The organism is Hymenobacter sp. (genome assembly GCF_035709525.1).
Lineage (GTDB): Bacteria > Bacteroidota > Bacteroidia > Cytophagales > Hymenobacteraceae > Hymenobacter.
On sequence record NZ_DASTEP010000222.1, the window covers coordinates 1 to 44,760 of the forward strand.

The following is a 44,760-nucleotide window of genomic DNA, read 5'->3' on the forward strand; positions in this document are numbered from 1 at the left end:
CTTCGACTCCGCTGCGCTGCGCTCAGCATGACGGACAAATGAGATACGTAAACTATGCAGCAATTTCCTTACATATTCTTCCTCGGTATCGGCGGCATCGGCATGTCGGCGCTGGCGCGTTGGTTTAAGGCCAACGGGCACAGCGTGAGCGGCTACGACAAAACCGAAACGCCGCTGACGCAGGCGCTGCAAGCTGAAGGAATTGCCGTGCATTACGCCGACACGGTAGAGAATATCCCGGCCGAAGTCCGGGAGAATCCGGCCAAGACGCTGGTGGTGCTTACGCCCGCCATTCCGACTGATAGCCGCGAGTGGGCGTGGCTGCGGGCGCAGGGCTACGACATCCGCAAGCGCAGCCAGGTGCTGGGCGTGCTCACCGAAGGTAAGCCTACTATCGCCGTAGCTGGTACCCACGGCAAGACCACGACCAGCAGCATGGTGGCGCATTTGCTGCACCACGCGGGGCTGGATGCGGGCGCGTTTCTGGGCGGCATCGCGGTGAATCTGGAGAGTAATTTATTGCTACCCAAAAGCCCCACCGCGCCCGTGGTGGTAGAGGCTGATGAGTACGACCGTAGCTTCCTGACGCTGCACCCCGACGTGGCCATCATCACTAGTACTGATGCCGACCACCTCGATATCTACGGCAATAAAGAGGCGCTGGTGGAGTCGTTTTGCCAGTTTGCGGCGCAACTCAAGCCGGGCGGCACGCTGCTGCTCAACCACACCGCCGATGCCCGCGTGGCCGCCGCTGCGCCGGCCGGCACGCGGGTGCTGCGCTACGGCCTCACGGCCGCGCAGGGGCCCGATTTATTTGCCGAAAACATCACGCCCGAAGGCCACAAATTTTACTTCGATTTGCACGGGCCGCAGGGCATGGTGGCGGGGCTGGAGCTGGCCGTGCCGGGTTTCCACAACGTGGAAAATATGCTGGCTGCCGCCGCCGTGGCGCAGCTGCACGGGGTAGGGGAGCAGGCGCTGCGCGAGGCCGTGGCCGCCTACCGGGGCGTGAAGCGCCGGTTCGAGTTTGTCGTCACGAATCCCGACAAGGTGTACGTGGACGACTACGCCCACCACCCACGCGAAATCGAGGCCTTTCTGCGCTCGCTGCGCGCGCTCTACCCGGCTAAGCAGCTGCGGGTTATCTTCCAGCCACACTTATTTACCCGCACCCGCGACTTTGCCGAGGGATTTTCGCAAAGCCTGAGTCTGGCCGACGAGGTAGTGCTGCTCGACATCTACCCGGCCCGCGAGCTGCCGTTGCCCGGCGTGACGTCGGCGATGCTGCTCGACGCGATTACCGCGCCGCGCAAATCTATTCAAACCAAAGAAGACGTGCTCGAAAACGCCCGCAGCGACGCTAATTTTGAGGTTTTGGCCACGGTCGGGGCCGGCGATATCGATACGCTGGTGCCGAAGTTGAAGGTTATTCTGACACCTGCAAGCTAAAGCTTACGCTACATTTCTCATGGATAAATCCGTCCGTAATCTGACCGTCGCGCTGGCTTGCCTGCTGGGCTTGCTGGGCATCGGCGCGTTCGCGACTTTCCGGCAGGCGCACCGGCCCGTGACGGAAATTGTGGTGAATGTGGCCAATGATGCAGATAATTATTTTATCAGCGAGCGCGGCGTTACGGCTCTGCTTACCAACGGCGGCAAAGAGCCCGTAATCGGCACCGTGCCGGAGGGCGACCGCCTGCGCGTGCTCGAAAAAAGGCTACGGGCGCACCCCTTCGTGCGCGAGGCGCAAGTGTACCGCGATTTGGCTGGTAATCTGCACGCCGATGTGCACCAAAACCACCCCATTGCGCGCCTCGTGCACGCCGACACGCGCCTCGACAGCTACGTCGATGCCGAGGGCCGCCGCCTGCCGCTGTCGCCGCTCTACACGGCGCGGGTAGCCACCGTGAGCCGGGCGGGCGGCGGAGCCCTGGCCCCAACTTTTTTTCAGGATAGTACCGCCAGAGGGTATCTAGATTTCCTGCGTTACGTAGACGAACACCCGTTCTGGCGCGCGCAGGTAGCTGAAGTATTCGTAGAGCCAGGTGGCAAGCTCAGCTTCACGCAGCAGGTCGGTGACCAACGAATTGAGTTTGGGCCGCCAGAAGATATTTCGGAAAAATTCGCCAAATTGATGGTATTTTACCGTCAAATTCCTTCTGTTTTGGGGTGGGATACCTACCACCGCGTGAACGTGGAATACCAAAATCAAATCATTTGTGAGTGACAAGTGATTGTTCCTTAAGTTTCTAATTTTTGCTACCTTAGCTAACTAGCTTAGCCTCCGCTCTTTCACGCTCGCCCCACACCTATGCAACAGGACAAAATTGTCGTCGGTCTCGACATCGGCACCACTAAAATATGCGCCTTAGTGGGGCGTAAAAACGAGTATGGCAAACTCGAAATTATGGGTATGGGCACGGCCGTTTCCGACGGCGTGCAGCGCGGCATCGTGCTCAACATCGACAAAACGGTGGAGGCGATTAAGCGCGCTATCCGACAGGCCGAGGAGCAGTCCGGAATCGATATTGGCGTAGTGAACGTGGGCATTGCGGGGCAGCATATTAAGTCGCTGCAACACAATGGCTCCATCACGCGCCCGAGCGGCGACAACGAGATTACGCAGGACGACGTGAACCGCCTCACGGCCGACATGTACCGCCTCGTGACGCCCCCCGGCTCGCAGATTATCCACGTGATGCCGCAGGATTACAAAGTCGATTTTGAGGGCGGCGTAACCGACCCGGTGGGCATGGCCGGCGTGCGGCTGGAAGGCAACTTCCACATTATCACCGCGCAAAGCTCGGCTATCAACAACATCAACAAGTGCGTGACCAAGGCCGGCCTGGCCATTTCGGACCTCATTCTGGAGCCGCTGGCGTCGAGCGTATCGGTGCTGAGCGACGAGGAGAAAGAGGCCGGCGTGGCGCTCGTGGACATCGGCGGCGGCACTACCGACCTGGCAGTGTTCAAGGACGGCATTATCCGCCACGCGGCGGTGCTGCCGTTTGGGGGCAATGTTATCACGCAGGACATCAAGCAGGGCTGCAACGTGACGCCCAACCAGGCCGAGCAACTGAAGGTGAAGTTTGGTAAAGCCATTGCTGAGGAAGCCAGCGACTACGAAATCGTGAGCATTCCGGGCTTGCCCAACCGCCCGCCTAAGGAGGTATCGCTCAAGAATTTGGCTTACATCATCGAAGCCCGCATGTCGGAGATTATCGAGCTGGTGTACGCCGAAATCTACCGCATGGGCTTGCACGAGCATCTGTCGGCCGGCATCGTCCTCACGGGTGGCGGCTCGCAGCTCCAAAACCTGGAGCAGCTAACCGAATACCTCACTGGCCTCGACACACGCATCGGCTACCCCAACCAGCACTTGGGCAAGAGCCGCATCGAGAGCGTGAAGTCGCCGATGCACGCCACCGGCGTGGGCCTCGTGCTGGCCGGCTACCAGGCCCAGGATGAGCGTAGCGCCGCCCGCCCCGGCTACGGCGAAGAAGAGCTGAGCAGCTACAGCTACCAGCCCGCGCCGGCCGCTCCCGCGCCAGTAGCCGCACCAGTTATCCCCAGCTTCACGGCCGCGCCGGCGGCCCCGGCACCCGCGCCCGCCCCAGCCCCCGAAGAGCCCAAGGCCCCGAAAGGCCCAAGCAAATTTGGCTCGTACCTGGGCGACATCACGCGCAAGCTCAAGGGCATTCTGATTGACGACTTCGACGACAAGCAATATTAATCTCATTTAACAATTATCATTTAACATTTAACAGCCTCGCTTTGCGCGATTAACAGCATACTACCGCTTGGGAAGCTGTGAAATGTTAAATGTTAAATGTTAAATGAACCCGTTATGAATTTTACTTTCGATATACCATCCCAGAGCCGCTCCATCATTAAGGTGATTGGGGTAGGGGGTGGGGGCTCCAACGCCGTGAAGCACATGCACAAGCAGGGCATCAAGGACGTGGAGTTTATTATCTGCAATACCGACCGGCAGGCGCTGGAAAGCTCCAGCGTGCCCAATAAGCTGCAAATTGGCATTGACCTCACTGAGGGCCTCGGTGCGGGCGCGAAGCCCGAGCGCGGCCGCCAGGCGGCACTCGAAAGCCGCGAGCAAATCCGCGAGCTGCTGAGCAATGGCACCAAGATGCTGTTTATCACGGCGGGCATGGGCGGCGGCACTGGCACGGGCGCGGCCCCGGTTATCGCGCAAGTAGCGCAGGAGCTGGGCATCCTGACGGTGGGCATCGTAACGGCACCCTTCATGTTTGAAGGCAAAAAGAAGCGCGAGCAGGCCGAGCAGGGCATCAAGGAGCTAAGCGAAAGCTGCGATACGGTGCTGGTGATTCTCAACGACAAGCTGCGGCAGCTCTACGGCAACCTGACCATGGGCCTGGCCTTTGCCAAAGCCGACACGGTGCTGACCACGGCTGCCAAGTCGATTGCCGAGATTATCACGGTGACGAGCGACGTGAACGTGGACTTCGAAGACGTTAAAACGGTGATGAAGGACTCGGGCGCGGCCGTGATGGGCAGCTCCATTACGGAGGGCGAAAACCGGGCGAAGCGCGCCGCCGAGGAGGCGCTCAACTCGCCGCTGCTCAACAACACCGACATTCAGGGTGCGCAGCGCATTCTGCTCAGCATCATGTCGGGCGAGCAGGCCGAGCTGGAAATGGACGAGCTGTCGGAAATCACCGAGTACATCCAGGGCAAGGCTGGCGAAGACGCTGAAATGATTTTCGGCCACGGCATCGATGAGACGCTGGGCCAGAGCATCCGCGTGACGGTGATTGCCACGGGCTTTGCCCGCGAGGCGCACACCATCAACGCCAACGGCCGCGTGCCCAGCGCTGCTGCCGAAACGGCTCCCGAGCCGGTGGCCGTAGCGGCCCAGGTGCCCGCGCCCGAAAAGGAGCGGCCCGCCGCGCCGCTGGTGCCCAGCTTCACGGCTCCGGTGGCCCCCGAGCCGGCCCGCGTCACCTTCGACCTCAACGGCCCGACCTCGCCCAACACGCACGCCCCGCTGACGGGCGCCCCCATCACGGCCCCCGGCGAGCCGGTACTACTTAACAGCAGCCAGCCGGCCCCCGCGCCGCAGCCGCGCCCCCGCCCGGCTGCCCTCGAAGCGCAGGCCCTCGAGCGCCGCAACCGCTTGCAGCAACTCAGCCAAAACCAGGGCTTGTCGCCCGAGGCCACGGCCCACCTTGACACGCCCGCCTACCTGCGCCGCGGCCAGAAGCTGGAGCCCGTGACGCCGAGCAACGCGCAGAACATCTCCCGCTTCAACTTGTCGGACGACAATGAGCTGCTGGGCGACAATCGCTTTTTGCACGACAACGTGGACTAAGCATTAGCCATCCAAGCAAAAGGCCCCAGCTACTCAGGTAGTTGGGGCCTTTTGCTTAGGATAGGTAAATTAAGCCGTATGGCGGGAATAAGTGAAACGCAGGCGAAACTTATCCAGCGGGGCTTCTATGTAGTGCCAGGAAAGCGCGCTCAGCCCCGCCAACGCCGGGCAGAGCAAAAGCAAAGTGGGGCCGGTGCCAAGCCAGAACTGCCGAAGGGTAGCCTGGCCCTCGGGCAGCAGATGATACACTAGGCGCTGATAAAATACGGGCAGCAGCAAGTGGTAGAGATACAAGCCGTAGCTGCGCTTGCCCAGCCACAAAGCAAGCGGGTGGGCCAGCCAACGCGCCTGACTTGGCGAATGCATCAGCCAGCGCAGGGCAAAATAGCTGGCCAGCCCGCCCAGGCTAGGTGATAGTACTTCCCACAGTTGCTCGGGGTAGGGCAACTGTTGAGTAGCCCGCCACAACAAGCACCAGGCGAGCGTGATAAGTAGGGCAGGCCAGCCTGGGTAGGCCGGCGCTGGCTGCGTGCGCCGACGCTCGGCCGACATATGGAGCTGTAGAAGCGCACCAAAGGCAAACAAATCGAGGCAGGACGGCAGCAGCACCGTGGCCTGCGAAGCAGCCGCTGGTGCCAGGTAAAAGACCCCGTAGATGCGGTGCGCAAAGCCGCCAGCGATAAGCAGCCAAAGCCAGCTGGCGCGGCGCTGGAAAAGCCCCAGCAGCAGCGGCCAGATAAAGTAGAACTGCTCTTCCACGGCCAGCGTCCAGTAGTGGCCTACCCCTTCAGGCCAGTTGCCCAGCCGGTAGCACAGCACATTGGCCAGCGGCAGCAGAAACCAGCCAGGGTGCTGATGCAAAGTAACCAGTGGCAGCAACGCCCCCAAGCCTAATGAAAGGTAATAGGGCGGAATGATGCGCAGAAAACGCCGAGTGTAAAAAACTCCCAGCCGGTAGAGTACCGCCCGGTCTGTGCCCCAGTAAATACTGTTTTTCCAGATGATGCCCGAAATCAGGTAGCCGCTGAGAACAAACAGCGGTATGCGGCCCATTTCGCCGAGTGGAAACGCTGGGAGCGTCCAGTGCTTCAACACGACCAAGCTAATGGCCAGCACCCGCAGACCTATTAGTTCGGGTTGGCGACGCAGAAGGGCAGGCGGTAGAGGCTGAGGTAGCATGGGGTCAAACGAGCCCCCAAAATACGCACCGGCCGGGCTTCGGCGCGGCGCGCCCTACGGCTTAAAAGGGTCCGAAAAGCGCTTGTCGGTGATGAACGTCGAATCGGTCAGCGTTTTCAGAAAGGCAATAACCTGACGCTTTTCGGTGGCCGTGAGGCCCATGCGGCCGGGGTTGAAGATGGGGTCGTTGATGCCCTGAATGAGCATGGGGTCGAGGCCGGGGCTGTTCATCTGCACGTGGTCGGAGTAGTGGTCGAGCACCTGCTCCAGCGTCGTGAAGCGGCCGTCGTGCATGTAGGGGGCCGTGAGCGTGATGTTGCGCAGCGTGGGCGCTACAAACTTACCGTTGTCAAAGGCCTGGCCCGTGACAATGCCCCGGCCGGCATCGGCAAAGGTCATGTCGAGGCCGTTGTTGAAAAACTGCGCGGCGAAGTTCGACGACGTGAGCGGCAGCGTGTGGCAGTGGAAGCACTCAGCCCCGCGCACCTGGCGCGGCGTAATGTGGGTAGAGTAGAGCTTGAGCCCCGCCAGCTCATCGGCCGATAGCCCCTGCTGGGTCCGGCTAAACTTGTCGTAGCGCGAGTTGCCCGAAATCAGCGTGCGCTCGAACTGCGTGAGGGCCTTCAGCATCAGGTCGCTGGTGATGGTTTTCGTGCCAAAAGCGGCCTCAAACAGCGGCGGATACGTGTTGGTATTCTGAAGCTTGGTCACACCGATTGCCAGCGACTGATGCATCTCAATCGGGTTTTCGATGGGCTTGTGCGCCTGCGCTTCGAGGGTGGAAAAAGCCCCGTCCCAGGTCAGCGTGTTGCTCCACATCACGTTGGCCAGCGACATGGTGCCGCGCGGGTTGACAATGCCATCGACGCCCACGGCCTTGGCCAGGCCGTCGGTGAAGGCCTTGTTTTGCTGGTGGCACGAGCCGCACGACATCGTGTTGTTGCTCGACAGCTTGGTTTCGTAGAACAGCATCCGGCCCAGCGCCACGCCCTCGTTAGTGAGCGGGTTGTCGGCCGGAATGACGGGCGTGGGAAAGCCCGCCGGCACTACCAGCGTGTAGGGCGTGGGGGCCGGCACCACCGGGTCAATGGCTTCTTCCTTTTTCTTAGAGCAACCGGCTAGCGCCATGCCAGCCAGCAGCAAAATCGAAACCCCAAGGTGAGTAAAGCGCCGCGCCATACCGAATAAATTAAAATTATTAAGGCGAAATATACAACTAGTTTGCTGTCAACCCTATGCCGTGCGGCTTAGTTTCTTGCCGGGTCACTGGGGGCGCAAAGCGCGGGTTGGTCAGAAACTCCGTGTCGGTAAGCGTTTGCAAAAAGGCGAGTAGCTCTTGCTGCTGGGCCTCGGTGAGGGCCAGGCCGGGGCGGCCATCGGGCTGGCGCAAAAGCGGGTCGAGAGTACGCGAGGGGCGCACGCCGTGGGCGTAGTGGCGCAGCACTTGCGCCAGGGTAGCAAAGCGCCCGTCGTGCATGTAGGGCGCGGTGCGGGCCACGTTGCGCAAGCTCGGCACCCGGAAGCGGCCCGCGTCGGCGGGCAGCAGCGTGATGTGGGCGCGGCCCGAATCGACGGGGAAACTCGCGTCCAGGCCATTGTTGCGAAACGACTCGTCGGTGAACAGGTCGGTGGCGTGGCAGCCGCTGCACTTGGCTTGAAACAGTGCCCGCCCGCGCTGCTCGGCGGCCGACAGCGCGCCGCCCGGCTCGTAGCGCACGTGCTTGTCGTAGCGCGAGTTGGTAGAGGTAAGTGCCGACGTAAACTGCGCCAGCGCCCGCAGAAACCGGGGCATGTCAACCGCGCCCGGCCCGTACACAGCCGCGAAGCGGCGGCGATACTCGGGGTCGGCGTTGAGCTTGGCCAGTGCCGTGGCCAGCGGCGTGTTCATTTCCTGAGCGCTCGTGAGCGGGGCCAGCGCTTGCAGCGCCAGCCCGCGCACGCCGCCATCGGCCATAAAGCTGCGGTGCCAGGCCAGGTTTTGCAAAGCCGGCGAATTGCGCAGGCTGCGGCGGCCGGCCACGCCCACGGCCAGCGCCCGCCCGTCGGTGAAGGCCCGCGCCTGCTGGTGGCAGTTGCCGCACGACACCCGCCCGTCGCTCGACAGGCGCGCATCGTAGAACAGCGCCCGGCCCAGCTCGAAAGCCGCCTCGTCGGGCTGGTTTGTGGCTACCTCGTACACCGGGGCCGGGAAGTTGGCGGGCGGCGCGAGCAAGGCCGCCGCGGCCACCGGCTGCCGCCAGGGTGCCACGGCCGCGCCGCCCACCGCTGCTAGGGCAGCCAGCAGCAGCCAGCCCAGCGGCTGGCGCATCCACGGCTGGGCGGTGGGGGTGGCCACGGGCAGGTGGGCTAGTTGGCGTTGATTTGGGTGACGCTGAACATGCCGGCCGCGTAGTTCTGGGCTATCTGCACCGACTGCGCGCCAGGCATGTGCGCCCCCGTGAAGGTGCTGAGGGTAATCGGGTTAGGTCCGTCGAAAAGCTTCACTACGTTGGCTTGCAGCGCGATGGTCGGGGCTTTGTCGGTGCGCACGGTCAGCTTGCTGCTGCCAAATGAGGGCGCGGCCGTCACGATGGCGCTCGTGGCCCCGGTGTAGCCCCCAATGTGGCAGGTCAGCGGCTTGGCAGGGTTGGCCGAGGTCAGCGAAGCCTCCATTTTCATAAAAATGTGGCCGCTGTTCCAACTCCAATACATGTTGTTGGCCGGGTTAAGAGCCTCAAACTGGCCCGTAAACGTGAGCGGGTCGGTGAGGCCGGTTTTCTGGGCATCGACCCCCACGATAAAGCTTACGCCGGTGTAGTCGCCGGCCGGCACGTTGGGCACCGTGAAGCTCAGCGTCTTGGCCGTGGCCTGGTCTACCAGGTAGTACGTGTCGGGCGCGGCGTAGGTAGTGCCGTCGCTTTTCGTGAACTTGATGTTGGACAGGTAATACTCAAACCTGGTGACGGTGAACGTTTCACCGGCTGCCGTGGTGGCGCTGGTCACGTTCAGCGTGATAGGTTGCAGCGTGCTACCGGCGCTGCCGGTTGGGGCCACGTTTTGCACCGTGAAGTTGACCGAGCCGGTGTCGGGCGAGTCGCTGTCTTTTTTGCAGCCGCTGAGCAGCGCCAGCGGGGCCGCCAGCAATAGGAGCACGGGAAAAGTACGGTTTTTCATAAGCCAAAACGTAAAAAATGAAGCGCAATCAACGCGGCTACCCGCTGGCAGCCACGCCGCTTAGAAGTGTGGCCGCCACCGGCCCGGCCCCCGCTGCCACACGCGCCGAGGCCAGAAAGTTCAGCGACTGCTTCTGCTAAGCTAGCGCATTTCACTGAGTAAGCTATGAAGCGCGGGCCCGCCGCCTGCGCTGCCGGGTAGTAAATGCTGGCGGTGGGCTACCCTCCAACTACCCGGCGTGAGCCGCACCTGCGAAAGCCAATCTGCTCGCATTATATGTGAAATATATAATTTAGGTAAGGAATTTAGAGTGGCTGTTTTTTGTAGATGCCGTAGTTAATTTATTGAAGGGTAGTATGTATTTTTGTAAAGTGTTCTAGTTGAAAGATTGAATTATAAAATCAATTACTTAAAAAATACAATTGATAATTCCATTCCTTTTATCCTGATAAGTCTGACTTCCATGAAAAATTCCTTACCTCTTATTCTGTTGCTGGCGGCGGGGGCGGCCACCCGTGCCCAGGCGCAGGCCCCAGGCGCGGCGCTCTACGTAAACGACGGTAGCGCGAGCGGCGACGTATTTACCAGCGCCCCGGGTAGCGATGCTACCGGCGACGGCTCGGCGGCCGCGCCCTTTGCTACCGTGGCGCGGGCCCTGGCGCAGGCCGACGCCGCTACCCAAACCATCTTTATCGACGCCGGCACCTACGCCGAGCGGGTGGTGCTGGCTAAGGTCATTAGCCTGCGCGGGGCCGGCACGGCGGCGGGGCAGCCCGCCCACGCCACCATCTTCGACGGGGGGCTGCTGCCCGCCGCCACCCAAACCAGCGAGGCCGGCCTGCGCCTGACCGTGGGCGGCGGCAGCAGCGCCCAGCCGCTCACCATCGCGGGGCTCACGTTTCAGAATTATGACTTCGGCATTCAGTCGGAAGGCAGCGGCCCGCAGGCCTACCTGCTGCTCGAAGACGTGGAAACGACCCACAACCGCCGCCAGGGCATTTTCTGGAACAGCCTGGCGGGCGTGCAGCACCTCACGCTGCGCCGCGTACACGCCACCTACACGGCCGAAGGCGCCAACACTACTGCCAACGGGGCCGGCCGGGGCTTTTTCCTGGCGAATGGCCACAAGGCGGCTATCGTGGTTGAAAACAGCGTGTTCTCGTTTAACCGCCGCAGCGGCGTCGACGTCAACGACGGTAGCGTGAGCGACCTGACGGTGCGCAACTGCCGGTTTGAGCAAAACGACGAGCCGGCGCTGGCCGTGCTCGGGGCCGGCGGCGCGCGGGCGGCGAGCGGCAGCTACACCGGCCCGGCGGCGCTCATCGAAGGCAATAGTATCAGCACGAGCGTCGGCAGCGGGCTGGAGCTGAAATCGTGCACCGGCACGGGCCTGGGCAGCGGCCCCGGCAGCTTGGTGGTGCGCGCCAACACCATCGTGCGCGCCCCCGGCGCGTCGGCCAGCCTGAGCGCCGACAAGGCGGGCATCCTCTTCATCGACCGCGACCGCAACGTCATCGCGGGCGGCGGGGGCGTCACGGGCGACCTCGTGACGGGCGGCCTCTACGTGGCCCGCAACACGGTGCGCGGCTTCGGGGCCGATGCCGCCAGCGCGGCCGCCAACAACAGTGGCTTCGGCGTGGTGCTGGAAGGGGCTAATAACAAGGTGTTTGGCAATGTGATAACGCAGTGCCAGCTCGCCATTCAGGTGCAGGACCGCCCCAGCAACAGCACGGGCGCGACGCCGTTTTTCGACATCAGCCGCAACGGCCTGCTGGTGTCGAGCGGCGACAGCATCCGGGGCAATCGCCTCGACAGCTGCGCCGTGGCCATCCGGGCGGTGAATGTGACGAACCCCGTGGAGGCGTCGCTCAACTGGCTGGGTAGCAACGACGCCACCGCCGTGCGCGGCGCAACCGGCCTGGGCGGTAGCGTCGTGACGCTGGGCGGCCCGGCAGCGGGCTTTGCCGAGGTTTCGGCGCTGGCAGGAACGGGCCAGGTCGACTACTCGCCGTTTTTGAATAGCGCGGTGGCCGCTTCGGCCGCGCCGGGCTTCCAGACGCCGCTCGACTACCTGAACGTGGACGCCGGCAGCCCCGGCAGTGCCACGCCGCTGGCCGAAGGCCTGGCTTTGCTGCCCAAAAACGGCACCCTGCGCCTGGCCGCCGGCACCTACACCGAGACTATCAGCCCCAGCCGCAACCTCACGCTGCTGCCCGCCGGCCCCGCCACGCTGCGCGACCTCACGCTGGCCGCGCCCGGCAAGGTGCTGACGCTCGGCGCGCCGCTCACCCTCACCGGCGCGCTCACGCTCAGCGACGGCCTGGTGCGTACCACGCCCGCCGCGCTGCTCACGCTGGCCGATGGGGCCACCGCCACGGCGGGCACCGCTACCTCCTATATCGATGGCCCGCTGCGCAAAATAGGCCAGCAAGCCTTCGTGTTCCCGCTGGGTAAGGGCGGGCAGTGGGCGCGCCTGGGCATCTCGGCTCCGGCCAGTTCCGGTACGGCCTTCACCGCCGAGTACGTAGCCGCTGCGCACCCCACGCGCGCCGTGGCCAGCCCGCTCAGCGAGGTAAGCCAGGTAGAGCACTGGACGCTCGACGGGGCCGGCACTACCGACGCGGTGCAGGTGCGCCTGTTCTGGGAAGATGCCTTCCGCAGCGGCCTCGACGACTTTTCGACTGACATTCAGGTAGCCACGCTGGCGGGCGCGCAGTGGCAAACCCTCGGCCATGGCGGCCTGGGCGGCAGCCTCGGCGCGGGCTCGGTGCTGGCGGCGCAGCCGGCCAGCGGCGGCGTGTTCACGCTGGGCTCGCTGTCGGCCAGCGTCAACCCGTTGTCGGCGCAGCTGCTCACGTTTGCGGCTAGCCAGCCCAGCCCCCAGGCCGTGGACCTTAAATGGACGCTTTCTGACGAAACCAACACCTACGGCTACGCCGTGGAGCGCTCGCCCGATGCGGCCGCCTGGCAGCAGGTTGGTTTCGTGCCTAGCCAGGGCCTCAGCGCCCAGGCCCGCACCTACACCTACCGCGACCAGGCGGTGCAGGGCCTCACCCAGGCTTACTACCGCCTGCGCCAAACCACGCCCACGGCGGCGGCCCGCTACTCGGCCATCGCGGCCGTGGCACTCGGCGGCAGCCCGCTGGCCACGGCCGCCCCGGCCAAAACCGAGCTGTCGGTATACCCTAACCCCGCCCACGGCCAGGTAACCGTGCAGCTGCCCACGGCCGCCGGCCCGGCCGCCCGGCTGGTGCTCACCGACCTCAGTGGCCGCACCGTGCTGACCCAGCCGCTGGCCGGCACCCAGGCCACCGTGCGCCTGCCCGCCGCGCTGGGCACCGGCGTGTACCTGCTACACGTGCAGGGCGCGGGCCTGGCCAGCAAGCCGCAACGCCTGGTCGTGCAATAGCGCTAAGTGGGATTTACGCAAAACGCCGGTCATTGCTTCGCCGCGAAGCAATGACCGGCGTTTTGCGTAAAATCTCGGCGTAGCAACTACCACTTCAGCAGCGCCTCGGCCTGCTCGCGCAACACCTGGCGCAGCAGCGGGTCGGTGATGTCGCCGCTTTCCGCTAAAACCTGGCTGATGTGCGGCAGGCGCACGCGCTGCGGCAGCACGGCCGTGCCGAGGTAAAACAGGATGTCGGTGAGGTGGCTCAGGGCCAGCAGGCCGCCCTGCCCGCCCGAGCTCAGCGACACCAGGGCGGCTTTTTTGCCGCGCACGCCGCCGGGGTAGGGCAGGGCGTCGATAAAGGCCTTGAGCGCGCCCGGAATCGAGCAGTTGTACTCGGGCGCGAAAATGACGATTTTCTCGGAGCGGTCGAGCGGCGCGATGAGGCGGTTGAACGCCTCGTGCTGCCCGGCTTTGTGGTAAAGCGCCTCGGTGAGCAAGTTGGCCGGCAGGTCGGTGAGGTCCAGAAACTGGTAGCTTGCGCCGAGCTCGTCGAGCAGGCGGGCGTAGAAATCGGCCACGCGCCGGGTGCGCGAGTGGGGGCGGCTGGTGCCGACGAGCAGGGTAAGCATTCTTTTAAGCTGTTAGCTGATAGCTGTTGGCTATCAGCTTTTGTTTTATAAAGTGGCAGCAGCGCTCACTTTCTTACGGGTACTTCCTTCAAATAAAGCGGCATCGCCAGGTAAATCTTACTCACGGCCTGCCCTGGCCGATGCACCACCAGCGCCCGGCAGGTGCTACGGCTGGCCTGGCCATCAAGCTCGAAGGCGATGCCCAGCGGCACGTTATCGTAGAGGTAGCGCGGGCCAGCCTTGAGCTGGTAGCTGGCGGCCAGCGGCAGGCGACCGTAGCACTCCTGTATCTGGCGCAGCGACGAGCCGTTGCGCAGGCCGTTGGCCAGGCGGAAGTAAGTGGACGTGGCCCGCACTACCTGCACCGATTTGTGGGTGTCCTGGCCCGGCACCATCGTGCTGTACACATCGAGCTGCGCGGCCGGGTGGCCGCTGCCAAACCAGGTAGCCCAGGCTTTTTGCATGGCCGCGTCGCTGTAGTCGGGCGGGCCGTAGGTGGCCAGCGTGGCCACGTCGGCCCCGATTTTGAGGCTGCCCAGGCTGCGGCCGGGCACTACCAGCTGCGCCGGCGGCGTGGGGGAAGCCGCCGCGAAAGAAGCCAGCCAAGATGTCAGAAGCAACGAATACAGCATGGGCCCCGCTTACGCGGGCCGGGCGGGCGGGGTTAGGGCCGCGCTACGCCTCTACCACCAACCCGTACTTGTCGAGCAGGCCCGGCAGGCCGGCCAGCGCGAAGCGCGCGCCGGTGAGGCGGTTGGCCTCGGGGTCGATGCTGAAATTGGTGGCCGTGGTGAAGTCCGTGCCCACCAGTTGCGTATCGTGGAAAATGGCCTGCGTGAGGTCGCAGCTCGCGAAGACTACTGCGCTGAGGTCGGCATTAGTAAAATCGACTTCCGCGAGGCTGCACTGCCCAAAGCGCATACCGGCCAGCTTCTTGCCCGCAAACGAGGCGTAGCGCAGCTGGCAAACATCGAAATGCACGCCGAACAGCATATCCTGGCACGCGCCGAAGTTGAGGCCCAGCAGCTTGCAGTCGGCGAAGGCCACGTTTTGCAGGGCCGTGCCGCCGAGGCGGGCGTTGGTGAGGTTGCAGCGCTCAAAGAGGCAGTCCTCGAAGCGCAGCCCGCTGAGGTTGACTTCGCTCAGGTCGCAGCCCACGAAGTGGTACTGCTCCAGCTCGCGGCCCAGTGCCAGCAGGCGCGGCCCGTCGAGGCCCGTCAGCACGTTTTCGGCCGGAAAATAATCGGGCTTGCGCAGGGCGGTGGGCTTGCGGCGGGGTTTCATAGGGCAAAGGAGAAAATTAAATTTAACCTGAAGTATAGTTTCGGAGTTAAGGCAAAGCAAGGTGGTTTCGGCACGGCGCTTGCTCACTGGCCCGGCCCAAAATTCCCGGTTTTATCGTTGCCATGCCCGCTACGCGCACTCTTTCTTTCCAAAACGACGCCGGCAGCCTGTGGGAAGAGCCGCCCGGCTACCTGCGCCTCGACTACAACCCTGGCCGGCGCAACGAAACGCAGTTCCGCGACTTGCTCACCCATGCCCGCCTGGCACTGCGCCGCAATGGCTGGAGCCGCATGCTCGTCAATCAGCAGCAGATGAGCGCCTTCAGCCCCAGCGAAGAGCGCTGGATGACCACCGAGTGGCTGCCCCAGGCCGTGCGCGAAGACGGCTACCGCCACGGCGCAATAGTGGTGGCGCACAATGTATTCGCGCGCCTGGCCACCGCCAACCTCGTGCTCAGTAGCCGGCAGCTCGGCCACGTGTACCGCAATTTTGAGAGCGACGAGGAGGCGGCAAAGTGGCTGGTGAGCGTGTAGCGTAAGCTTTAGCTTGCGAGTGAGCGCAGCGAACATCCACGCTGGCAGACGCTTAGTATGCGTGGATGTTCGCTGCGCTCACTCGCAAGCTAAAGCTTACGCTACAACTCACACCTGCCCAGCCAGTAAGTCCTCGAACGTCTGGCGGCGGCGGATGAGGCGCGCCTCGCCGCCGTCGAGCAACACCTCGGCGGGGCGGGGGCGCGAGTTAAACGAGCTGCTCATCTCGAAGCCGTAGGCGCCGGCGTTGTGGAAAGCCAGAATGTCGCCTTCGCGCACCTCAGGCAGCAGGCGGTCCCAGGCAAAAGTGTCGGTTTCGCAGATGTTGCCCACCACCGTGTACAGGCGCTCGGGGGCGGTGGGGTTGGTGAGGTTGGAGATGTAGTGGTAGGCGTCGTACATCATGGGCCGAATTAGGTGATTAAAGCCCGAATTGACGCCCGCAAACACCGTGGCCGTGGTGTGCTTCACGGTCGAAACTTCGACCAGCAGGTAGCCAGCCTCGCTCACCAGGTACTTGCCGGGCTCAAACCAGGCTTCGAGCGGGCGGCCGTATTCTTTTTCAAAGGCTTTGAAGGCCGCCGCTACCTGCTGGCCCAGGCTGGCCACGTCGGTTTCGGGGTCGCCGGGCTTGTAGGGCACCTTGAAGCCCGAGCCCAGGTCGAGAAACTCTAGGTCGGGGAAGCGGCCGGCGGCGTCGAACAGCACCTCCAGCACCCGCAAAAACACGCTCACGTCCTTGATTTCGGAGCCCGTGTGCATGTGCAGGCCGCGCACGTGCAGGCCGGTGCCTTTCACCACCCGTTCTAAGTGGCGCAGCTGGTGGATGCTGACGCCGAACTTGCTGTCGATGTGGCCGGTCGAAATCTTGTAGTTGCCGCCCGCCTCGATGTGCGGGTTCAGGCGCACGCACACTGGGTACGAGCCGCCAAACGTGGCCCCGAAGCGCTCCAGTAGCGAGAGGTTGTCGATGTTGAGATTCACGCCCAACTCCTTGGCTTCGACCAACTCGCTAAAGGCCACGCTGTTGGGCGTAAAGAGAATATTTTCGGGCTGAAAGCCCACGTGCAAGCCTAGCTTTACCTCGTTGATGCTCACGCAGTCGAGGCCCGCGCCTTCGGCCAGCAGCACCTTTAGCACGGCCACGTTGGTGAGGGCCTTGCAGGCGTAGAAAAACCGCGTGGGATGGCCGCTAAACGCGCTGGTGAGCTTGTGGTACTGCGCCCGAATGGTATCGGCCTGGTACACGTAGAGCGGGGTGCCGAACTCGGCGGCGGCGGCCAGCAGGGCCGAAGTAGGAAGCGCAGACGACATAAAAACAAGCTAAAGCGGCCGCCTGGGCCGCTTCGCAAAGGTACGTCCGCCCGAATACCATTTCCCGCAGGGTTGCGCGGGGTTAAAAGCGCAGGGTTGCGCGGGGTTTTAGAAAACAGCCCTGCTAAAACCCTGCGTTTTTAACCCCGCGCAACCCTGCGGAAAATGCTGCGCTACCTAATTAATAACCGTGAGCGGCCCCGTAAACGACTTGCCGTTGCCGAGCGTGATGACGTAGTAATAGGTGCCGAAAGGCACGGGCTGGCCGTTGATGGTGCCGCGCCATTCGCTGCCGCGCGCGTAGTTGGTGGCTTCAAAAATCTTGGCTCCCCAGCGGTTGAACACGACCACGCGGCTGTTGGGGTAGGCGTCGAGGTTGTCGATTTGCCAAGTGTCGTCGTTGTTGTCGCCGTTGGGGCTGAAGACGTTGGGGATGCGCAGGCGCGGCAGCACCGTCACCGTTACCTGGCTGGTGCTGGCGCACCCGCCCGCCCCGGCCGAGAGCGTATAAGTGGTAGTAACCAGCGGCGCGGCGGTGGGCCGCAGCCGGTCGCCGCTGGCAAAGGTCAGCGTCTGGGTTGGCGACCACACCGCGAAGGCGCTGCCGCTGGCAGTGCCTTCGAGCACCACCGATTCGCCTTCCGTGATGGTTTTGTCGGGCCCGGCGCTCAGGGCCACGGGTTGGTTGATGCTGACGCGCACGGCATTGGAAGTGGCCGTGGCGGGCTGGCCGCAGGCATCGGTCGAGCGCACGAGGAGCGTCACGGCCTGCCCGTCGTGCAGCGTGCGGCTGCTGAAGCGCGGGCCGGTGGCGCCGGCTATGCTCACGCCATCTACCTGCCACTGGTACTGCGGGCTGGTGCCGATGTTGGCCACCGCATCGATGCCAAACGCCACGACCTCGCCGGGGCACGCGGGCAGAGTGGTAGTAGCGGCGATTTTCACCGACGAAATCAGCACCGGCGTCAAGCTCACGCGGGCCGTAGCGATGGCCGGGCCGCTGGCGCAAAAACCCGCCGTGGGCGTGAGCACTACCCGCACCAGGTCGCCGTCGCGCAGCGTGCTGCTGGTGTAGCTGGGGCCGGTGCCCACCGCCGTGCCGTTCACAAACCACTGGTAGGTAGGGTTGTTGCCAGCATTGGTCGGCACTGGCGTGAAGGTGAAGGCCGTGCCCGCACACTGGGCCGGCAGCACCGGCAACGCCACAGCGGGTACCAGCAGCGGCTGCGTAGTTACGGTCACCACGTTGGAGTAGGCCGTGCCGCAGCTGGCCACTACGCGCCGCCGGAAGTAGGTAGTGGCCGCCACCGGGCCGGGCGCGCAAGTCGGGGTCGTCACGTTGGCCAGGGCCGTCCAGGTCAGGTTATCCGCTGATGATTCCCACTGGTAGGTGTAGGTGCCCGGCCCGCCGCCCGCCGCGCTCAGGCTGGTAAGCAGGGCCGGCAGCGCACCTGCGCACACGGTTTGGTCGGCCCCGATGCTGCCCGGCAAGAGGGCGGGTAGCACCGTCACGGCCACGGTGCCGGTGTTGGTGCAGCCGCCCGCGCTCGTTACGGTGAGGGTATAGGTATGGGTAGCGGCGGTGCTCGTCGCGTTGGTTAGCGTCACGGTGGGGTTGGCCACGCTGGCATTGCTGAGGCCGGCGGCCGGGCTCCAGCTATAGGTGGTGCCCGCCACCGGGGCCGCGCCCAGCTGCCCGGCATTGCCCGAGCAGCGCGTGAGGGCAGCCCCCGTCACGGCCAGCGGCGGCGGGCTCACGGTCACGGCCACGGTAGCGGTGCTGGCGCAGCCGGTTGCGTTGGTTGCCGTCAGCGTGTAGGTCTGGGTAATGGGCGCGCCGGTAGCGTTGGTCAGTGTCACCGTGGGGTTGGCGCTGGTGGCGTTGCTGAGGCCGGTGGCCGGGCTCCAGCTATACGTCAGCCCGGCCACCGGGGCCGCGCCCAGCTGGCCCGAGCCGCCCGTGCAGAAGGCTACCGCCGCCCCGGCGTTGGCCGTGGGCAGCGAACTCACCGTTACGAGCACGGTGCTGGTGCTGGCGCAGCCGGCGGCATTGGTCGCGGTCAGGGTGTAGGTTTGGGTGAGAGGTGCGCCAGTAGCATTCGCCAAAGTCACCGTGGGGTTGGCCACGGTGCTGCTGCTGAGGCCGGTGGCTGGGCTCCAGCTATACGTCAGCCCGGCCACCGGGGCCGCGCCTAGCTGGCCCGCGCTGCCCGCGCACAGCGATACCGCCGCGCCGGCGTTGGCCACCGGCAACGGATTCACCGTCACCACTACCGTGCCCGTGCTGGTGCAGCCCGCGCCGCTGGTCACGGTGAGGGTGTACGTATGCGTGATGGGTGCACCGGTCAGGTTGGGCAAGGTCACGGTAGGGTTGGCCGCCGAGGCGCTGCTCAGGCCCGTGGCCGGGCTCCAGCTGTAGGTCAGGCTGTTTAGCGGCACCGCGCCCAGCTGCGCGCTGCCGCCCGAGCAAATAGCTTTTGCTGCGCCGGGCACGGCCACGGGCAGCGGCAGCACTGTGACGGCCACTACGGCCGTGCTGGCGCAGCCCGCCGCGTTGGTCGCGGTGAGGGTATACGTGTGGGTAGCGGCGGTACCCGTCACGTTGGGCAGGGTCACGGTGGGGTTGGCCACGCTGGCATTGCTGAGGCCGGTGGCCGGGCTCCAGCTGTAGGTAGTGCCCGCCACCGGGGCCGCGCCCAACTGCGCCGAGCCACCCGCGCAGAAGGTGGTGGCCGGGCCGGCCGTAGCCACCGGGGCAGGATGCACGGTCACGGCCGCCGTGCCGGTGCTGGTGCAGCCAGCGGCGTTGGTCACGGTCAGCGTGTAGGTTTTGGTGATGGGCGCGCCAGTGGCGTTGGGGAGCGTCACGGTGGGGTTGGCGCTGGTGGCATTGCTGAGGCCGGTGGCTGGGCTCCAGCTATAAGCCAGGCCCGCTGCCGGGGCCGCGCCCAGCTGGCCCGTGCCACCCGCGCAGAAGGCTATCGCCGCCCCGGCGTTGGCCACGGGCGGCGGCGCTACCGTCACTACTACCGAGCTGCTGGCCTGGCAGCCAACGGCGTTGGTCGCCGTCAGGGTATAGGTCTGCGTAATCGGAACCCCGGCGGTGTTGGGCAGCGTCACGGTGGGGTTGGCCACGCTGGCATTGCTGAGGCCGGTGGCCGGGCTCCAGCTGTAGGTAGTGCCCGCCACCGGGGCCGCGCCCAACTGCGCCGAGTTGCCCGCGCACAGCGCCACCGCCGCCCCGGCCGTAGCCACCGGCAGCGGGTTTACCGTGATGGTAAACTGCCCGGTGGGCAGGCAGCCCGAGGCCGGGGCCACCGCGTTCGCGACGGTGTAGGTAGTCGTTTGGCTGGGCCGGAGCACGAATAGCCCCGCCCCGGTCACCGCCGCCCCGCCGCCCGTGAGCAGGTAGGGGGCCGTGCCGCCCACAATGCTGACGCTGGCACTGCCGCCCTGGCAAATGGTGAGGTTGCCGGTCACCGTGAGCGTAGCGGCCGGGTTGATGGTAACGTTTTTCGTCACCGCGTCGGCCAGGCAGCCGTATTGTGTGCTGCCCTGCGCCGTGAGGGTGCCCGCGCCCGCCGTGGGCCATAGCACCTGCACGGGGTTGGCGGTGGCGCTGCCCACGATGGTGCCGCCCGTCACGGTCCAGGCCACCCGCGAGGCATTGCCGCCGGTGGCCGTGTAGCTTTGGGTGGTGCCCAGCCCGCACACGGCCAGGTTGCCCGCGATGGTGGTGGGCCCGGTGGGCTTCACCACCGTAATGCGCAGCACCTCGCTGCGGAGCTTGCCCGCGCAGCCAATGTCATTTACCAGCAGCGTCACGTCGTAGGGCGTGCTGCGCACGTCGGTGCAGGCCGGGGTAAACACGAAGGTGCCCGCCACCGTGCCGTTGGTGGTGCCCGCCACCGTGTGCGAGCCCAGCGGGCTGCCGGCGTACAGCGGCGTGCCCGCATTGCCCCCAAAGGTGGCCGCGTAGCCGCCCGCGCCATCGAGCAGCGTGCTGCTGGCCATCAGCGTCAGCGGGTGGCTGTCGGGCTGCGTGGCCGTGATGGGTATCGACAGCGTGCTGCCCGCCTCAATGGTGTAGCTGCGCGGCATTACCGCGCTGGTGGGCAGCACGGGCGGCATGGTAGGCGGGCAACTGCCCACGATGAGCTGCACGTCGCGCCGGGTGGTGCCAATCAGCGTTTCTACCCCGCCAATGGTGCGGTACTCCTTTACATCAATCGCCACCGCGTACTGCGAGCCCGTACTGGTAGCATAAAACTTCGAGATGCCCGACGACGCATTTATCTTGGCCGAATTGGGCGACGCCCCCAGCGGCCGCACGTTGGAGTAGGTCGGGTTGTAGGTGACAGTGGTGAGCGGCAGCGCAAACGTAGTAGGGTAGTTCGAGGCGCTGTAGGGCGTGGCGAGGCTGTATTCGAGCCGGTCGCCATCGACATCGACCGCATTGTTGAGCACCACCGTAGTGTCGGCGGCGCAGAGCACGGCCAGCGCGTCGGTTGCGAACACCGGCGAGCTGTTGGCCAGCGCGGGCCGGGCCAGCGTGGCGTACAAGGTCAGGTACTCGTAGTCGGGAGTGGCAATGTTGGCAATGCCCGCGTTGCGATTGCCCGACGTGAAGTAGGCGTAGTAGCCGTTGGTAGCCGCTGGCAGGCTTACGGTCGTCACGTAGCGGTTCACCTTAAAAGGCTGCTGCGTGGCCCCCGTGTTGGTGCAGCCCAGCGGCACGGGCACCGTCACGCAAGCGGGCGAAATGAAAGTGCGGGCCACCGAGGGCGAAGCCAGCAGCGCGCCCGTCGCCTGGTTGTAGATATAGATGCCGGCCGCCGTGGGCGCCCCCACCGAGCTGTTGCAGTTCGTGTAGATGGTCAGCGTAATCTCGTAGCGGTAGGGGGTAGCGGCGGGCCCGGCCGCGTTGAGGTATTTATACGTCAGTTCGCCGCCCAGCAGGTGCGAGGCCAGCGCCGGCCGGGCCCCGCCCAGCAGCGTCAGTAAAAGCACCAGCCACGGTAGCAGGTGGGCGCGGCGGAGTAAGGTTGCAGTCATAGCAAGCGGGGTAGAAATGGCAGTGATAAAAGAGCGCGGAGTAGTAGCGTGCGTGTCCCGCCGGCCGGGCCCAGCCAGCGGCGTAAGAAGGCAGAAACCTTGAAATAGACTCAGAATTCGGGCTGTAAAGCTAAGCGCAGGAGGCTTTGATATAATGTTTTATGAATATAAAATTCGAGAATTATACCACTCGCCTGCGGCCGCTATATGACAAAGCCAAGCCCGCGCTGCCGCCCGGGCGCACCGCCCTTTGTCGGCGCGCATAAGCTCGTCAGCTGCGCCGCTAACTTTAGTTAAATGGAAAAGAGCCTGCTGCGTGCTAAAAGGCCGCTCTGGCCCCTGGCCCGGCCCGCCCCAGGCGGCGAGGGCGACACGCCATCGCCCCGGCCGCCAGCGCGCCGTAGATAGGCTTTTTCCCTTAAATTATTTTTTTGATGTCTGCCCCCGCTTTACCCGAAGTGTGGCTGCGCGGCCCGCTGCCCCAGGTGCCGCCGCTGCTTCAGCCCGTAGCCCACGCCCTGCTACAAGCCCGCGCGGAAATCGCGGAATACGTGGCCCATTTTCCGGCCGAAAAGCTGGCCGAGCGTCCGTTGGGGCTGGCCTCGGTGGGCTTTCATTTGCGCCACCTCACGGGCGTGCTCGACCGCACCTTCACCTACGCCCGCGCCGCGCCGCTCAGCGAAAGCCAGCTCGCCTACCTCGCTGCCGAAACCCAGCCGCCCACCCACCCCGGCGCGGTGCCGGAACTGGTGCAGGCCTTTCACGACCAAGTCGATAAAGCCATCGCCCAGCTCATCGCCACGCCCGAAGCCACCTTGCCCGACTGGCGCGGCGTAGGCCGGGCCCAGCTGCCCAGCACCGTTATCGGCCTGCTAGTGCACGCCGCCGAGCACACCACCCGCCACGTGGGCCAACTGCTCGTCACCAGCAAAATAATAATGAGCAAGGAGTAGACCGATTGGTTTGGTCTACTCCTTGCTCATTATTAATTACTTCTTGGCGCGCTCGTACTGCACGGGCCAGGCTGCCTCAGCGCCCAGCTCGTGTGCCGCGCGCAGCGGGAAGTAGGGGTCGCGCAGCTCCTCGCGGCCCAGCAGCACCAGGTCGGCCTGCTCGTTGGCCACGATGGCCTCGGCCTCGGCGGGCGTGGTGATGAGGCCCACCGCGCCGGTGGCGATGCCCACCTCGCGCCGGATGCGCTCGGCAAACTCGACCTGATAGCCAGGGCCGACCGGGATGCTGGCGCGCGGCACGTTGCCGCCCGTGGAGGCGTCGATGAGGTCCACGCCGCGGTCGCGCAGCCAAGCGGCGAGCTGCACCGAATCGTCGGGCGTCCAGCCGCCCTCGGTCCAGTCGGTGGCCGAAATGCGGACTACCACCGGAAAGTCGTCGGGCACCGCTTGGCGCACGGCGGCCACTACCTCCAGCATCAGCCGGATGCGGTTTTCAAACGAGCCGCCGTAGGTGTCGGTGCGCTGGTTGGAAAGCGGCGACAGAAACTGGTGCAGCAGATAGCCGTGCGCGGCGTGAATTTCAATTAGCTTGAAGCCCGCCCGCACGCTGCGCTCGGCGGCGGCGCGAAAGTCGGCAATAACTTTCTTGAGGCCCGCCGCGTCGAGGGCCACCGGCAGCGGGTAGTTGTCGGCGAAGGCTACGGCGCTGGGGGCCACGGTTTCCCAGCCGCCTTCGGCCACGGCGCCGTGGCCTTTCCAGGGGGCGTAGGTGCTGGCCTTGCGGCCGGCGTGGGCCAGCTGCACGCCCGGCGCGCAGCCCTGGCCTTCAATAAATTGGTTGATGCGGCGTAGGAAATCCACGTGCTCATCCTGCCAGATGCCCAGGTCGTCGGGCGTGATGCGGCCCTCGGGCGATACGGCCGTGGCCTCCAGGATAATGAGGCCCGCGCCACCCACGGCGCGGCTGCCCAGGTGCACCAGGTGCCAGTCGTTGGCAAAGCCATCGACGGCGCTGTACTGGCACATGGGCGAGACCACGAGGCGGTTTTTGAGGGTGAGGCCGCGCAGGGCAAAGGGCTCGAAAAGGGTAGCCATACAAAGGGAAAAGGGTTCGGTAGAGAGGTGCGGCGGCCAACTGGTTTTGCCTGGCAAAGCCCCGCCAGCCGCCGATTGACACTCAACAACTGCTAACCGGCCGAGAGGTTGCCGCCGTGGAGCTTGCCGCCGCCTGCGGCAACACTTTATGGTGGCCAGCACGTACACGCAGGCCCTGGCTTCACTCATCTATTTGTAAATTAATATGTTTCAGGAATCTTCCGCGCCGCAGGCGCTCGACCACGTAGCCCAGTACCTCGCCGAGCCCGCCGCTGCCGGCACCTCGCGCCGCCAGTTCATCAACCACGCCGGGCGCGGCTTGCTGGCCGCCGGCATTGCCACCGCCCTGCCGCTGGCCGCCGCCGAGGCAGCCGACCCCGACGGCTTCGGCACGCCCGCGCCGCCCACCGGCCCGCTCGACATCAAGCTGCCGCCCCTCGAAGCGCCCACCGACCCCAAGGGCGGCGCGTTTCTCAACCCCGACGCGCCCGACCAGCGCGTGGGCTTCGCCATCGTGGGTTTGGGCCACCTCACGCTCGAAGAGATTTTGCCCGCCTTCGGCCAGGCCAAGCACTGCAAGCCCGTGGCGCTGGTGAGCGGCGACGCGGAGAAGATGAGCAAAGTGGCTAAGCAATACGGCATTAAGCCCAGCAGCTGCTACTCGTACCAGACCTACGACAAGCTCAAGGACAATCCCGAGGTGCAGGTGATTTACATCGTGCTGCCCAACTCGCAACACCACGAGTTCACCATCCGAGGGGCGAAAGCGGGCAAGCACATTCTCTGCGAAAAGCCGATGGCTAACTCGGTGAAGGAGTGCGAAGAGATGATTGCGGCCTGCGAAAAAGCCGGCAAAAAACTCATGATTGCCTACCGCATTCAGTACGAGCCCCTCAACCGCGCCGCCCAGAAGCTGGTGCGCGACAAAACCTACGGCCGCACCAAGCTCATCCAGATGATGAACTGCCAAAACCAGGCCCACGACCAGCAGTGGCGCCACAAAAAAGCCCTGGCCGGCGGCGGCTCGCTGCCCGACGTGGGCCTCTACTGCCTCAACACCACCCGCTTTTTGCTGGGCGAAGAGCCCACCGAGGTCAGCGCCCAAATCTACAGCACGCCCGGCGACGACCGTTTCCGGGAAATCGAAGAGAACGTGAGCTTTACGCTGCGCTTCCCGAGCGGCGTCATCGCGCAGTGCATGACGGGCTACGGCTCGTTCAACAATAAAAGCTACGCCGTGCACGGCGAAACCGGCACCATCAAGATGGACCCCGCCTTCCCCTACAAAGGCCTCAAGCAGGAGCTGGTGCACGCCCCCAACGGCAAGCAGGTAATCGAGCAGCCCAGCAACCCCGGCAAGCAGCAATTTGCCCTCGAAATGGACCACATGGCCGAGTGCGTGCGCCAGAACAAAACGCCCTACACGCCCGGCGAAGAAGGCCTGCAAGACCAGCGCATCATGGAAGCCATCTATCAGTCGGCCAAGGAAAACAAACCCGTGAAGCTGACCGCCGGCGTAGGCAAAATGGACGCCTTCCGGGGCACGCCGCCCACGGAAGAGAGTTAATCATTTAACATTTATCAATTAACATTTAACAGCTCTGTTACTTAGCCTTTTTGGTTAATAAATGGCCAGATGAGTTGTTAAATGATAGCTGTTAATTGTTAAATGTTTCCTACCTTGCCGCCGCAAACAGCACCACCCATGTTCACTGCCCGCTACTTTTTTGGCTACTTCTATTTTACGCCGCCCGCGTAGAACGAGTCGCCATGTAGCTATCCCTCAGAGATTTTAGCAGCGCCACTCGTTCCGACGAGTGGCGCTTTTTTTATGTTTTCCGGCCGAAAAAGGCCAACCCAAGCACCAGGCACCAGCCACCAAGCACTATGAAAGTCGCCATCCAAGGTTTCCGCGGAAGTTTTCACGAAGTAGCCGCCCGCCAGTACTTTGGCCTGAATACCGCGTTGAGCTTCTGCGCCACCTTTGGCGAGGTAGTGGCCCAGGTGGCCGACGGCCGCGCCGACGCGGCGCTCATGGCCATGGAAAACTCGCTGGCCGGTAGTATTCTGCCCAATTATTTACTCTTGGAGCGCCACCCGCTCACCATCACCGGCGAGGTGTATCTGCCTATTCACCAGCACCTGCTGGTGCTGCCCGGCACCACGCTGGCCGACGTGCAGGCCGTGCATTCGCACCCGATGGCCCTGCGCCAGTGCGGCGACTACCTCAGCCAGTACCCGCACTGGCAGCTGGTCGAAACCGAAGACACCGGCCTCAGCGCCCAGCACCTGGCCGAGCGCCGCACGCCCGGCCTCGCCGTGATAGCCGGGGCGCAGGCCGCCGAGGCGTTCGGCCTCGAAATTCTGGCCCCGGCCATCAACGACGACCCCAATAACTACACCCGTTTCCTGGTGCTGGAGCGCGCCACTGAGGCCGCGCCCGTGGCGCAGCCCGACAAAGCGTCGCTGTATTTCTACACCGCGCACGCGCCCGGCCAGCTGGCGCAGGCGCTCACGCTCATCTCGGGCCACGGGTTGAATTTGAGCAAGTTGCAGTCGTGCCCGCGCCCCAGCCAGCCCTGGCACTACGGCTTTCATGCCGATGTGGAGTTTGCCGCCCCGGCGCAATTGGAAGCCCTGCTGGCCGAGCTACCTGCCGTGACGGAGGAGCTACGCGTGCTCGGCGCGTATGCGCGGGGTAGTATGGAGTTTGGTCAGGAAGAACTTGGCACAAACCACCGCGCCCGTCATGCTGAGCGCAGCGAAGCATCTCTACCGCTTCGTTGAGCAGTGCGGAAGAAGCGGTAAAGATGCTTCGCTGCGCTCAGCATGACAGCCTGTTAAATGTTAAATGATACCTGTTAAATGATTATCTCCCCCGCCAGCCGCCTGGCCAATACCGGCGAATACTACTTCTCGCGCAAGCTGCGCGAGCTGGCCGCCCTCAACGCGGCCGGGGCCAACATCATCAGCCTGGGCATCGGCAGCCCCGATTTGCCGCCGCACCCGAGCGTGGTGGCAGCGCTGGCCGCTACCGCCGCCCAGCCCGGCGCGCACGGCTACCAGAGCTATCAGGGCACGCCCGCGCTGCGCCAGGCGATGGCGGCTTTCTACCAAAAAAGCTATGGCGTAAGCCTCGACCCCGCCACCGAAGTGCTACCGCTGGCCGGCTCGAAAGAAGGCCTGATGCACATCGGCATGGCCTTTCTGGAAGCCGGCGACGCGGTGCTCATCCCCAATCCCGGCTACCCGACCTACCGGGCCGTGGCCGAAATCTGCGGGGCCGAGGTGCGCGAGTACGACCTCACGGCCGAAACCGGCTGGCTGCCCGACCTCGCCGCCCTGGCCCGCACCGACCTGAGCCGGGTGAAGATGATGCTGGTGAACTACCCGCACATGCCCACCGGCACGCCGGCCAGCCCCGCGTTTCTGGCCGAGCTGGTAGCGTTTGCGCGGGCGCACGGCATCATGCTGGTGCATGACAACCCGTATGGCTTCGTGCTGAACGAGACGCCGCCCACCAGTCTGCTCAGCGTGCCGGGCGCTAAGGAAGTAGCGTTGGAACTCAACTCGCTCAGCAAGAGTCACAACCTGGCCGGCTGGCGCGTGGGCATGCTGGTGGGCCGCGCCGACTGGCTCACCGAGGTGCTGCGCTTCAAAAGCAACATGGACTCGGGCATGTTCCTGGGCATCCAGCAAGCCGCCGTGGCGGCACTGGCGCTGGGCGAGGACTGGTTTGCGGAGCTAAACGCCACCTACCGCGCCCGCCGCGAGGTAGTGCGCGAACTACTGGCCGCGTTGGGCTGCGAGGCCGCGCCCGGTCAAACGGGTCTCTTCCTCTGGGCCAAAGTACCGCCCGCCTACGCCGACGGCTACGCCTTGAGCGACGCCGTGCTGGCCGGGGCGCGGGTGTTCCTGACGCCGGGCGGCATCTTCGGCAGCAACGGCAACGGCTACATCCGGGCTAGCCTTTGCCAGCCGGAAGGCGTGCTGCGCGAGGCGATGGCGCGGATTAGTGCTTGGTGCTTAGTGCCTGGTGCTTAGTACTTGGTAGTACGATTAAGGAAAAATGGAAACGCGACTAAAAGCAGATAGCCTAAGCACCAGGCACCAGGCACCAGGCACTAACACCGTAGCCATCATCGGCCTCGGCCTCATCGGCGGCTCGCTGGCGCTCAGCCTGCGGCAGCACGGGCTGGCGGGCCGGCTTATCGGGGTAGAAAGCAACCCGGCCTACGCCCGCCGCGCGCTGGAACTGGGCCTAGTCGATGACATCGCGCCCGACTTGGCGGCGGCCGTGGCCCCGGCCGGCCTCGTGGTAGTGGCCGTACCGATGGACGCCATGCTCACCGTGCTGCCGCAGGTGCTCGACCTCGTTACCGACCGGCAAATCGTTATCGACGTGGGCTCGACCAAAGCCAACCTGCTGGCCGCCGTGGCGGACCACCCGCGCCGCCGCCGCTTCGTGGCGGTGCACCCCATGGCCGGCACCGAATACTCGGGCCCCGATGCGGCGGTGCGGGGCTTGTTTGAAGGTAAGACGCTGGTAGTGTGCGATGCCGAGGCCAGCGACCCGGCCGCCGTGGCGGCCGTGGAGGCGCTGTTTCGGGCGCTGCCCATGCGGGTGCTGCACCTCGGCGCGGCCGACCACGACCTGCACACGGCCTACGTGTCGCACATTTCGCACCTCTCGTCGTTTGCGCTGGCGCTCACGGTGCTGGAAAAGGAGCGGCGCGGCGAGCAGCGTATTTTTGACCTTGCCGGGGGCGGCTTTGCCTCCACCGTGCGGCTAGCCAAGAGCGCGCCGGCCACCTGGGTACCCATCTTCCGCCAAAACCGCGAAAATGTGCTCGACGTGCTCGACGAGCATTTGCACCAGCTGCAAGCGCTGCGCGCGCTGCTGGCCGGCGAAGACTATGCCGGGCTGAGCGCCGCGCTGGCGCACGCTAATGAGATACGCAAGATTATTCCTTAGAAAAACTGGTGAATGGGTGGACTGGTGAATGGTTGAATTGAGTAGGCGTGTTCGCGTCGTCCATCATCCATTCAGCTAACCACCAGTCAATTCAACCATCCAACACTTCAACAATCTAACAATCCAATCCCCATGTTCGACCGTCTTTTCAACCGCCAACCCAACGACAAACCCTTCCTCATCGCCGGCCCGTGCTCGGCCGAAACCGAGGCGCAGGTAATAGAAACCAGCCAGCGGCTGGCCGCTACCGGCAAGGTGCAGGCCCTGCGCGCCGGCATCTGGAAGCCCCGCACCAAGCCCGGCGGCTTCGAGGGGGTAGGGGCCAAAGGCTTGCCCTGGCTCAAGAAAGCCAGCGAGCTCACCGGTCTGCCCGTGGCCGTGGAAGTAGCCACCGCCAAGCACGTCGAAGACTGCCTGGCCTTCGGCGTGGACCTGGTGTGGGTGGGCGCGCGCACCACCGGCAACCCGTTTTCGGTGCAGGAAATCGCCAATGCCTTGCGCGGCGTGGATATTCCGGTGCTGGTCAAGAATCCCATTCACCCCGAGCTGGAGCTGTGGATAGGCGCGCTGGAGCGCCTGCAAAAAGCCGGCCTCAAGCAGGTGGGCATGATACACCGCGGCTTTTCGAGCTACGGCAATACCGACTTCCGCAACGCGCCGATGTGGCACCTCCCCATCGAAATGAAGCGCCGCCTGCCCGAGTTGCCCATCCTCAACGACCCCAGCCACATCTGCGGACGGCGCGATACGCTGTTTGGCGTGGCGCAGCAGGCGCTGGACTTGGACTTCGACGGCACGATGATAGAAAGCCACATCGACCCCGACAATGCGTGGAGCGATGCCAAGCAGCAAATCACGCCCGAGGTGCTGGGCCAGCTCATCACCGACCTGGTGTGGCGGCACGAAACCACCGACAAGGAGGAGTACCTGAACGCGCTGGCTGGCCTGCGCCAGCAAATCAACAACCTCGACGCGGAGGTGATTCAGCTGCTGGGCCGCCGCATGGCCGTGGCCGAAAAAATCGGCCAGTACAAAAAGGACAACGATATCACCATCCTGCAAACCGCCCGCCTCAACGAGATACTCGACCGCAGCAAGCGGCAGGGTGAGCAGGTGGGCCTCACGCCCGACTTCATTGAGCGCTACCTGGAGGCGGTGCACTTGGAGTCGGTATTGCGCCAGGAGAAAGTGATGAAGGGCGAATAGCGCGAAGTAGCGCTTGCTTCAAAAGCAGGGCTAAAACTGCTCAAAAGGCGCTTGTCATTGCGAGCGCAGCGAAGCAATGACAGCTAAGTAAACAGCCATAAAAATGCCCCCTGCTAATCTTAGCAGGGGGCATTTTTATGGCTGTTTTTGATAAAATCCTACTCCACGGTCAGGCGCTTGCTGATGGTGCCGGCGCTGGTTTGGAGGCGCACGGTGTACACGCCCTGGGCCAGGGCGGGCAGCGCCAGCGGCCGGGCGGCCGTGGCGCTGGCGGCCAAGTTTTGGTGCGCCACGGTCTGGCCCAGCGTATTGAGAACCTGCACCTCAACAGCTTGCTGATTAAGCGCGGCGGGTAAGCCCAGCGTGAGGCTGCCACCGTGCGTGGGGTTGGGGTACAGCACTACCTGCTCGCTCAGCGCGGCCGGGGCGGTGGCCAGCGTGCTGCTGGGGCGCAGCAACAGCGTGAAGCGGCCGGTGGCGGTGCCCGCGCTCAGGTTTACCACGTAGCCGGTGGGCTGGCTGAGGTCGAAGAGCGTGCCGGTCTGGTTGTCGCGCAGGGTGGCCTGGGTGCCGGCGGGCAGGTTGAGCAATTCGGTGGCGCGCAGGATGTAGGTGCCGGCCTGCGGGGCCAGCACGCGCAGCGGCACGGCCACGGTGGCGGTGCCCAGCGCGGGCAGGGCATTGATGGACAGCAGGTCGGTAGCGCCTACCTCGCTGGCCAGCACGGGCGCGCCGCCGGCCACGATTTTGTAGGCATCGGCCGCGGCGTCGAAGCCAGCGGTGGCGGTGTTGCTGAAATAAACCACGGCCTCATCGGCCGGGCCGGTGGCGGCGGCCAGGCTCAGGCGCACCAGCGGCTCGGGGCTGGCGGTGCGCTGGAAGGTGGGGTTGGCGTAGGTGGTGAGGCGGGCGGCGTTGGTGAAATTAACCGCGCCCGGCGTGCTGGCCGAAGAGGTCCGCACGAAGAAGCCCTGCATGGCGGCCAGCTGGTTGGTACCGCCGTTGATGCCCACGCCGTTGCGCACGTAGGTGGCGTAGGTGCCCGCGTAGGGGCCGGTCGAGCGGAAGACGTACACCGCCGCGTCGAGGCCGCTGGTGCTGGTGGCGTCCCAGTTGAGCGGGGCGGGGTAGGGGTTGCCCAGCAGCTGCCAGCCGGCATCGGCCAGCGGGCCGCGCCCGAGGTTGCTCATGCTGACGGGGCCGTTATTGAGCGTGCCCACAAAATCCACCGTTTGCGTGCCGGGGATGTTCACCGAGTAGCCGCGGCCGGGCGTGAGCACGTCGCTCAAGGCCGAAGGCGATTCCCAGCCAAAATCAAACGCGCTGCTCAGCGCTGAGCCCGAAGCCAGCCGCGCATTGTTATAGCCGAATACCGTGGGATAAGGAGTTACGAAAGAGGGGTCGGCGGCCGTGTTATAAGCCGGGTTCACCACCGGCGTGAAATTGCTCGTCGTTAGGTCGGCCACCGTGGTAGCGGCCACCGGCGAGGCGTAGTGGCGGTAGCCGTTGCCGGCGTTGGTAGTCGGGTCGATGTAGCGCTGCACGGTGGCCGTGCCCACTACTGCGCCGCTCGTGTTCACGACCATCGCAGTGCCCGTGGCATCCGAAAACAAGGTAAACGGCTGGCTACCGGTAGTGAGGTTGCCGCCGAGCGTCAGCAGGCGGCGCACGCCGGCCGGGGCGGCCAGGGTAGCGGTGGCGCTGCCCACGGTCAGGTTCTGGAAGTTGGACGCGCTGGTGCCGCCGATGGTTTGGGCGGTGGTGCCGGCCAGCACCACGGTGCCGTCGCCGCTGCCAGCCAGCGCGCCGCCGTTGTTTGTGAGGTTGCCGGTCATGGTCAGCACGCCGCCGGGGGCGGTGGTCAGCCGGGCCGCGCTGCCCGAGAGCGTCACGTTGCGAATGCTTTGGGCGGCGCTCACGACGGGCTGGTTGGCGGCGTAGCCGGGGAAGAAGGCGTCGTCGGTGGCGGCGGGCAGGGTGTAGGTGCTGGCCGCCGATACGATGGCGTTGGCCGGCGCGCCGTTGTTGGTAATCCAGTTGCTGGCCGTGTTCCAAGCAGCGCTGGTGTTGCCGGTCCACATGGGGCCGGTGTAGGTGCTGGCCACGTAGCTGCGCAGCCAGGTCAGGGCCGGGCGCTCGCTGTTGTCGGCATTGGCAATGTACGCGCCCTGGTTGGTGCGCCAGTGGCCGGGGCGATAGCCCCACAGCGTGATGCCGCGCACGGCCGGATTCTCCCAGAACAGCGGAAAAATGCGCTGGTAATCAGCCAGCTGCTGCGCGTCGGTCGGGCCGTCGAGGTCAAACTCCGTGATGTAGAGCGGCAAATTGGCCGAAGCCAGCGTAGCCATATTAGCCTGAATAGAAGCCGAAGAGGTCGAAGCCAGCGAAAACGCATGGCCCTGAATACCAATAGCGTCGATGAGGCCGCGCGCCTTCAGCAGGTTGGCGATGCCTACGTAGGTAGCGGCCCGGTTGGGCTCGTTTTCTACGCTGTACTCGTTCAGCATCAGCTTGGAATTGGGGAAGTACTGGCGGGCCAGCTGAAAGGCCGTGATAACCCAGTCCCAGCCGGTAGCGCCGTTGCCGCCCAGCGCATTGAGGTAGGCCCCGCCATCGGCCCCGGCGGCCCCGGTGGGCGGCTGGTGCGTGGGTTCGTTCACTACGTCGATGAAGTCGATGCGCTTGCCCTGGAAGTGGGTCGCCACTGCCTGGTACCAGTCCTTAATGGCCGCCAGCTTGTCGGCGTCGCTCAGGTTGCTGGTGGTAAGCCAGGTCGGCTGCTGCGCGCCCCAGATGAGGGTGTGGAAGCGAAACGGCCCGCCCGTGGCCACGGCCTGAGCGTAGGCCGCGTCGGCCTCGGCCCAGTTGTAGGTGCCGCGCGTGCCTTCGGCCACGCCCCACTTGCCGCCGTTTTCAGGCGTGGTGCCATCCCAGTACACCCCGAAGTAGGGCGACTGCGCCGTGCTGTACGCCGAGCTCAGATACTTGGGCTTGCCGGTAGCGATGGGCAGGCCCGTCGGGGCCGGCCCAGGCACTACCACCACGGCCGAGCCCTGCGTGCCCGCGTCGAGGTTGGCCACCGTGAAGTTGAGGCCCGTTTGCCCAAACACGAACTTATCGAAATACAACCCATCCTCCCGCGCCCCGATTTGCAGGGTTTGCGTGAGGCTGCCGGCCGGCACCGTAAACGAGGCCCCGCTGCCGAACTTCGACAAGTTCACCCATTTCCAGAGCGGCGTGGTGGCGTTGGCGCTGAAGCCGGCGGTGCCCAAGCCATCCACGGGTGTGGTCGAGCCCGCTACGTAGCCCGCCGAGGCCAGGCCGTTTTGCAGCCGCCAGTCGCTGGCGAGGGTAGGGTTTTTAGTGCCAAAGCTCGTCGCGTTGTAGTAGCTGTCGTCGTTGAAGCCGCCCGGCCCCACCCAGATGCGGGCATACAAGTCGTAGGTGCCCGCCCCCGGAAACGTGACGGTGTAGGTGAGCACGCGGGCCGCCGTGGTGGGGGCCGAGTTGCCGCCTACGTAGGCCGTCTGGTCGGTTTTGGTGGTGATGTAGGTAGCCGCCGGCACCGTGCCGCTGGCCGGGGTAGTGCCGATAAGCCAGTCGCCGATGGTGGCCCCGGTCACGGGCGGCATGGTCGAGGTGCCCGATTCGGCCTCGAAGGATACGGGCGAGTTTTGGGCCAGCAAAGCAAGGGGGCTGCCAAGCGCAGCCACCAGCGCCAGCACTAGGCGTTGAGGTTTCTTCATAGAGAAGAGAGGTTGGGTGGGGAAAAGAAAAAGCCAGGCAATTCGCAGAATAATCCTGCGACTACCGTACTAAAGTAGAAGGCGTTCGCGTTAAGTAGGTGCTTGTAAACAAGGACCATAGAAAGTATTTTCTCAGCAATCGATTGTGATACCTCTGGCAATCGATTGCGATAGCTGACACAACTGAAACGCTGTAGAATAGGTAAGCTGAACGCTAGTGATGGCGTCCTTTTTTTACTGATAGGACTTGTTCCTGAATTAGTAAAATTCAGAAAACGTCTGTCATGCAACGCGCGGCGAAGTATGGCTCTTTTATTTCCCCTAATGTCAGGAATAAGTATATAAACCAAACGGGCGTAGAGACGCATATTTGCGTCTCGTCGTTGTTCGGCCCGCCTGCTAGTACATGTCGCCCGGATTAGCTCGCCTGACGCGAGACGCAAGTATGCGTCTCTACACTCGCCTAGTTCGCCCAGCGCACGCGGGCGTTGTAATCGTAGCCCCAGCGGGGCGACCCGTCGGTAGCAACCAGCCGCAAACAAAAGGTACAAGCCCCGTAGGGGCGACCCAACAGATGAAAGGGTCGCCCCTACGGGGCTTTGGGTAGATATTGATTCCCAATTACTACCGACGGGTCGCCCCGTTGGGGCTACTCCGCCATCTGGACTACAACGCTCGCCTACCAGATTACTGCCCGGTCGGCCGGCTGGCGCACCATCTTGCTACCCTCGGGGCAGCCAAAGGTCTGCTGAAACTGCGGCATGTTCATCAGCGGGCCGATGGTGCGGTACTGGCCCGGCGAGTGTGGGTCGGTGAGAATCTGCTGGCGCAGGGCCTCGGGGCGAATGTTCTGGCGGCGCAGCTGCGCCCAGCTCAGGAAAAAGCGCTGCTCGGGCGTAAAGCCGTCGAACTTGGGGCGCGGGCCGTTGCCGTAGCGCTGCTGAAGCTGCTTTTGCAGCGCGCCATACACGATGGTGAGGCCGGCGAAGTCGGCCAGGTTTTCGCCCATCGTCAGCTTGCCGTTCACGTGCACCGAGTCGAGCGGCGAGAAGGCGTCGTACTGCCGGCCCACCACGTTGGCGCGCTTCGTAAACTCGGCCGCGTCGGTGGGCGTCCACCAGTCGCGCAGGTTGCCCTGGCTGTCGTACTGCCGGCCCTGGTCGTCGAAGCCGTGGGTCATTTCGTGGCCCATCACCCCGCCGATGGCCCCGTAGTTCACCGCGTCGTCGGCGTTGGGGTCAAAGAACGGCGGCTGCAAGTAGCCGGCCGGAAACACAATCTCGTTCAGCGGCGGGTTGTAGTAGGCGTTGATGGTAGGCGGCGTCATGCCCCACTCCGTGAGGTCGACCGGCCCGCCAAATTGCGCCGCCTCGCGGCGGCTTTCCCAGAGGCGGGCCGCCAGCACGTTCTTGGCATATGACTCGCGGCTGATGTTCAAGGCCGAGTAGTCCTTCCACTTATCGGGGTAGCCGATTTTCACGCGTAGCGCATTCAGCTTTTTCAGCGCCTCGGCCTTGGTGGGCGCGCTCATCCAGGTGTTGGTTTGGATGTGCTCGGCCATGCTGGCCTTGATGTTGGCGAGCATTTCCAGCGCCTTCTTCTTGGCGGCGGGTGGGAAAGCTTTGTCCACGTACAGCTGCCCGAAGGCCTCGCCCAGCGTGCCATCGGTGGCGGCTTGCACGCGCTTCCAGCGCACGGCCTGCTGCTTGGTGCCGCTCACCACCTGGTTGTAGCGGAAGGTGGCATCGACGTAGGCCGCTGGCAGCGCGCTGGCCACCGAGCGCACCAGGTGCCAGCGCATGTAGGTCTGCAAATCGGGTAGCGGCTCATTTTTAAGCAGCGCGTTCACCTCGTCAAAAAACGCCGGTTGGCCCACGATTAGCTCCTGTGCCTTGCCTAGCTGCATGTCGGCCAGCAGCCTGGGTAGCTGCATGGCGGGGTAGCGCTTGGCCGCCGCGGCCAGGGGCATCTGGTTGTAGTTGGCCTGCGGGTCGCGCAGCTCCACGCGGGTGCGCGAGGCCTGGGCCAGGCGCTTTTCGAGATGCTCGACGGTGGCGGCGTTTTTGGCCGCCGTGGCCGGGCTGTCGCCCAGCAGGCCAAACACGTCGCGCATATACTGCTGGTAGGCGGCGCGCACCTTCTGGGTGCGGGCGTCATCCTTGAGGTAGTAGTCGCGGTCGCCCATCGTGAGGCCGCTCTGGTGCAAGCCTACTACGTAGCGCGTGCTCTGCTTTTCATCGACCTCCACGCCACCCCGGAAGAAGGCACCCGTGCCCAAATCCTGCTCGTGGGCGATGAGCGCGGGCAGCTCGGCGCGGCTTTTCAGCGCCGCGATGCGGGCCAGCTCGGGCTTCAAAGGCGAAATACCGGCTTTCTCAATGGCCATGGTGTCCATTGCGGCGGCGTAGAAGTCGCCGACTTTCTGGGCGTTAGAGCCGGGCGTGGCGCTGCGGTTGGCCGCGGCGTCTTCGAGTATCTGCTTCAGCGTGGCCTGCGTGCGCAGCCCCAGCAGGTTGCGCGGCCCCCAGCTGGTAGCATAGCTTGGAATAGGATTGGCCTTGAGCCAGTTGCCGCCCGAGAACTGGTAAAAGTCGTCGCACGGCGACACCGAGCGGTCGATGTCGGCCACATCGAGGCTCACGCCCTTGGGGTCGGGGGTAGTAGGGGCGGCGGGCGCGGTAGAGGCAGTGGCTACCGGGGCAGCGGGGCCGCTGCCGGCGCAGCCGGCTAGCGCCAGCAGGGTAGCGCCGAGTAATGGCGAAAACTTGGGCATAGTGGCGAAGGAGAAGGGAAAAGAGTGTAGCCAAAAGTACGCAAAAGCCAAAAAAGGCCCGTAGCACACGCCACGAGCCTTTTCTTTTATGAGGATTATAGCCTTAAAACGGATACCCAATCGCCAGATTCAAACGCCCGCTTCTATCATCCGGCGTGCCATAGTTGGCGCGCAGCGGGATGGCGTAGTCGAAGCGGATGACGAAGAACTGCACGTCGATGCGCAAACCCAGGCCGGTGCCCACGGCCAGCTGGTTGAGGAAGGTGCTGGCCTGAAACTGCCCGCCCGGCCGCTGCGGGTCATTGTTGACGAGCCAGATGTTGCCGGCGTCGATAAATACGGCACCCTTCACGTAGGGAAATAAATCCTGGCGGTATTCCAGGTTGCCTTCCAGGCGCAGGTCGCCCACTTGGTCGTAGTAGTTGTTGATGATGTCGGTAGAAGCGGGCTTGTAGGTGCCCGGCCCAATCTGGCGGGCCGCGTAGGCCCTAATGGAGTTGGGGCCGCCGATGCCGTACTGGCGCAGGTAGGGCAGGGTGCCGCCCGCCGAGTTGCCGTAGGGCAGGCCCACCCCAATCTGGAGGCGGCCCACGATGCGGTTGCCCGAGGCCGGGTTGGCGCTGAGGCGGTAGTATTCGCGCAACTCAAGGTCAAACTTAGCGTACTGCGCAAAGCGCTGGCCCAAAATAGTATAGCTCTGGTTAGCAGTTTTTTCGCCTACTGTCAGGCCGCTGAGCGCGTTGGCCACGTTGCCGCTCACCTCGGCCTGGCCTTGGAAGAAAATCTGCTGGCGGCGCTTTTCCAGCACCTGCTGGTTGTAGGTGTAGCGGTACGAGCTGGCCAGAATAAACTGTGAGGTGTAAGCCTGCCGCAGAAACGGTCGCGCATCCAGCACTTCCTGAAACGCTGGCTGAATGCTGACGGCGTTGTACGAGGCATCGATAAGCTTGATTTCTTGCTCGTTGGTTAGCTTGGTTTTCCAGCTGTAGCCGTAGCTGGCGTTGTAGCTGGTGGTGCTGAAGTAGCCCGTGCGCGCCACGTAGCGCAAGCCCAGCCCAAAGTTGGTGCGCGGCTGAAAGTTGGAATTAACCAGGCGCGGATTCAGAAACGGCAGCTTCGGGGCGATGAGGCGCGGTACTATCAGCAGCCCGTTCAGGCCAAACTCGGTCGAAATCAGGCCCGTCGTGCCGCGTGTCGATTCCATGCCTTCAGGAGCTTTGGTTTGGGTTTCATACGAGGCCACGGCATTCACGAGCAGCTGCTCGGCCCCGCGCAGCGCCGAGCGGTTGCGAAACTGCCCCGTAAGGCCCGGCCCGATAAAGCCGTTGCTTTTGCTGACCAGCTGCAACTCGGCGCGCAAACTTTTCTTTTTGAGCTGCGTCATCAGCACGTCGGCGTCGAGGCGGGCGCGGCCCGCCGAGTCGCCCGCCGCCGAGGGCGTAAACTTGAGCTCAACGTAGCGAAACGTGTTCAAACTCATCAGGCGCGAAATCGTCTGGTCGCGCCGAAACTGCCGGTATAGGCTGTCGGGGTACAGGAAGACGGCCCGCGTGATAGCCTTGGCCTTAAACACGTCCTCATCGGGGTAGTACAAGTATTTCTGAAACCGAATGGGCTCGCGGCGAGCGGTGTCCGTCAGCACGTAGTCGGTGTTCAGGCTGATGGTTTTCAGCCAGTAGGGCCGCAGGGCCTTGCGCGGGGCCTCGGCCTTTACCTTGTAGTACACGTTCACCTTGCCGTTGAGCGTGCTATCGACCTGAAATAATAAGTGCGTGGGATTGAAGTAGTAGTAGCCCTGGTTTTTCAGCTCCTGCTCGATGCGAACGCGCTCGTTGGTGAATACGTCGAGGTCGTAAGGGTCGCCCACTTTCAACAGCGTGCGCGGCTGCGTGCTGCGAATGGCGGCATCAATCAGCGTATCGCGCTCGGGGAAGTGAATTTCCTGAATCGTGTACTGCTGGCCGGGGCGCACGGTATAGTTTATCTGGGCCGTGTTTTCCTTCACCACCACCTCGCCCGACGCCGCCCCGTGGAAGTAGCCCCGGTTTTGCAGCCGGTTCACCATCAGGCTGCTGGTGTTGGTGGGGTTGGCCTGGGTTAGCAGCACCGGCGGCTCGCCCAGCTTGTCGGCCAGAAAGTGCTTGAAACCCTTTTCTTTGCCCACGCCCAAATGCCAGAAATACAGCTTGGGCCGCATCCCCAAAATGGAGGAATTAGGCTGCGGCCGGATGAGGTCGGTGAGCTCGGTTTGCAGCGCCGACTGGTTGCGCAGCTTTTCGGGCGCTTCTATCTTCACCGTGCTGCCCGTGTACAGCTTCTGGCCTTCGGGAATGTACTTGAGCCCCGAGCACGAGGCAAAAAACAGCAAGCTCAGCAGGGCCGCCGGGCGGCCTGCCGTGATGGTAGGCAGGAAATAAGCGGACAGGGTTTTCTTCATACGATACTCTTTTCGCAGGGCAAGGGCGGGGCGTTTCTTGATTAAGAAACGGTAGTATTAAACTGTCATGCTGAGCGGAGCGGAGTCGAAGCATCTCTACCGCTTCGTTGCTAGCGTCAGAAGCTAGTTCTCCGGTAGAGATGCTTCGACTCCGCTACGCTCAGCATGACGGACGTTTTGGGGTTCTAATCAATAATTCTAAAAGCGGAGCCCGTCCTACTGGCTGGTAGTAGGCCGGCGCGTGGTATCGCGCCGGAAGCTTTGGGCGCTCGTGGTCACGGCGGCGGCCGAGTCGGCGAGCTGCTGGTTGCGGCGCTTTTCTTCTTCTTTGTCGCGCTTGTCCTGCTTGCGGATTTCTTTATTGCGCTGCTTATCAGCCTTGCTTACTTTCTCAAACAGGTCTTTGAAATTGTCGTAGTCGCGCTGGAACACCAGCGCCGCGCCCGTCCGCACGATATTGCCGTCGATGTCCTCGTAGGCGTTCTGGCGGAAAGCGCGCAGGCGCAGGCGGCCATCGGCCAGCAGGGTGTACTCCAGGCTCACGTCGCCGGCCAGGTTGCTGGCCGAGTTCTGGTTGCCCACGGCGGTGTTGCCGCTGCCGCCGGCCAGGGCCACGTCGGCCCCCACGCGCACGGTCAGGCGCTCGTTGAAGAGTTGGCGGCGCACGGCCACGTTGAGGTCGGTGCGCGAGCCGTTGGCCCCGGTGCTATAGTCGGCCTGATTGGTCACGCCCAGGTCGAGGCCCAGGCCCGAGAGGTACTTGCCGGTCAGGTTCTGAAGCTGGTCGGTGAGCACCTGACTTACCGAGCCGCGCAGCTGGCTGGCCACGATGCCCTCGCCGGCCGCCGACTGGAAGGGATTTTGCTGAATAAACCGCCCCAGCACCAGCAGCGAAAACACCTGCTTGCTGAGCTCCGAGGTTTGCCCAGGCTGGCGCAGATTGCCCAGCACGGCATCGACCTCGCCACCCACCGGGCTGTTGAGCGAGGCCGGCGGTAGCGTAATATCAAACCCGATAGTAGGCTTGCTGAGCTGGTCGGTGACTTTGATGAGCACGTTGAACATGATGCCGTTGCGCGACACCGTGTTGGCCGTGCGGTCGTTGCTGCCCTGGGCGGCGAGCAGGTCGGCGGGGGCGGCCTTCACCTTGTACACGGCCGTGATGTTGAGGTCGGCATTGAAGGGGTCACCGCTCCACGACAAGTAGGAGCCGTCGGCAATGATGAACTCGCGCGTCACGAGCCCATACAGCGAGAGCTTGTACTTGCCGCGCCGCACATCGAGCCGCCCGCTGAGCGTGATGTTGCCGCTCGGGTCGATGTTGGTCGTGAGCGTGCCAGCCGCCCGCACGCGCAGGTTGTCGCCGCTCACGGGGTCTACCACGAAGGTGAAGGGCGTGTCGTCGTTTATCGTAATCTGGGCCGAGATGTCGTAGTTAATGGTATTGGCCTGCGCCACCGAGTCGGCCACGGCCAGCCGCTTGGCCAGCATTGGGTTAATTTTCACGCTCTTATCCACAAACTGCACGATGCCTTCGCGGGCTACCACGCTGGGGTCCACGGCGGGGTTTTCCACCGTCAAATCCGAGCCCTTGGCCACCGTGGCGCGGGTGTCAATCTTGATGAGCGAGAGCGGCCCGGTCAGGCGCGTGTCCGAGTCCAGCACCAACCGGCCGTAGTACAGCGTATTATCTTCGGTGCGCTTGCTGCGCACAGCCAGGAATTTATCGGTCTTTACCCGCAGGTCGAAGGCGTAGTCGGTGTAGGTTTTGGTGAGCAAATACCCATTCGCTACTGCCTTGTTGCCGGCCGAGTCCTGCACCGTGAAGTTGTTGAACGCGATGCCTTTCTCATCAAACACAATCGGCTGGCTCACGAGCCTAAACGGCGAGCCCAGCTGCGGCACGATAAAGCTGGCATCGGGCGAGGTCGTGAGCTGCCCGCGCACTTCGGGCGCGCTCGTGTTGCCGCGCAGCGTTAGCTGCCCGGCCAGGTAGCCGGTGCTTTGGCTGAGCTGCCCGGCCGCGAACGGCTCGGCCGTCTTCATGTTTAGGCGGGCCACGTCCACCACGAAGTCGAGCGGCGTGTTGCCCACGGTGCGGTAGGCCCCGCGCACGGTCACATCGTTGCCGCCGCCGCCCGTCAGGCGGGCGTTCACGTCGTAGCGGTCGGCCACGGGGTTGCTGGCTTGTAAAGCGAGGTCGCCGATAACGGCCTTGCTATACAGCAGGTCTTTGATGGTGAGGTCGGCCGTAAAGGCTTGTTTCTTAGTCCCCAGCCCGCGCGCCACGGCCTCGCCATTCAGCAAGCCGCCCACTGTGGAGTCGGCCATGCCAATGGCCTTGCCCACGATGCTCAAATTGAACTGCTCGAAGCGCACGGCCAGCGGCGAGGTGTTCACGGCCGGGTTCTGGCTCTGCACCACCAGCGCCGACGAGCCGTTGGTGAGGCGCAAGTTATTGGCCACTACCGTGCCATCGGGGTTGTAGCGCACGTAGTTGTCCGCGCCCGCCGTCCAGCGGTCGTAATTGATAATCTGGTCGTCGGCAAAGGCAAACTGGTAGGCGTCGCCCCCACGCTGCGCCACCACCGACAGCGCGCCGGCCAGCGCCAGCCGCTCCTTGTTGGTCGAGTCGCCCAGGATAGATACGCGGGTATTCACCTTGTTGTTAGCCACGTTGCCCACCAGGCTAGGCCGCCGCAGCAAAAAGGTCGTATCCTGCATGGTGCGCTGCGCGGCCTGCGCCAGCCGCAGCGCGTAGTCGAGCTTGCGCGGGTCCGAGTCCACGTTCAGCGTCAGCGAATCGAGGCGGTAGCCCTGGTAGCGAATCACCGGAATGCTGGTTTTGGCCGTGAGGCGGGCCGCCGCGCGGCTATAGTCGCCGGCCAGCGTGAAGGGCGACAGCCGCCACAGCCCCGGCACCAGCCGGCGCAGCAGCCGCGTGTTCTTCACGCGCAGCGAATACGTAAACTGCTGATTACCCTCACTGTTGGTAAACGGCCGCACGCCCGCCAGCCGGAAGTAGCGGTTGATGTGCCGTTGCAATTCGGTGGCCAAATCGCCCAGATGCACGTTGCCATCGAGCTTGATATCGGCAATATTGGAGTTGAAATCCACCGCCGTGCGGGTGGCCGTCTGCACGATGCGACCGCTCAGCGAGTCGAGCGCAATCGGCTGATTATTATTGACAATGACAATATTATCGCCGCTAAACGTGCCGTTGATGGTGTTGGCGCTGCTGCCGCGCAGGTTGGCCACCAGGTTGCCCTGCACCCGCAGGTCGCCGCCGGTGTAAAAGCCCAGCTTGGTGAGGTTGGCCCCGCGCAAATTCAGCCTAGTCACCTCATAAGTCGGGTTTTTGGCGTCGCGCAAATTCACCACCGCGTTCAGGTCGAGGTCGAGGTTGGGGTCGCTCTTGCTGCTCGCCGCGATGGTGTACTTTCCACGGTCAATGTCCACATTCGCGGCTACGCCGCGGTAGGTGTAGCCGTTGTAACGGGCGCTCTGCACGTTGGCCGTTACCTTGCCAATCAGCGTGTTAGGGTCTTGTAGATTGCCCACGGCATTGATGCGCCCCGAGCCCGTAATGGTGCCGATGGTCGGGTCTTTCAGCAGCTTGCCCGCGTCAAAGTTCTGCACCGCGAAGGTGCCCACCAGCGGCTGCCGCCCGCCCGCCTGCGCCGCCCCCAGCTTGCCACTGAACGCTACGTTGCCATAAGTCGAGCGCAGCTTGAGGTTGGTGTCAAATGCCAGCGTGGTGGGCCGCCCCCGGAAGGTGCCGCTCAGCGCCAGGGTAGGGGGGATGCTGATGTTATTGGGAATAGTGCCTTTGGGTACCAGGCTCAGCAAGTCGGCCCGCGTCGAGCTAAAGCGCTGCAAGTCAATGTCCACGTACAGACGCCCATCCACGTTGGGCAAGCCCACGATGTGCGCCCGCCGCGCCTGCACCACCGTGTTGCGGAAGCCCACAAAGTCGAAGCCCCGGATGTTGAGGTCGCCCAGCCGCCCGCTCACCAGCCCGCTCAGCAGGATGCTTTGGTTGGGGCCGGTAGTGAAGGGCGGCGTGTCGGCCAGGCTCGGCACCAGATACAGCACGTCGCGGAAGCCCAGGCGCGTGTTGCGCAGGTCGCCGCTGAGGCCCAGGTTCGGCAGGTCGTCGGCGATGCTGGCCAGCGACTTAAACCGCATCCCGAGGCTGCGCTTGATGCGCGAGTGCGGCGTCACGAGGTCGAGGCTGTCGAGCTGAATCTGCGCCGTGTCGTACACCGCGTTGGCCCGCGCCGAGGTTATCGCGAAGCCACTGTGGTCCTTGCCCGCCAGGTTGTCGATTTTCACCGTGGTGCGCGCTTCCGTAAAGGTCAAATCCCGCGTGTTCAGCACCAGGTCGGTGAAGTGCAAGTGGCTGTAGTCCAGCGCCGGGTAGCGGCTTTTCAGCTTGGGGTCGTTGAAGTTGTCGAAGTTCACGGCCACACCGCTGATGTCCGACTGCCCCAGCGTGACGCGCCATTTCAGGGGCGCGGTGCTGGCTTTGTCCACGGCTTCATCCACCTTGCGCACCGCTTCGGCGGGGTTTACCACGCGCTGCGCTACGGGCACGTTCTGGTTTTGCGCGTATGCGAAGGTGGTATTTTTCAGCGTCAGCTTATCGAGGTCGATGCGCGCATTTTTGAGGTCAATGTTCTTGGTCGTGACATCGGCCAGCCCAATTTGCGTGTTGATGTACTGCGCCGCCGGGTCGTTTTTGTACACAAAGCCCACGTCTTCGAGCGTCGCCTTATTCAGCCCGAAAGTCAGCTTTAGCGGCTCCTCTGGCTTGTCGTCGTCCAGCTCGGGCGCGGTTTTGGTTTGCACCATCCGGATGGCCGCCTTGCGTAGCAAAGCGTTATCCACTTTGTACACAGAGTTATCCACATCTACCTCGTCCATGTTCACCAGCAGCTCGCCGAGCTTGGCCCGCAGGTCGGAGCCGGCTACCTGGTCGTTTTGAGTAAACAGGATATTGGTCAGCCGCACCCGCCCAATGTCGTATTTCAGGCCCGAGTTAGTGGTATCCACCGGCGCGGTAGGGTCGCTGAACGCCTTGGCAATGAAGTCGTAGTTATTGACGCTGTCGGGCTCGGTGCGCGTCAGGCGCACGCGGCCGTCGTTCAGCTCCACGTCTTTTACGTTGATTTGCTTGTGGAGCAGCGCAAAAATATCGATGCTCACGCCCAGGTGGCCCACGCTCAGCAGCGTGTCGCGCTGCTGGTCGGCCAGGTACACGTCGTCGAAGTTGATGGCGTGCCGGAAGTCGGTGCGAAACTTGCCCAGCCGTACCTCGGTCTTCAGCTTATCGCGCAGGTAACCTTCGGCGCGGCGCGCCACAAAGTCTTGCCCGCTAGGAAATTGCAGAAACACAACTACGCCTACTACCAGCAGTAGCACTAGGGCAATCAGCCCGAATACAACGTATAAAAAGCGGCGTAGGTAAATGGACACAGGCAGAAAAAAGGCTGGGCGCGGCCAGAGCCCGCGCTGGATTAAACAGAATTATGGTTTTCCCAAACGGATTATTTAGCGTTGGGGTTGGATTATTCCAGATAGCCTGAACGGTAGTAGCGGTGTAGCTTGGACTTTGTAGTCCGAGCGCGGGCGCAGCCCGCATCCACGTCAGGAGGCGTTAGCAGGCGTTCGCTCACGCAGATGCG

26 protein-coding genes are annotated in these 44,760 nt (G+C 63.9%); 12 read left to right on the forward strand and 14 right to left on the reverse strand.

Going from position 1 to position 44,760, the window contains the following annotated elements:
• Nucleotides 1-54 precede the first annotated feature (54 nt).
• From murC to ftsZ, 4 genes are all read left to right on the forward strand, one after another.
• On the forward strand, nt 55-1,449 hold the full coding sequence (gene murC / locus VFO93_RS19505) for a UDP-N-acetylmuramate--L-alanine ligase (protein WP_325136065.1): 1,395 nt from the start codon (nt 55-57) through the stop codon (nt 1,447-1,449).
• 19 nt (nt 1,450-1,468) lie between these two features.
• Nucleotides 1,469-2,227 carry a hypothetical protein gene (locus VFO93_RS19510; protein ID WP_325136066.1) on the forward strand — a complete coding sequence of 253 codons (759 nt, stop codon included), beginning with the start codon at nt 1,469-1,471 and terminating at the stop codon, nt 2,225-2,227.
• Between the two features lie 84 nt (nt 2,228-2,311).
• Entirely contained in the window at nt 2,312-3,733 is a 1,422-nt protein-coding gene (ftsA, locus tag VFO93_RS19515) for a cell division protein FtsA (RefSeq protein ID WP_325136067.1), read from the forward strand.
• 114 nt (nt 3,734-3,847) lie between these two features.
• Entirely contained in the window at nt 3,848-5,347 is a 1,500-nt protein-coding gene (gene ftsZ, locus VFO93_RS19520; RefSeq protein ID WP_325136068.1) for a cell division protein FtsZ, read from the forward strand.
• Nucleotides 5,348-5,416: 69 nt separating this feature from the next.
• Here the strand turns inward: ftsZ and VFO93_RS19525 are convergent, their stop codons facing one another.
• From VFO93_RS19525 to VFO93_RS19540, 4 genes are all read right to left on the reverse strand, one after another.
• The gene (locus VFO93_RS19525; protein WP_325136069.1) at nt 5,417-6,526 is read right to left on the reverse strand and encodes an acyltransferase; all 1,110 of its coding nucleotides are present in this window, start codon (nt 6,524-6,526) and stop codon (nt 5,417-5,419) included.
• Between the two features lie 54 nt (nt 6,527-6,580).
• Nucleotides 6,581-7,654 (reverse strand): cytochrome-c peroxidase, encoded by a 1,074-nt coding sequence (locus VFO93_RS19530; RefSeq protein ID WP_325136070.1) that lies wholly within the window; start codon nt 7,652-7,654, stop codon nt 6,581-6,583.
• A gap of 88 nt (nt 7,655-7,742) precedes the next feature.
• The gene (locus VFO93_RS19535; RefSeq protein ID WP_325136071.1) at nt 7,743-8,861 is read right to left on the reverse strand and encodes a cytochrome-c peroxidase; all 1,119 of its coding nucleotides are present in this window, start codon (nt 8,859-8,861) and stop codon (nt 7,743-7,745) included.
• 11 nt (nt 8,862-8,872) lie between these two features.
• Entirely contained in the window at nt 8,873-9,679 is an 807-nt protein-coding gene (locus tag VFO93_RS19540; RefSeq protein ID WP_325136072.1) for an MbnP family protein, read from the reverse strand.
• Between the two features lie 463 nt (nt 9,680-10,142).
• On the opposite strand from VFO93_RS19540, the gene VFO93_RS19545 reads away from it, so the two are divergent.
• Nucleotides 10,143-13,088, forward strand: a complete 2,946-nt coding sequence (locus VFO93_RS19545; protein WP_325136073.1) for a right-handed parallel beta-helix repeat-containing protein — start codon at nt 10,143-10,145, stop codon at nt 13,086-13,088.
• A gap of 86 nt (nt 13,089-13,174) precedes the next feature.
• On the opposite strand, the gene VFO93_RS19550 is transcribed toward VFO93_RS19545, so the two are convergent.
• From VFO93_RS19550 to VFO93_RS19560, 3 genes are all read right to left on the reverse strand, one after another.
• Entirely contained in the window at nt 13,175-13,702 is a 528-nt protein-coding gene (locus VFO93_RS19550; protein WP_325136074.1) for an NAD(P)H-dependent oxidoreductase, read from the reverse strand.
• A gap of 65 nt (nt 13,703-13,767) precedes the next feature.
• The gene (locus tag VFO93_RS19555; protein WP_325136075.1) at nt 13,768-14,322 is read right to left on the reverse strand and encodes a hypothetical protein; all 555 of its coding nucleotides are present in this window, start codon (nt 14,320-14,322) and stop codon (nt 13,768-13,770) included.
• 55 nt (nt 14,323-14,377) lie between these two features.
• Nucleotides 14,378-14,986 (reverse strand): pentapeptide repeat-containing protein, encoded by a 609-nt coding sequence (locus VFO93_RS19560; protein ID WP_325136076.1) that lies wholly within the window; start codon nt 14,984-14,986, stop codon nt 14,378-14,380.
• A gap of 122 nt (nt 14,987-15,108) precedes the next feature.
• Between VFO93_RS19560 and VFO93_RS19565 the strand changes: the two genes are divergently transcribed.
• Entirely contained in the window at nt 15,109-15,519 is a 411-nt protein-coding gene (locus VFO93_RS19565; protein WP_325136077.1) for a hypothetical protein, read from the forward strand.
• 108 nt (nt 15,520-15,627) lie between these two features.
• Here VFO93_RS19565 and lysA read toward each other — a convergent pair whose 3' ends face one another.
• Nucleotides 15,628-16,833, reverse strand: a complete 1,206-nt coding sequence (gene lysA / locus VFO93_RS19570) for a diaminopimelate decarboxylase (protein ID WP_325136078.1) — start codon at nt 16,831-16,833, stop codon at nt 15,628-15,630.
• Between the two features lie 177 nt (nt 16,834-17,010).
• A complete protein-coding gene (locus VFO93_RS19575) occupies nt 17,011-21,888 on the reverse strand; it encodes a gliding motility-associated C-terminal domain-containing protein (RefSeq protein ID WP_325136079.1) in 4,878 nt (1,625 codons plus the stop codon).
• 434 nt (nt 21,889-22,322) lie between these two features.
• Between VFO93_RS19575 and VFO93_RS19580 the strand changes: the two genes are divergently transcribed.
• Nucleotides 22,323-22,841: a DinB family protein gene (locus VFO93_RS19580; RefSeq protein WP_325136080.1), complete on the forward strand. Its 519-nt coding sequence runs from the start codon at nt 22,323-22,325 to the stop codon at nt 22,839-22,841.
• Nucleotides 22,842-22,877: 36 nt separating this feature from the next.
• Here VFO93_RS19580 and VFO93_RS19585 read toward each other — a convergent pair whose 3' ends face one another.
• Nucleotides 22,878-23,936, reverse strand: a complete 1,059-nt coding sequence (locus VFO93_RS19585; RefSeq protein WP_325136081.1) for an NADH:flavin oxidoreductase/NADH oxidase — start codon at nt 23,934-23,936, stop codon at nt 22,878-22,880.
• Between the two features lie 205 nt (nt 23,937-24,141).
• On the opposite strand from VFO93_RS19585, the gene VFO93_RS19590 reads away from it, so the two are divergent.
• From VFO93_RS19590 to VFO93_RS19610, 5 genes are all read left to right on the forward strand, one after another.
• Nucleotides 24,142-25,503 carry a Gfo/Idh/MocA family oxidoreductase gene (locus VFO93_RS19590; protein ID WP_325136082.1) on the forward strand — a complete coding sequence of 454 codons (1,362 nt, stop codon included), beginning with the start codon at nt 24,142-24,144 and terminating at the stop codon, nt 25,501-25,503.
• 320 nt (nt 25,504-25,823) lie between these two features.
• Nucleotides 25,824-26,723, forward strand: coding sequence for a prephenate dehydratase (locus tag VFO93_RS19595; protein WP_325136083.1), 900 nt, complete (start codon nt 25,824-25,826; stop codon nt 26,721-26,723).
• Nucleotides 26,724-26,801: 78 nt separating this feature from the next.
• Nucleotides 26,802-27,980: a pyridoxal phosphate-dependent aminotransferase gene (locus tag VFO93_RS19600; RefSeq protein ID WP_325136084.1), complete on the forward strand. Its 1,179-nt coding sequence runs from the start codon at nt 26,802-26,804 to the stop codon at nt 27,978-27,980.
• Between the two features lie 25 nt (nt 27,981-28,005).
• Nucleotides 28,006-28,911, forward strand: a complete 906-nt coding sequence (locus tag VFO93_RS19605; protein WP_325136085.1) for a prephenate dehydrogenase — start codon at nt 28,006-28,008, stop codon at nt 28,909-28,911.
• A 132-nt stretch (nt 28,912-29,043) separates the two neighbouring features.
• The gene (locus VFO93_RS19610) at nt 29,044-30,117 is read left to right on the forward strand and encodes a chorismate mutase (protein WP_325136086.1); all 1,074 of its coding nucleotides are present in this window, start codon (nt 29,044-29,046) and stop codon (nt 30,115-30,117) included.
• Between the two features lie 158 nt (nt 30,118-30,275).
• Here the strand turns inward: VFO93_RS19610 and VFO93_RS19615 are convergent, their stop codons facing one another.
• The 4 genes from VFO93_RS19615 to VFO93_RS19630 all read right to left on the reverse strand — a co-directional run bounded on the left by VFO93_RS19615 (nt 30,276) and on the right by VFO93_RS19630 (nt 44,551).
• Nucleotides 30,276-33,863 carry an endo-1,4-beta-xylanase gene (locus VFO93_RS19615; protein ID WP_325136087.1) on the reverse strand — a complete coding sequence of 1,196 codons (3,588 nt, stop codon included), beginning with the start codon at nt 33,861-33,863 and terminating at the stop codon, nt 30,276-30,278.
• 679 nt (nt 33,864-34,542) lie between these two features.
• A complete protein-coding gene (locus VFO93_RS19620) occupies nt 34,543-36,636 on the reverse strand; it encodes a M13 family metallopeptidase (protein WP_325136088.1) in 2,094 nt (697 codons plus the stop codon).
• A 103-nt stretch (nt 36,637-36,739) separates the two neighbouring features.
• Entirely contained in the window at nt 36,740-39,073 is a 2,334-nt protein-coding gene (locus VFO93_RS19625; RefSeq protein WP_325136089.1) for a BamA/TamA family outer membrane protein, read from the reverse strand.
• A gap of 216 nt (nt 39,074-39,289) precedes the next feature.
• Complete coding sequence (locus VFO93_RS19630) at nt 39,290-44,551, reverse strand: translocation/assembly module TamB domain-containing protein (protein WP_325136090.1); 5,262 nt, start codon at nt 44,549-44,551, stop codon at nt 39,290-39,292.
• Nucleotides 44,552-44,760: the final 209 nt, after the last annotated feature.

Excerpts from the sequence above, each read along its gene's own strand:
- murC (WP_325136065.1), top strand. The coding sequence starts at position 55 with ATGCAGCAATTTCCTTACATATTCTTCCTCGGTATCGGCGGCATCGGC.
- VFO93_RS19510 (WP_325136066.1), top strand. The coding sequence starts at position 1,469 with ATGGATAAATCCGTCCGTAATCTGACCGTCGCGCTGGCTTGCCTGCTG.
- ftsA (WP_325136067.1), top strand. The coding sequence starts at position 2,312 with ATGCAACAGGACAAAATTGTCGTCGGTCTCGACATCGGCACCACTAAA.
- ftsZ (WP_325136068.1), top strand. The coding sequence starts at position 3,848 with ATGAATTTTACTTTCGATATACCATCCCAGAGCCGCTCCATCATTAAG.
- VFO93_RS19525 (WP_325136069.1), bottom strand. The coding sequence starts at position 6,526 with ATGCTACCTCAGCCTCTACCGCCTGCCCTTCTGCGTCGCCAACCCGAA.
- VFO93_RS19530 (WP_325136070.1), bottom strand. The coding sequence starts at position 7,654 with ATGGCGCTAGCCGGTTGCTCTAAGAAAAAGGAAGAAGCCATTGACCCG.
- VFO93_RS19540 (WP_325136072.1), bottom strand. The coding sequence starts at position 9,679 with ATGAAAAACCGTACTTTTCCCGTGCTCCTATTGCTGGCGGCCCCGCTG.
- VFO93_RS19545 (WP_325136073.1), top strand. The coding sequence starts at position 10,143 with ATGAAAAATTCCTTACCTCTTATTCTGTTGCTGGCGGCGGGGGCGGCC.
- VFO93_RS19550 (WP_325136074.1), bottom strand. The coding sequence starts at position 13,702 with ATGCTTACCCTGCTCGTCGGCACCAGCCGCCCCCACTCGCGCACCCGG.
- VFO93_RS19560 (WP_325136076.1), bottom strand. The coding sequence starts at position 14,986 with ATGAAACCCCGCCGCAAGCCCACCGCCCTGCGCAAGCCCGATTATTTT.
- VFO93_RS19565 (WP_325136077.1), top strand. The coding sequence starts at position 15,109 with ATGCCCGCTACGCGCACTCTTTCTTTCCAAAACGACGCCGGCAGCCTG.
- lysA (WP_325136078.1), bottom strand. The coding sequence starts at position 16,833 with ATGTCGTCTGCGCTTCCTACTTCGGCCCTGCTGGCCGCCGCCGCCGAG.
- VFO93_RS19575 (WP_325136079.1), bottom strand. The coding sequence starts at position 21,888 with ATGACTGCAACCTTACTCCGCCGCGCCCACCTGCTACCGTGGCTGGTG.
- VFO93_RS19580 (WP_325136080.1), top strand. The coding sequence starts at position 22,323 with ATGTCTGCCCCCGCTTTACCCGAAGTGTGGCTGCGCGGCCCGCTGCCC.
- VFO93_RS19585 (WP_325136081.1), bottom strand. The coding sequence starts at position 23,936 with ATGGCTACCCTTTTCGAGCCCTTTGCCCTGCGCGGCCTCACCCTCAAA.
- VFO93_RS19590 (WP_325136082.1), top strand. The coding sequence starts at position 24,142 with ATGTTTCAGGAATCTTCCGCGCCGCAGGCGCTCGACCACGTAGCCCAG.
- VFO93_RS19595 (WP_325136083.1), top strand. The coding sequence starts at position 25,824 with ATGAAAGTCGCCATCCAAGGTTTCCGCGGAAGTTTTCACGAAGTAGCC.
- VFO93_RS19600 (WP_325136084.1), top strand. The coding sequence starts at position 26,802 with ATGATTATCTCCCCCGCCAGCCGCCTGGCCAATACCGGCGAATACTAC.
- VFO93_RS19605 (WP_325136085.1), top strand. The coding sequence starts at position 28,006 with ATGGAAACGCGACTAAAAGCAGATAGCCTAAGCACCAGGCACCAGGCA.
- VFO93_RS19610 (WP_325136086.1), top strand. The coding sequence starts at position 29,044 with ATGTTCGACCGTCTTTTCAACCGCCAACCCAACGACAAACCCTTCCTC.
- VFO93_RS19615 (WP_325136087.1), bottom strand. The coding sequence starts at position 33,863 with ATGAAGAAACCTCAACGCCTAGTGCTGGCGCTGGTGGCTGCGCTTGGC.
- VFO93_RS19620 (WP_325136088.1), bottom strand. The coding sequence starts at position 36,636 with ATGCCCAAGTTTTCGCCATTACTCGGCGCTACCCTGCTGGCGCTAGCC.
- VFO93_RS19625 (WP_325136089.1), bottom strand. The coding sequence starts at position 39,073 with ATGAAGAAAACCCTGTCCGCTTATTTCCTGCCTACCATCACGGCAGGC.